Annotated in this window: 41 protein-coding genes and 2 pseudogenes; 15 read left to right on the forward strand and 28 right to left on the reverse strand. The window is 70.5% G+C overall.

What is annotated here, in order from left to right:
• Positions 1 to 183: 183 nt before the first annotated feature.
• Positions 184 to 855, forward strand: coding sequence for a lysophospholipid acyltransferase family protein (locus AOK08_RS20935; RefSeq protein ID WP_055528209.1), 672 nt, complete (start codon positions 184 to 186; stop codon positions 853 to 855).
• Between the two features lie 112 nt (positions 856 to 967).
• On the opposite strand, the gene AOK08_RS20940 is transcribed toward AOK08_RS20935, so the two are convergent.
• From AOK08_RS20940 to argH, 4 genes are all read right to left on the reverse strand, one after another.
• The gene (locus AOK08_RS20940) at positions 968 to 2,488 is read right to left on the reverse strand and encodes an MFS transporter (protein ID WP_055528215.1); all 1,521 of its coding nucleotides are present in this window, start codon (positions 2,486 to 2,488) and stop codon (positions 968 to 970) included.
• Complete coding sequence (locus AOK08_RS20945; RefSeq protein ID WP_055528222.1) at positions 2,485 to 3,036, reverse strand: TetR/AcrR family transcriptional regulator; 552 nt, start codon at positions 3,034 to 3,036, stop codon at positions 2,485 to 2,487. Before AOK08_RS20945 ends, AOK08_RS20940 begins: the two co-directional genes overlap by 4 nt.
• Before the next feature lie 97 nt (positions 3,037 to 3,133).
• The gene (locus AOK08_RS20950) at positions 3,134 to 4,105 is read right to left on the reverse strand and encodes an aldo/keto reductase (RefSeq protein ID WP_055528224.1); all 972 of its coding nucleotides are present in this window, start codon (positions 4,103 to 4,105) and stop codon (positions 3,134 to 3,136) included.
• 88 nt (positions 4,106 to 4,193) lie between these two features.
• Complete coding sequence (argH, locus tag AOK08_RS20955; protein ID WP_055528225.1) at positions 4,194 to 5,624, reverse strand: argininosuccinate lyase; 1,431 nt, start codon at positions 5,622 to 5,624, stop codon at positions 4,194 to 4,196.
• A 411-nt stretch (positions 5,625 to 6,035) separates the two neighbouring features.
• On the opposite strand from argH, the gene AOK08_RS20960 reads away from it, so the two are divergent.
• The 6 genes from AOK08_RS20960 to AOK08_RS20985 all read left to right on the forward strand — a co-directional run bounded on the left by AOK08_RS20960 (position 6,036) and on the right by AOK08_RS20985 (position 11,872).
• A complete protein-coding gene (locus AOK08_RS20960; RefSeq protein WP_055528231.1) occupies positions 6,036 to 6,938 on the forward strand; it encodes a hypothetical protein in 903 nt (300 codons plus the stop codon).
• 148 nt (positions 6,939 to 7,086) lie between these two features.
• The gene (locus tag AOK08_RS20965; RefSeq protein WP_055528233.1) at positions 7,087 to 7,674 is read left to right on the forward strand and encodes a pyridoxamine 5'-phosphate oxidase family protein; all 588 of its coding nucleotides are present in this window, start codon (positions 7,087 to 7,089) and stop codon (positions 7,672 to 7,674) included.
• 3 nt (positions 7,675 to 7,677) lie between these two features.
• Positions 7,678 to 8,382, forward strand: a complete 705-nt coding sequence (locus AOK08_RS20970) for a L,D-transpeptidase family protein (protein WP_055528235.1) — start codon at positions 7,678 to 7,680, stop codon at positions 8,380 to 8,382.
• A gap of 182 nt (positions 8,383 to 8,564) precedes the next feature.
• Positions 8,565 to 9,902 (forward strand): ferredoxin reductase family protein, encoded by a 1,338-nt coding sequence (locus AOK08_RS20975; RefSeq protein WP_055528311.1) that lies wholly within the window; start codon positions 8,565 to 8,567, stop codon positions 9,900 to 9,902.
• A 19-nt stretch (positions 9,903 to 9,921) separates the two neighbouring features.
• Entirely contained in the window at positions 9,922 to 11,091 is a 1,170-nt protein-coding gene (locus AOK08_RS20980) for an FMN-binding protein (protein WP_055528237.1), read from the forward strand.
• 43 nt (positions 11,092 to 11,134) lie between these two features.
• A complete protein-coding gene (locus AOK08_RS20985) occupies positions 11,135 to 11,872 on the forward strand; it encodes an FAD:protein FMN transferase (protein WP_055528239.1) in 738 nt (245 codons plus the stop codon).
• Positions 11,873 to 11,969: 97 nt separating this feature from the next.
• Here AOK08_RS20985 and AOK08_RS20990 read toward each other — a convergent pair whose 3' ends face one another.
• From AOK08_RS20990 to AOK08_RS21020, 7 genes and pseudogenes are all read right to left on the reverse strand, one after another.
• Positions 11,970 to 12,506 (reverse strand): arginine repressor, encoded by a 537-nt coding sequence (locus AOK08_RS20990; protein ID WP_055528243.1) that lies wholly within the window; start codon positions 12,504 to 12,506, stop codon positions 11,970 to 11,972.
• Positions 12,507 to 12,527: 21 nt separating this feature from the next.
• Positions 12,528 to 13,757, reverse strand: coding sequence for an acetylornithine transaminase (locus AOK08_RS20995; protein ID WP_055528245.1), 1,230 nt, complete (start codon positions 13,755 to 13,757; stop codon positions 12,528 to 12,530).
• On the reverse strand, positions 13,754 to 14,677 hold the full coding sequence (gene argB, locus AOK08_RS21000; protein ID WP_055528248.1) for an acetylglutamate kinase: 924 nt from the start codon (positions 14,675 to 14,677) through the stop codon (positions 13,754 to 13,756). Before argB ends, AOK08_RS20995 begins: the two co-directional genes overlap by 4 nt.
• Entirely contained in the window at positions 14,674 to 15,828 is a 1,155-nt protein-coding gene (gene argJ / locus AOK08_RS21005; protein ID WP_055528255.1) for a bifunctional glutamate N-acetyltransferase/amino-acid acetyltransferase ArgJ, read from the reverse strand. The genes argB and argJ overlap by 4 nt, the downstream gene beginning before the upstream one ends.
• Before the next feature lie 88 nt (positions 15,829 to 15,916).
• Positions 15,917 to 16,945: an N-acetyl-gamma-glutamyl-phosphate reductase gene (gene argC / locus AOK08_RS21010; RefSeq protein ID WP_055528259.1), complete on the reverse strand. Its 1,029-nt coding sequence runs from the start codon at positions 16,943 to 16,945 to the stop codon at positions 15,917 to 15,919.
• Positions 16,946 to 17,182: 237 nt separating this feature from the next.
• Positions 17,183 to 18,160, reverse strand: a complete 978-nt coding sequence (locus AOK08_RS21015; RefSeq protein WP_055528260.1) for a hypothetical protein — start codon at positions 18,158 to 18,160, stop codon at positions 17,183 to 17,185.
• Between the two features lie 133 nt (positions 18,161 to 18,293).
• Positions 18,294 to 18,809: pseudogene (locus AOK08_RS21020) on the reverse strand (barstar family protein); the annotation flags it as partial.
• Between AOK08_RS21020 and AOK08_RS44795 the strand changes: the two are divergent.
• A pseudogene (locus AOK08_RS44795) lies at positions 18,809 to 19,048 on the forward strand (VOC family protein); the annotation flags it as partial. The pseudogenes AOK08_RS21020 and AOK08_RS44795 overlap by 1 nt on opposite strands.
• Before the next feature lie 223 nt (positions 19,049 to 19,271).
• Here AOK08_RS44795 and AOK08_RS21030 read toward each other — a convergent pair.
• Together AOK08_RS21030 and AOK08_RS21035 are read right to left on the reverse strand one after the other, a co-directional pair.
• Complete coding sequence (locus tag AOK08_RS21030; protein WP_055528262.1) at positions 19,272 to 19,865, reverse strand: histidine phosphatase family protein; 594 nt, start codon at positions 19,863 to 19,865, stop codon at positions 19,272 to 19,274.
• A 120-nt stretch (positions 19,866 to 19,985) separates the two neighbouring features.
• Positions 19,986 to 20,438 carry a GNAT family N-acetyltransferase gene (locus AOK08_RS21035; RefSeq protein WP_055528266.1) on the reverse strand — a complete coding sequence of 151 codons (453 nt, stop codon included), beginning with the start codon at positions 20,436 to 20,438 and terminating at the stop codon, positions 19,986 to 19,988.
• Between the two features lie 92 nt (positions 20,439 to 20,530).
• On the opposite strand from AOK08_RS21035, the gene AOK08_RS21040 reads away from it, so the two are divergent.
• Positions 20,531 to 21,148: a DUF6461 domain-containing protein gene (locus AOK08_RS21040; protein ID WP_055528270.1), complete on the forward strand. Its 618-nt coding sequence runs from the start codon at positions 20,531 to 20,533 to the stop codon at positions 21,146 to 21,148.
• Positions 21,149 to 21,201: 53 nt separating this feature from the next.
• Here AOK08_RS21040 and AOK08_RS21045 read toward each other — a convergent pair whose 3' ends face one another.
• On the reverse strand, positions 21,202 to 22,632 hold the full coding sequence (locus tag AOK08_RS21045) for an aminotransferase-like domain-containing protein (RefSeq protein WP_055528274.1): 1,431 nt from the start codon (positions 22,630 to 22,632) through the stop codon (positions 21,202 to 21,204).
• Between AOK08_RS21045 and AOK08_RS21050 the strand changes: the two genes are divergently transcribed.
• Entirely contained in the window at positions 22,631 to 23,740 is a 1,110-nt protein-coding gene (locus tag AOK08_RS21050) for a DMT family transporter (protein WP_055528276.1), read from the forward strand. The two genes, AOK08_RS21045 and AOK08_RS21050, sit on opposite strands and share 2 nt — an antisense overlap.
• Positions 23,741 to 23,761: 21 nt before the next feature.
• Positions 23,762 to 23,956 carry a DUF1918 domain-containing protein gene (locus AOK08_RS21055; protein ID WP_055528278.1) on the forward strand — a complete coding sequence of 65 codons (195 nt, stop codon included), beginning with the start codon at positions 23,762 to 23,764 and terminating at the stop codon, positions 23,954 to 23,956.
• 76 nt (positions 23,957 to 24,032) lie between these two features.
• Here the strand turns inward: AOK08_RS21055 and AOK08_RS21060 are convergent, their stop codons facing one another.
• Positions 24,033 to 25,340 carry a glycoside hydrolase family 10-like protein gene (locus tag AOK08_RS21060; protein ID WP_055528281.1) on the reverse strand — a complete coding sequence of 436 codons (1,308 nt, stop codon included), beginning with the start codon at positions 25,338 to 25,340 and terminating at the stop codon, positions 24,033 to 24,035.
• Between the two features lie 221 nt (positions 25,341 to 25,561).
• Here AOK08_RS21060 and AOK08_RS21065 point away from each other — a divergent pair, with 221 nt between their 5' ends.
• Together AOK08_RS21065 and AOK08_RS21070 are read left to right on the forward strand one after the other, a co-directional pair.
• On the forward strand, positions 25,562 to 26,455 hold the full coding sequence (locus tag AOK08_RS21065; RefSeq protein ID WP_055528285.1) for a 3-hydroxybutyryl-CoA dehydrogenase: 894 nt from the start codon (positions 25,562 to 25,564) through the stop codon (positions 26,453 to 26,455).
• 193 nt (positions 26,456 to 26,648) lie between these two features.
• On the forward strand, positions 26,649 to 26,906 hold the full coding sequence (locus AOK08_RS21070) for a hypothetical protein (RefSeq protein ID WP_055528287.1): 258 nt from the start codon (positions 26,649 to 26,651) through the stop codon (positions 26,904 to 26,906).
• A 10-nt stretch (positions 26,907 to 26,916) separates the two neighbouring features.
• Here AOK08_RS21070 and AOK08_RS21075 read toward each other — a convergent pair whose 3' ends face one another.
• The 10 genes from AOK08_RS21075 to infC all read right to left on the reverse strand — a co-directional run bounded on the left by AOK08_RS21075 (position 26,917) and on the right by infC (position 38,560).
• Positions 26,917 to 27,456 (reverse strand): NUDIX hydrolase, encoded by a 540-nt coding sequence (locus AOK08_RS21075; protein ID WP_055528290.1) that lies wholly within the window; start codon positions 27,454 to 27,456, stop codon positions 26,917 to 26,919.
• Positions 27,457 to 27,585: 129 nt separating this feature from the next.
• Positions 27,586 to 28,938, reverse strand: a complete 1,353-nt coding sequence (locus AOK08_RS21080; RefSeq protein ID WP_055528296.1) for an NsdA family TPR-like regulatory protein — start codon at positions 28,936 to 28,938, stop codon at positions 27,586 to 27,588.
• 388 nt (positions 28,939 to 29,326) lie between these two features.
• Positions 29,327 to 30,340: a PP2C family protein-serine/threonine phosphatase gene (locus tag AOK08_RS21085; RefSeq protein ID WP_055528313.1), complete on the reverse strand. Its 1,014-nt coding sequence runs from the start codon at positions 30,338 to 30,340 to the stop codon at positions 29,327 to 29,329.
• A gap of 423 nt (positions 30,341 to 30,763) precedes the next feature.
• Complete coding sequence (gene pheT / locus AOK08_RS21090) at positions 30,764 to 33,268, reverse strand: phenylalanine--tRNA ligase subunit beta (RefSeq protein WP_055528297.1); 2,505 nt, start codon at positions 33,266 to 33,268, stop codon at positions 30,764 to 30,766.
• Positions 33,268 to 34,395, reverse strand: a complete 1,128-nt coding sequence (gene pheS, locus AOK08_RS21095) for a phenylalanine--tRNA ligase subunit alpha (RefSeq protein WP_055528298.1) — start codon at positions 34,393 to 34,395, stop codon at positions 33,268 to 33,270. Before pheS ends, pheT begins: the two co-directional genes overlap by 1 nt.
• 145 nt (positions 34,396 to 34,540) lie before the next feature.
• Positions 34,541 to 35,884, reverse strand: coding sequence for a sensor histidine kinase (locus tag AOK08_RS21100; protein WP_241827031.1), 1,344 nt, complete (start codon positions 35,882 to 35,884; stop codon positions 34,541 to 34,543).
• A gap of 54 nt (positions 35,885 to 35,938) precedes the next feature.
• Positions 35,939 to 36,784: a TrmH family RNA methyltransferase gene (locus tag AOK08_RS21105; protein WP_055528299.1), complete on the reverse strand. Its 846-nt coding sequence runs from the start codon at positions 36,782 to 36,784 to the stop codon at positions 35,939 to 35,941.
• 270 nt (positions 36,785 to 37,054) lie between these two features.
• Complete coding sequence (gene rplT / locus AOK08_RS21110) at positions 37,055 to 37,438, reverse strand: 50S ribosomal protein L20 (protein ID WP_055528300.1); 384 nt, start codon at positions 37,436 to 37,438, stop codon at positions 37,055 to 37,057.
• A 101-nt stretch (positions 37,439 to 37,539) separates the two neighbouring features.
• Positions 37,540 to 37,734 (reverse strand): 50S ribosomal protein L35, encoded by a 195-nt coding sequence (gene rpmI / locus AOK08_RS21115; protein WP_055528302.1) that lies wholly within the window; start codon positions 37,732 to 37,734, stop codon positions 37,540 to 37,542.
• Positions 37,735 to 37,840: 106 nt separating this feature from the next.
• Positions 37,841 to 38,560, reverse strand: a complete 720-nt coding sequence (infC, locus tag AOK08_RS21120; RefSeq protein WP_079054169.1) for a translation initiation factor IF-3 — start codon at positions 38,558 to 38,560, stop codon at positions 37,841 to 37,843.
• Positions 38,561 to 38,928: 368 nt separating this feature from the next.
• On the opposite strand from infC, the gene AOK08_RS21125 reads away from it, so the two are divergent.
• Positions 38,929 to 39,294: a DUF1844 domain-containing protein gene (locus AOK08_RS21125; protein WP_063794100.1), complete on the forward strand. Its 366-nt coding sequence runs from the start codon at positions 38,929 to 38,931 to the stop codon at positions 39,292 to 39,294.
• Positions 39,295 to 39,322: 28 nt separating this feature from the next.
• On the opposite strand, the gene AOK08_RS21130 is transcribed toward AOK08_RS21125, so the two are convergent.
• On the reverse strand, positions 39,323 to 40,054 hold the full coding sequence (locus tag AOK08_RS21130) for an SseB family protein (protein ID WP_055528308.1): 732 nt from the start codon (positions 40,052 to 40,054) through the stop codon (positions 39,323 to 39,325).
• A gap of 114 nt (positions 40,055 to 40,168) precedes the next feature.
• On the opposite strand from AOK08_RS21130, the gene AOK08_RS21135 reads away from it, so the two are divergent.
• The gene (locus tag AOK08_RS21135) at positions 40,169 to 40,951 is read left to right on the forward strand and encodes a serine hydrolase (protein WP_079054170.1); all 783 of its coding nucleotides are present in this window, start codon (positions 40,169 to 40,171) and stop codon (positions 40,949 to 40,951) included.
• Here AOK08_RS21135 and mycP read toward each other — a convergent pair.
• Together mycP and AOK08_RS21145 are read right to left on the reverse strand one after the other, a co-directional pair.
• On the reverse strand, positions 40,912 to 42,153 hold the full coding sequence (gene mycP / locus AOK08_RS21140) for a type VII secretion-associated serine protease mycosin (protein WP_055528309.1): 1,242 nt from the start codon (positions 42,151 to 42,153) through the stop codon (positions 40,912 to 40,914). The two genes, AOK08_RS21135 and mycP, sit on opposite strands and share 40 nt — an antisense overlap.
• Positions 42,150 to 43,021, reverse strand: an 872-nt coding sequence (locus AOK08_RS21145; RefSeq protein WP_241827032.1) for a hypothetical protein, incomplete at its 5' end; no start/stop codon positions are given. The genes AOK08_RS21145 and mycP, both read right to left, overlap by 4 nt.

Below are 43,021 nucleotides of genomic sequence, written 5' to 3' on the forward strand. Positions count from 1 at the left end.
TCGCGCGATCTCTGTCACATTTCTGGCGGTCCGTCATCTGCCCGCAACACCGGCCAACCGCAGGTAAACACGGGTCAACAGTACGTAAGCAGTCGGTGAACCCGATGTGCGCTACCCCCTGAGGCGCGAGTATCGTCCTCACCTGCACAGACTTATACCGATCGCCTGACACCGGAGGGCACGTTGTCCCGCTTCGCGCTCATCAAGGCACTGCTCGGACCGATCATGCGCCTGATGTTCCGCACACGGGTGGAGGGCGTGGAGCACATCCCCGGGGACGGGCCGGTGATCCTCGCCGGCAACCACCTCACGTTCATCGACTCGATGATCCTTCCACTGGTCTGCGACCGGCAGGTCCTTTTCATCGGCAAGGACGAGTACGTCACGGGCAAGGGCTTCAAGGGCCGCCTCATGGCCTGGTTCTTCACCGGCGTCGGCATGATCCCGGTGGACCGGGACGGGGCCAACGGCGGTGTCGCTGCGCTGATGACCGGCCGCCGGGTGCTGGAGGAGGGCCGCGTGTTCGGGATCTACCCCGAGGGCACGCGCTCCCCCGACGGGCGTCTCTACCGGGGCCGCACCGGTATCGCCCGGCTGACCCTGATGACGGGTGCGCCTGTTGTGCCGTTCGCGATGATCGGCACGGACAAGTTGCAGCCGGGCGGGGCGGGGATGCCCCGGCCGGGGCGGGTCACTGTGCGGTTCGGTGAGGCCATGGAGTTCTCGCGGTACGAGGGGATGGACCGCGACCGGTATGTGCTGCGGGCCGTGACCGACTCGGTGATGACCGAGGTCATGCGGTTGTCCGGGCAGGAGTATGTGGACATGTACGCGAGCAAGGCCAAGGCCGCGTAGGGGTACTTGGGGCTGCGTGTCGGGTGCGGGTTCGTCGTGGCCTGTCGCGCCCCGCGGCGGAGCCGCAGATCGACACAGCCCCGCGCCCCTGAGGGAGCACCCCTGGCGCCCCTTAGGGGCGCTCCAGGTGTTGGCCCCTGAGCAGTACCCACGCCGCTGCCGCCGCTGCCAGTAGCACCACCGCGCCCGCGCCCGCCGCCAGGGCCATTCCGTCTGTGAACGCCGCGCGGGCCGAGTCCAGTAGGGCCTCGGCGGTGTGTGTCGGCAGGCCCGACGCTGTTTCCACCGCGCCGCCCAGTGATTCGTGGGCCTCGGGCGGTGTGCCCGGCGGGGCGGTGAAGTCGCTGTACACACCGGTGACGATCGAGCCGAGCAGGGCGATACCGAGGGCGGCGCCCAGTTCGTACGCCGTTTCCGACACCGCTGCCGCCGCGCCCGCCTGTTCCTTGGGTACGGAGCCCAGGATGACGTCGGAGGTCACGGTGAACGACAGGCCCGCGCCCACGCCCACGACCAGCAGCGCGGTGCCGAGCACCGGATAGCCGGTCGACTCGTCCAGCAGGGCGAGCGCCGCCAGGGCGAGGCCGATGGCCGCCAGGCCGCCCGAGACCACGGCCCGCACCGAGTGGCGCCGGGCCGCCGCACCGGCGAGCAGACCCGCCACCACCGCGCCGATCGCCGCGGGCAGTTCGGCGAGGCCCGCCTCCAACGGCCCCCGGCCCTGCACCAGTTGCAGGAACTGCGAGAGGAAGAACACCAGCCCGGACAGTCCGAGGATGGTCAGCAGATCGGCGAGTACGGCCCCGCTGAATCCCCGGTCGCGGAACAGCCGCATGTCCAGGAGCGGGACGGGGAGCGTGAGCTGACGGCGTACGAAGCCGTACAGAGCCGCGCCGCCCAGGGCCGCCGCGCCCAGCGCCGTCCACGAGACGCCGTGCGACGCCGCCTCCTTGATGCCGTACACGACGCCGATCATGCCGACGAGCGACAGGACGACGCTTCGCAGGTCCCACGGACCCGGCGCCGGGTCGCGCGACTCGGGGAGCAGCTTGATGCCGACGACGACGAGGACCACCATCACGGGCAGGTTGATCAGGAAGACCGAGCCCCACCAGAAGTGTTCGAGCAGGAACCCGCCGACGACCGGGCCGACGGCGGTGCCCGCGGAGGCCGCCGCACCCCAGATGCCGATGGCGAGGCTGCGTTCGCGCCGGTCCTGGAAGAGGTTGCGGATCATGGCGAGGGTGGCCGGCATCAGGGTCGCGCCCGCCACACCGAGCAGCGCCCGCGCCAGGATCATCAACTCCGGTGTCGTGGCGTAGGCGTTGAGGACCGACACCAGTCCGAACGCGGTCGCGCCGATGAGCAGCAGCCGCTTGCGTCCGATGCGGTCACCGAGGCTGCCCATGGAGACGAGCAGGCCCGCGATGACGAACGAGTAGACGTCGCCCATCCACAGCAGCTGGGTGCCGGACGGCTTCAGGTCCTCGCTGATGTAGGGGGTCGCGAGGCCGAGAACGGTCGCGTCGACGGCCACCAGCAGCACGGCCAGCACGAGGACGGACAGCGCGAGCCAGCGGCCCGGACGCATTTCCTCCTCCGTCGCGACGGCCGGCCGCAGGGTGCTGGTCATGATTCCTCTCTCCGTAGCGCGCCGCCGAGCAACAGCTCGACGACCATGTGGGTGAAGTCCTTGGGGGCGGCCCGGCCCTCGCTCACGGCCCAGGCGGCGGAGGCCATGAGCCCGTAGAGCGCCTCGGTGAGCCAGGCCGGGGTGAGGTCGATGCGGAACTCGCCGCTCTGCTGGCCGCGCCGGAACAGCGCGGCGATCCCGGCGTCGATCCGGGCCCAGCCCTCGTACAGCTGCTCGCCTTCGAACAACTGGTTCTCGGTGTAGAGGAACGCGAGCAGTCCGGCGGCGGGTTCCAGCTCCCGCACCAGACGGCGCACGGCCTCCGGTGCGGTGTCCTCGCCGAGTCGCGCGGCCGTCAGAGCCGCCTCGCACTCCTCGATACCGAGCCCTTCGAGGGCCCGTACGAGCGCGTCCCGCCCGGCGAAGAGGCGGTGCAGCGTGGCCCGGCTGATCCCGGCCGCCTTCGCGACCTCGTCCATCGTGGACGTGGATTTCCGGGCCAGAAGGGCGGCTGCGCTGCGCAGCACGTGTTCACGATCGACGGCCATGAGACAAGCGTAAGCCATATGAGACATTCTTGTCTCATGAGAAACGTGTAGGTATCAGAACTGCGCGCTCTACGGCGTCAAAAGGCTCTGCGGGGGCTCAGTGCCAGGGCAACTGCCCGCGTCGCGCCCAGTAAGTGTTCGGCTCCTCCACCAGCGCGGCCAGGCGTGAGAGCTGGCCCTCGTCGAGGTCGACGACCGCCGCGTGCAGATTCGAGGCGAGCTGGGCCGCCGTGGCCGCGCCGGACAGCACCACTCCGGCCCACGGCTGCCGCAGCACCACCGCGAGGGCGACGGCGTCCGCGCCCAGTCCGGTCTCCTCGGCGACCGCCCGTACGGCGTCCGGTGCCTGGCCGGCGGCGAGGCGGCCGTTGGCCATGCCTTCCTTGACGATCACCGTCAGTCCGGCGTCGTGGGCCTCGGCCAGGGCGGGCGCGGCGGAGGTCTCCAGGACGTTGTACGTCGACTGGACGGTACGGAAGAGGGGGTCGCCGTCGACCGTGATGGCGAGGGCGGTGCGGATCGTGTCGGCCTGGGCGGGGCCGCTGGTGGAGAACCCGATGGTCAGGCCCTGGGCGGCGGCCTCGGCGAGACGGGCGTGGAGTTCCTTGTCCGACAGGGCCGGGCTGTCGGGGGTCAGCGAGTGGATCTGGTAGAGGTCCAGGTGGGCGCCGAGCAGATCGTCGGTTTCGGCGCGCTGACGCTCGTACGTTCCGAGGCTGTGGTCCTTGACCTCGTGCTTCTCCGCGTCGGTGGTCCAGCCTGCGGTGTAGGTGTAGCCCCACTTGCTGCCGATCACGACGTCGTCGATGCCGGGGCGCACCTTCAGCCAGTCGGCGAGGAACTCCTCGGATCGGCCGTACGAGCGAGCCACGTCGACATAGCGGACGCCCTGGGCGTAGGCGGCGTCGAGGAGTTCGAAGGTGCGGGTGCGGAGGGCTTCGACGGTGCGGTTTTCGCCGAGGTCGTTGTCCCGGCCGAGGGTGATGTAGCCGGGGCGGGCGATCGCGGCGAGGCCCAGGCCCAGGTGACAGGTGGGGGTTGTGGCTGTGGCCAGGCGGGAGAAGGGCATCGCGGGGTCCGTTCGGTCGGGGTCCGGTACGGGTCTCCGACCAACGTAACCCGCGATCACCTTCGCTTCAGGGGCAGGTGTCCGATGCCTAATTCTTTTTGGCCGTTGCCCACTCGTGCTGGGCCGCCACGTTCTCCTTCACCTCTGCCAGCTGGATCGCCACCGCGCTCGGGGCCGTGCCGCCCCTGCCGTTGCGGGAGGCCAGGGCGCCCTTGACGTTCAGGACCGTGCGGACCTCGGGGGTGAGGTGGGCGCTGATCTTCGCGAACTGGTCGTCGGTGAGGCCGTCCAGCTCGACCCCGTCGGCCTCGGCGGCCTTCACGCACTCGCCGGCGACCTCGTGGGCGACGCGGAAGGGCACGCCCTGCTTGACCAGCCACTCGGCGATGTCGGTGGCGAGGGAGAAGCCGGCCGGGGCCAGTTCCTCCATGCGCTCGCGGTGGACGGTGAGCGTGGCCATCATGCCGGTGAACGCGGGGAGCAGGACCTCCAGTTGGTCACAGGAGTCGAAGACCGGCTCCTTGTCCTCCTGGAGGTCGCGGTTGTAGGCCAGCGGGAGGGCCTTCAGGGTGGCCAGGAGGCCGGTCAGGTTGCCGATCAGGCGGCCGGACTTGCCGCGTGCCAGCTCCGCGATGTCCGGGTTCTTCTTCTGCGGCATGATCGACGAGCCCGTGGAGAAGGCGTCGTGCAGGGTCACGAAGGAGAACTCCTTCGTGTTCCAGATGATGATCTCCTCGGCGATCCGGGAGAGGTTGACCCCGATCATCGCCGTGATGAAGGCGAACTCGGCGACGAAGTCCCGCGAGGCGGTGCCGTCGATCGAGTTGGCCACGCTGCCGTGCTCGAAGCCGAGGTCCTCGGCGACCGACTCCGGGTCCAGGCCGAGCGACGAACCGGCCAGCGCGCCCGAGCCGTACGGGGACACGGCTGTGCGCTCGTCCCACTGGCGCAGACGCTCCGCGTCCCGGGACAGGGGCTGGACATGGGCCAGGACGTGGTGGGCGAACAGGACCGGCTGGGCGTGCTGGAGGTGGGTGCGGCCGGGCATCGCCACGTCCGGGTGGGCCTCCGCGAGGCCGATCAGCGCGTCCTGGAGGTCGGCGATCAGACCGCCGATGATCCGGGCGTGGTCGCGCAGGTACATGCGGAAGAGCGTCGCCACCTGGTCGTTGCGCGAACGGCCGGCGCGGAGCTTGCCGCCGAGGTCGGGGCCGATGCGCTCCAGCAGGCCGCGCTCCAGGGCCGTGTGGACGTCCTCGTCGGCGATCGTGCCGACCAGGGTGCCGTCGGCGACGTCCGCCGCGAGCTGGTCGAGGCCGGCCAGCATGCGCGTCAGCTCGTCGTCCGTGAGCAGGCCCGCCTTGTGCAGCACGCGCGCGTGGGCACGCGATCCGGCGATGTCGTAGGGCGCGAGCCGCCAGTCGAAGTGGACGGACGCGGACAGGCGGGCCAGGGCCTCGGCGGGACCGTCGGCGAAACGGCCGCCCCAGAGCCGTACGTCACCGCTGTTGCTGCTCACTTGCGTTGCTCCTCGAAGGCAGAGAACTGGGGGTGGATGTGCCGCCGCCTCCCCACCCGTACGGAGGGGAGGCGGCGCCGACAACCGTATCGGTGACGCCTGGTCGCGCTTGGCCGCGCTCTTCGACGACAGGCTGCCTCAACCGACGACAGGCTGCCTCAACACTGACATCCACCGGCGTGCATGAGTATGCAGTGCTCTGCATGATTCGTCAATCTTCGTCGGTCTCGGAAAATTTCTCAGGGATGTTTGAAGGGCTCTTGAACACACGAAACCGCTTACCCGTACTTCACGGCAGACGCAGGCGCCGCGTCAGTAAAGCCAGTGGGGACCACACAGCCACCAGTGCCAAGCACCAGTGCCGACAGTGGAACCACGCAGCCACCCCCTTGACCCGAGTGAGGCTTCCGCATGTCCAGGGCTCTTCCGAAGTACAACAAGCGTCGTGTGGGCATCATCGGCGGCGCCGCCGCAGTCGCGCTGTCCGGTGCGATCATCGCCGGTAACGCCCTTGCCGGGGAAACGTCCAAGACGAACACCGCGGCCGGGGTGACCACCAAGGCCGCCGCCGCGACCGTGAACTGCCCGGCCGTCGCCAACAGACTGCCCGCGATCCCCGCGTCGGCGCAGGCCGAGGTCACCCGCAACCTCGCCCTCCTCGACACCCAGATCGCCGAGGCCAACACGCGGCTCGTGAACACGGTCGGCCAGGGCGGCCCGAACTTCGTCCAGAACGCGATCCTCGGTCCCCTCAAGGACAAGCGCGTGGCGACCATCAACCGCATCGCCACCGCCATCGGCCGCACCGCCGCCAAGCCCGTCGGCCTCGACGCGCTGGCCCCCTGCGGCCTCAACGGCGCCGCTGCGGCCCCGTCCCAGGGCGGCAACAACGGCAAGGGCAACGCGGGGAACAACGGCAACGCCGGTAACCAGGGCAACAAGGGCAACAACGGCAACGCCGGGAACAACGCGAACCAGGGCAACAACGCGAACGCGGGCAACGCCGGTAACAACGGCGGCGTCGGCACCATCAGCTGCCCGGACGTCGCCTCGCAGCTCCCCGCGATCCCGGCGTCGGCCCAGGCCGAGGTCACCCGCAACCTCGAACTGCTGAACACGCAGATCGCCGAGGCCAACACGCGCCTGGTGAACACGGTCGGCCAGGGCGGCCCGAACTTCGTCCAGAACGCGATCGTCGGCCCCCTCAAGGACAAGCGCGTGGCGACCATCAACCGCATCGCCACCGCCATCGGCCGCACCGCCGCCAAGCCGGCCGGTCTGGACTCGCTGGCCGCCTGCTCCTTCAGCAAGTGACCCGCACGTTCACCAAGTGATGTGACGGAGACCGTGGCCGCCCGGCGGGGCGGCCACGGTCTCTCTGCTGAAACCCTTGGACAGCCGAAACCCTTGGACGGCCGAAACCTTTAGACAGGTGAACGACTTTCCCGGACAATGACTGGTCATGGGAAAGACCTACGAGCGCATAGACGGCCGCCTGCGTACGTTCATCGAGGCGCAGCCCCTCTTCTTCACCGCGACCGCCCCGCTGTCCGGCGATGGCACGGTCAACCTCTCCCCCAAGGGCCTCAAGGGCTCCTTCGTGATTCTCGACGAGCTGACCGTCGCCTATCTCGACTTCGCGGGCAGCAACGCCGAGACCATCGCACATCTGCGCGAGAACGGGCGGATCACCCTCATGTGGTGCGCCTTCGAGGGTCCGCCGAACATCGTCCGGGTGCACGGCCGCGGCGAACCGGTCTTCCGCGACGATCCGCGCTTCCCCGAACTCCTCGCCCGCTTCCCCGACATCGACGCCGTCGATCACGGGCTGCGGGCGATCGTCGTCGTACGGGCCGAACTCGTCCGGGACACCTGCGGATACTCGGTGCCCTTCATGTCGTACGTCGGCGACCGCGATCTGCACGCCCGGCGCTTCGCGCGCGAGGACGACGCCTCGCTCAGCGACTACTTCGAGAAGAAGGACCACATCGCGACGAGCCTGGACGGACTACCCGGGCTGCCGTTGCCGCTCCCGCCCACTACCGTCTGAGCCATGCGCCCCGGAGTCGCCGCCGTCCTCGCGTCCGCGTCCCTTCTCCTGCTCGCCCCCAGCACGCCGTCTGGGCCCGCGCCACCGCTGCCCGCCCTGCTGGCCGACACCGGCGGCGGCTCCCAACTGATCACGGCCCAGGCGCCGGACGACAGGGCGACCTCGGGCACGCTCACCTGGTGGAACCTGCGCGACGGGACCTGGACGAAGGCCGGTTCCGCGCCCGCCCGCTTCGGTGCGCGCGGGCTCGTCGAGGGCGGCTCCCGCCGACAGGGCACGAACACCACGCCCACCGGGCTGTACGACCTGCCGTACGCCTTCGGTGTCGACGCGGCGCCCACCGGCACCAGGGTCACCTACCGGCCCGTACGGCAGAACTCCTGGTGGTGCCAGGACAACGCCTCCCGCTCCTACAACCGCTGGACCGAGCCCCGCCCCGCCGACTGCCGGGCCGGCGAGTCCGAGCACCTGATCTCGTACCCGAAGCAGTACGCGCACGCGTACGTCATCGCCTTCAACTACGCCAAGCCGGTGCGCGAGCGCGGCGCCGGGATCTTTCTGCATGTCAACGGGCGTGCGGCGACGGCCGGTTGTGTGTCGGTGCCGGCCGAGGCCATGCGCGCGGTCCTCGCGTGGGCCGACCCGGGCCGCCGGCCGCACATCGCGATCGGGACGGCGGGCGGGCGGACGGCCATCGTCCGTTACTGACCCGGCCGAGCGGATGTTTTTGGCCGTCGTCCCAGTTGTTTACGGACTTGTGGGGGCGCTGAACACTCGGCAGCCGTGGCACGTAAGTGTGGACGAAGGGGCCAAGCCTTTCGCCCCCGTCCCACGGAGGAACCGTGCCCACCACCACGATCGCAGGCGGACGTGCCGCGCGACGCCAGACGATGCGCCGCATCAGACCTCGCCGCTCCCCCGCCGTCCCGCTGCTGTTCGCCGTAGGCGCGGGCGCGGCCGGAGTGCTCTGGCTGTGGTGGAACAACACTCCCTCGCTGGCCGACACCACCGCCCAGATCGTCGCGGCGGGCCGGATCACCGGTCTGCTCGCCGGTTACCTGATGGCGCTGGTCGTCCTCCAGATGGCGCGGGTGCCCGCGCTGGAGCGCCGGGTCGGCTCGGACCGGGTGGCCCGCTGGCACGCGATGAGCGGCCGGTACACGCTCTGTCTGGTCGTGGCGCACGTCGTCCTGATCATGTACGGGTACGCCCTCCAGGCCGGGAAGACCTTCGCCGACATCGTCCAGCAGACGGTCGACTCGGTGAACCAGCTGCCCGACATGGGCAAGGCGGCGATCGGCACGGGTCTGCTGGTGTTCATCGGGCTCATCTCCATCGGCCCGGTCCGGCGGATGATCCCGTACGACCTCTGGTACCACATCCACCTGCTGACGTACGCGGCCACGTTCCTGACCTTCTGGCACCAGCTCACCACCGGCAACGAGTTCGTCGTGGAGCCGGCCGCGAAGACGGCCTGGTACGCGCTGTACGGCTCGGTGACCGCGCTGGTCCTCTGGTACCGCATCATCACGCCGGTCCGGCTGAACCTGCGCCACCGGCTGAAGGTCGAGGCGGTCATCGAGGAGACCCCGGGCATCGTGTCCGTTCTGATGAGCGGCCGGAAGCTGCACCGGATGGGCGCGGAGGCGGGCCAGTTCTTCCGCTGGCGCTTCCTGGCCCCCGGGATGCGGTTCAGCTCGCACCCGTACTCCCTGTCGGCGGCTCCCCGCCCCAACATGCTGCGCATCACCGTGAAGGCGATCGGCGACCACAGCTCGGCCCTGCGCGAGCTGGAGCCCGGCACCCGGGTGTGGGCCGAGGGCCCGTACGGCGCCCTGACCGCCTCCAAGCGCAGCAAGGGCAAGGTGCTGCTGGTGGCGGGCGGTGTCGGCATCACCCCGATGCGGGCCCTGTTCGAGACCCTGCCGGGCGCGGCGGGCGACCTGACCCTCCTCTACCGGGCCAACAGCACCCAGGACCTGGCCCTGTGGGACGAGCTCGCGACCATCGCCGGTGAGCGCGGCGCCCGACTGATGTACGCGGTCAACAGCCCCGACGGGGAGCGCCCGGACATCTCGGCGGACTCACTGCGCCGGAAGCTGCCGGACATCGAGGAGCACGACGTCTTCATGTGCGGGCCGCCCGGCTTCGCGCAGGGGGTCTACGAGGCACTGCGCGGCGCGGGTGTTCCGGCGCGCCGTATCCACCACGAGTCGTTCGAGATGTGAGCGACGGGAGCCAGGAGCGATGAAGAAGAGTCACCCCTTTAGGCGCGTCATGCTGGCGAGTGCCGCCACAGTCTCCGGAATCGTGCTGCTGCTGACGCTGAAGCCGTCGTCGGACCCCGGGTCCGCGCAGGCGGCCGGCGCTCTGCCGCAGCAGACGGCGGCGGCCCAGGAAGCGGCCCAGGGCGGTGCCGCCGCCAAGGACGGCGCCTACACCGGCGACACGATCCAGACCCAGTACGGCCCGGTCCAGGTCCGCGTCACGGTGAGCGGCGGCAAGATCACCAAGGCGGAGGCGCTCCAGGCACCCAAGGGCGGCCGGAGCGACCAGATCTCCGGCGACGCCATCCCCAAGCTCAACCAGGAAGCGGTCGCGGCGGGCCTGACGTCCACCGTCGACGCGGTCTCCGGGGCCAGCTACACCAGCGCGGGCTACGGCAAGTCGCTCCAGTCGGCCCTGGACAAGGCGGTCGCGAGCGCGGGCACCGGTGCGGGTGCCGGAGGGGGCGGGGGCGCCGCCCAGGCCGCCACGGTCACCGGTGACGCGGTCGACACCCAGTACGGCCCGGTCCAGGTCCGTATCACGGTGAGCGGCGGCAAGATCAGCAAGGCGGAGGCCGTCAAGGCGCCGACCGGCGGCCAGTCCACCACGATCTCCGGCAACGCCGTACCCAAGCTCAACCAGGAAGCGGTCGCCGCGGGCACCGCGGACATCGACGCGGTCTCGGGCGCCAGCTACACCAGCGCGGGCTACAAGAAGTCGTTGCAGTCGGCCCTGGACAAGGTTCCCGCCGCGGAGTCGGACAAGGCTTCGGGTGCGGGTGCCGGTGCGGGTTCCGGTGCGGCTGCCCCGGCGCCGGCGCCGGGCAAGGGTGCCGCGGGAAGCGGGGCGGCGGCAGGCGGGGCGACCGCCAACGGGGGCGGCACCTACACCGGAAGCGTGGTCCAGACGGAGTACGGCCCGGTGCAGGTCAGGGTCACGCTGACCAAGGGCAGGATCACCTCGGCGTCGGCGGTCCAGGCCCCCAGCGGCGGCCGGAGCGACCAGGTCTCCGGGAACGCGATCCCCAAGCTCAACGAGGCGGCGGTGACGGTCGGCAACGGCGACATCGACGCGGTGTCCGGCGCCAGCTACACCAGCGCCGGCTATAAGAAGTCCCTCCAGTCGGCCCTGGACAAGGCCGGTGTCTGATCCCGCGGAAGCCCCCGTCGCGGTGCGTCATGCCGAGGAGGTCATGGGGACCGTCTTCTCCTTCGACGTCCGTGGCGGGGACCCCCGTGCGGTCGGGTCGGCGCTGGCGGCGGCGATCGCCGGGCTGCACAAGGTCAACGAGGTGTTCAGCACCTACCGGGAGGACAGCCAGATCTCCCGGCTGGCCCGTGGGGAGATCTCCGTCGCCGACTGCGACCCGGAGGTCGCCGAGGTGCTCGACCTGTGCGCCGAGGCGGAGCGGGTCAGCGACGGGTGGTTCAGCCACACCTACCAGGGGCAGATCGACCCGACCGGCATCGTCAAGGGCTGGGCGGCGGAACGCGCGGCCAGGACACTGGCCGCGGCCGGCGTGAGCGGGGTCAGTGTCAACGGCGGCGGAGACGTCCAGCTCTTCGGCGCGCCGGACCCTCAACGCCCTTGGCGCGTAGGCGTGTCGGACCCGCTCCGGCCGGGCGGCCTGGCGGCCGTGGTCTCGGCGGCGGGCACCGACGAACTGGCGGTGGCCACCTCGGGCACAGCGGAACGCGGCACCCACATCGTCGACCCCCGCACCGGCAGGTCGGCGGTGACCGACCTGGTGGCGGTGACGGTGGTGGCCCCGCGGCTGACCTGGGCGGACGCCTGGGCGACGGCGGCGTTCGCGATGGGGTCGAGGCAGGCCTTGAGCTGGCTGGAGTCGCTGCCTGATGTAGAGGCGCTGCTGATCACGGCAGGCGACGAGGTGAGGTGTACAGGGGGCCTGGCAAGACGACTGGGCTGAGGGAGTCTTCCTGCTTTTAGGGGCGCGGGGAACTGCGCGACCAGCCCCCACCGGGCCCGCACCCGAAACTCAACCCTCAACGTCCCTTCACGGCCCCTCAATGGCCTTTCTGAGCCAACCCCAACAAGTGATCGGCCAACGCCTGTCCCCCCAGGGGATCCCTGCTGATCAGCATCAACGTGTCATCCCCCGCGATCGTCCCGAGCACATCGTGCAACTCGGCCTGATCGATGGCGGACGCCAGAAACTGCGCGGCCCCCGGAGGAGTCCGCAGGACCACGAGATTCGCGGAAGCCTCCGCGGAGATCAACAGCTCCGCCGACAGCCGCCGCATCCGCTCCTCCTTCGCCGACTCCCCCAGCGGAGCACGAGGCGTACGGAACCCGCCCTCGCTCGGCACCGCGTAAATGAGATCGCCGTCGGTGTTACGGATCTTCACCGCGTTCAGCTCGTCCAGGTCCCTGGACAGCGTCGCCTGAGTGACGGTCAGCCCGTCATCGGCGAGCAGCTTCGCCAACTGACTCTGCGACCGCACCGGTTGCCGGTTGAGGATGTCCACGATCCGGCGGTGGCGTGCGGTGCGGGTCTGGGGTACGGCAGGCCCCGCGTGCTCGTGATCCTGCGCCTGCGTCATCGTCGTCGTCTCATTCCCCGGCTAGTCCTGCCCGTCAACCACGTCGAGAACTCCGGGAAGCGCCTGGAGGAACGCGTCCACTTCGGCGTCACCGATGTTCAGCGGCGGCATCAGCCGTACGACATCGGGAGCGGGCGCGTTCACCAGGAACCCGGCGTCCTGAGCCGCCTGCTGCACCTGGGGCGCGAGGGGCTCGTTGAGCACGATACCCAGGAGAAGTCCCGCGCCCCGGACATAATCGATCAACCGGTGGCCCGCACCCTCGATTCCGTCCCGCAACCTCTCGCTCTGCCGCTTGACGTTCTCCAGCAACCCGTCGTTCTCGATGGTGTCGAGTACGGCGATTCCGGCGGCGCAGGCGACCGGGTTGCCGCCGAACGTCGTACCGTGCTGGCCGGGCTGGAACAGGTCGGCGGCACGGCCGAAGGCGACGGTCGCGCCGAGGGGCAGTCCGCCGCCGAGGCCCTTGGCGAGGGTGACGACGTCGGGCAGGACGCCCTCGTGGGCCTGGTACTCGAACCAGTGCCCGCAGCGGCCGATGCCGGTCTGCACCTCGTCGAGGACGAGCAGGGCGCCGGTGGCGGCGGTGATGGCCCGCGCGGCCTTGAGATAACCGGCGGGCGGGACCACGACACCGTTCTCGCCCTGGACCGGCTCGATGATGACGAGGGCGGTCTCGTCGGTGACGGCGGCGGCCAGCGCCTGCGCGTCGCCGTACGGGACGTACGTGACGTCACCGGGCAGCGGCACGAAGGGCTCCCGCTTTCCGGGCTGACCGGTGAGTGAGAGGGCGCCCATGGTCCGCCCGTGGAAACCGCCCTCGGTGGACACCATGTGCGTGCGCCCGGTCAGCCGGCCGATCTTGAAGGCGCCCTCGTTGGCCTCGGCGCCCGAGTTGCAGAAGAAGACCTTGCCGTCCCGGCCGAAGCGCTGGAGGAGCCGTTCGGCGAGCGCGACGGGCGGTTCGGCGACGAAGAGGTTGGAGACATGGCCGAGGGAGGCGATCTGGGTGGAGACGGCCTCGACGATCGCCGGGTGGGCGTGGCCGAGCGCGTTCACGGCGATGCCGCCCACGAAGTCGACGTACGCCTTGCCGTCGGCGTCCCACACGGTGCTGCCGGCGCCACGGACGAGGGGCAGTCGCGGAGTGCCGTAGTTGTTCATGAGGGCGCCCTGCCAGCGAGCGGTCAGTTCCTGATTGCCGCCCTGACCGGCGCTCTGACTGGCGTTCTGCTCCTGGCCGGCGTTCATTCGGCCTCCCCCTCTTCTTCCTCTGCTTCTTCCGCATCGGGCACGACCATCGTGCCGATGCCTTCGTCCGTGAAGATCTCCAGCAGGATCGAGTGCTGGACGCGGCCGTCGATGACGCGGGCGGTGGTGACGCCGTTGCGCACGGCGTGCAGGCAGCCCTCCATCTTCGGGACCATGCCGGAGCTCAACTCCGGGAGCAGCTTCTCCAGTTGGGAAGCGGTGAGGCGGCTGATCACCTCGTCGGAGTTGGGCCAGTCCTCGTAGAGACCCTCGACGTCCGTGAGAACCATGAGGGTTTCGGCGCCCAGTGCGGCAGCGAGTGCCGCAGCCGCCGTATCAGCATTGACGTTGTAGACATGTCCGTCGTCCTGGCTACGGGCGATCGACGAGACGACCGGGATACGGCCGTCGGCGAGCAGTGCCTCGATCGCGCCCGTGTCGATCGCGGTGATCTCGCCCACCCGCCCGATGTCGATCAACTCCCCGTCGATCTCGGGCTGGTGCTTGACGGCGGTGATGGTGTGCGCGTCCTCGCCGGTCAACCCGACGGCGAGCGGCCCGTGTTGGTTGAGCAGCCCGACCAGCTCCCGCTGGACCTGCCCGGCCAGCACCATGCGTACGACGTCCATGGCGTCCTCGGTGGTGACCCGGAGACCGGCCTTGAACTCACTCACGATGCCGTGCCTGTCGAGGGCGGCGCTGATCTGCGGACCGCCGCCGTGCACGACGACGGGCTTGAGGCCTGCCTGGCGCAGGAAGACGACGTCCTGGGCGAAGGCGCTCTTCAACTCCTCGTTCACCATGGCGTTTCCGCCGAACTTGATGACGACGACCTTGCCGTTGTGGCGGGTCAGCCACGGCAGCGCTTCGATGAGGATCCTGGCCTTGGGCAGGGCGGTGTGCTTACGAGTGGTGCTCATGACGAGTACGCGCTGTTCTCGTGGACGTAGTCCGCGGTGAGGTCGTTGGTCCAGATGGTGGCGGTCTCGGTGCCGGCGGCGAGGTCGGCGACGATGTGGACCTCCCGGTAGCGCATGTCGACCTTGTCGCGGTCCTCGCCGACGCCGCCGTTCTTGCAGACCCAGACGCCGTTGATGGCGACGTTGAGCCGGTCGGGCTCGAAGGCGGCGGCGGTGGTGCCGATGGCGGAGAGGACACGGCCCCAGTTGGGGTCCTCGCCGTGGATGGCGCACTTGAGGAGGTTGTTGCGCGCGATGGAGCGGCCCACCTCGACGGCGTCGTCCTCGCTGGCGGCGTTGACGACCTCGACCTTGATGTCCTTGCTGGCACCTTCGGCGTCCCGGATCAACTGCTGCCCGAGATCGTCACAGACGGCCCGCACGGCCTCGGCGAACTCACCCTGCTCCGGGACGACTTGAGAAACCCCGGAGGCAAGCAGCAGCACGGTGTCATTGGTGGACATACAGCCGTCGGAGTCGACACGGTCGAAGGTGGTACGGGTGGCGGCGCGAAGCGCGCTGTCCAACTGCTCACTGTCGACGTCGGCGTCCGTAGTAAGAACGACGAGCATGGTGGCGAGACCGGGGGCGAGCATGCCCGCGCCCTTGGCCATGCCGCCCACGGTCCAGCCGTCCTTGCTGCTGACGACGGCCGTCTTGTGGACGGAGTCGGTGGTCTTGATGGCGATGGCCGCCTTCTCCCCACCGTGCTCGGAGAGTTGACCGGCGGCGGTCTCGACTCCCGCGAGCAGCTTGTCCATCGGCAGAAGGAGCCCGATGAGCCCGGTGGAAGCGACGGCGACCTCACCAGCGTTCAGACCAAGGGTCTCGGCGACCTTCTCGGCGGTGGCGTGGGTGTCCTGGAACCCTTTGGGCCCCGTACAGGCGTTGGCACCACCGGAGTTGAGCACAACGGCCGAGACGAGACCCCCCTTCAGTACCTGCTCGGACCACAGCACCGGTGCGGCCTTGACGCGGTTGGAGGTGAAGACGCCGGCGGCGGCGAGGCGGGGCCCGTTGTTGACCACGAGGGCCAGGTCGGGATTGCCGTTCTCCTTGATCCCGGCGGCGATGCCCGCCGCGGTGAACCCCTGTGCTGCCGTGACACTCACTGCGTCTCCTCGTTCGCTTCTCCGCCCGTGCAGCGCAGAAGTGCGGGTCTCGTCGTTGTGTGCAGCCCGGTGGCTGCACGTGCGTCGCTCACGGTGCGACTCCGATCGTGGAAAGCCCCGTGGTCTCGTCGAGCCCAAGGGCGATGTTCATGCTCTGGACGGCACCGCCCGCGGTGCCCTTGGTCAGGTTGTCGATGGCGCTGATCGCGATGATGCGGCGCACGGACTCGTCGTACGCGACCTGCACCTGAACGGCGTTGGAACCGTAGACGGACGCGGTGGCGGGCCACTGTCCCTCCGGGAGGAGGTGCACGAACGGTTCGTCGGCGAACGCCTTCTCGTAGGCGGCGCGCACGGACTCGGCGGTGACGCCGGGCTTGGCGGCGGCGGTGCAGGTGGCGAGGATGCCGCGGGACATGGGGGCGAGAGTGGGCGTGAAGGAGACGCCGACGGGCGCGCCCGAGGCGCGGCTGAGATTCTGAACGATCTCGGGCGTGTGCCGATGCCCGCCGCCGACCCCGTACGGCGACATGGATCCCATGACCTCGCTGCCCAGCAGGTGTGTCTTGGCCGCCTTGCCGGCGCCGGAGGTCCCGGAGGCGGCGACGATCACGGCTTCGGCCTCGGCGAGCCCGGCGGCGTATGCCGGGAAGAGGGCAAGCGAAACGGCGGTCGGATAGCAACCGGGCACCGCGACACGCTTGGACCCCTCCAGCGCGGCGCGGGCACCCGGCAGTTCGGGGAGGCCGTAGGGCCAGGTCCCGGCGTGCGCGGAACCGTAGAACTTCTCCCAGTCGGCCGCGTCCCGCAGCCGGAAGTCGGCACCCATGTCAACGACGAGGACATCCGGCCCGAGCTGCTCGGCGACGGCGGCGGACTGCCCGTGCGGCAACGCGAGAAAGACCACATCGTGCCCGGCGAGCACCTCGGGCGTGGTTTCCTGGAGCACGCGACCGGCCAGCGGCAGCAGATGCGGCTGCAGGCCGCCGAGCCGCTGCCCGGCGTTGGAGTTGGCGGTCAGAGCGCCGATCTCCACCTCGGGGTGGACGAGCAGCAGACGCAGCAGTTCCCCGCCCGCGTACCCACTCGCTCCGGCCACCGCCACACGTACCGCCATGGAAACCTCCTCCTTGATGGCATGACTATACGTTTCGATGTACGTTTATGCAATCTGGTGGATCGGTATGCGGGGACGGGGCGGTATGAGGGGGCGGGGCGGTTTCACCTGAGCGCTTCGTTCGGCCGATGCGCTTGAATGATCGTTTAGTGGGGTCTCGGGCCGCCGAAGACGCCTTCGTTTCCGTTGACGATCCTGAGACCTGGGCCGGGGGCCGGCTGAACAAGGAATCGAGGATCAGGCCTCATACCACCCTCTCGCAGTGGGTGCTTCGACGGCGCTGACGTCCAGGACCGTCACAGCCCGTACGAGCATCGGCTCGACGCTGACCTCAAGCAGCACCCGCGTCACGATGAACGAGGAGCCGAACCGCGCGCGTTCCTCCCCGTCGGTGCTCCAGCGAATTCGGCACGGCACCCACAGCCTGTCGTGAACCTGGTAGGCCAGAGGTCTGCCGCGCCAGCCGTCAAAGGCCAGGAGGCTCGCGCTGGGCACCACGCGGTCCGGGGGAAAAGGCCGCACAGGCCCCGTGATCACGGTCCGCACCTGCTGAGCAACCGAATCCGACCGCACCACAAGGTTCAGTTCCTCAGCGCTCAGCTTCAGTCGAGTACCCCATCGCTTCAACAGCGTGGGAATGCCGTCCGTCATCAGCCCCAGGAAACTGCTTCTCTCCGTGCCCAGACGCTGTGCCGCTTCGGCACGCAGATCAGGGTGAAACGCGGAGCGCGCGGCGAAGTGCCGGTCGCCGGAGAGGAACCAGAGCATCTGGTTGCGGGCCTCGAAGGCGTCGAGCAGGGTCAGCCAGACAACGGTGTCCCGGACGGCATGGTCCTTGAGCTTGCCATCGTCTCCATCGGCCGACACGGTTCGGTCGGGGAGACGGCCGCAGGCCACTCGGTCCAGGGCCTCCTCCGCGGCACCTTCGGGCGTCGGCAGGATCGTGAGGAGTGTGTGGAGAGCGTCATGTCGGCGCTGCGCGGCTTCTTCCGGTGAACGCCCTGTCGACTGCTGGACCTCGAAGCGATGGTGTGCGAGGTGCTCCATCGCCACCGTCTGCGGCACCGCGAGGGTGTGCCCGTACAGATTGGCCGTCGAGTGCAGCATCCTGAACACACCCCCGTCAGGGAAGCCGACCAGTTCAAGCTGGTCGGCGTCAAAGACGATCAGCGCTCGATCCACATCGGGCAGGTGCGAGTTGGTCATGCGTTCCATCGATCAGATCCCGTTCTGTGCCGCAGTCACGACCCATTCTCCAAGTGGTTCCGCGAGAGGACGAAGCCGGCGGCGGAGCAGTCGGAGGCGGAGCAGTCGGAGGCACTGCTGCGACGGCACAGCGCACGCCGACTCACGTGACAGTCACGTGCATCCCGCCCTCGGCCAGAACCTCGCGCACCAGGGCGACCAGGTCGTACCGCTCGCCCTCCGGCGCCAGGACTCGGGACAGGTGCTCGCGCGCGATCGCGGCGTCGCGCCACAGCAGGGTTGCGGGACCGGTGCAGCCGAAGGTGCCGCCCAGACAGTCCGCGAGGGCGTCCAGGCAACCGCCGAAGTAGCCGCCCGGCCCGTTGACGGCCTCGCACGGTTGCCGGGTGCGGATTCTGGGCCACAACAGCCTGTCGGTGAGCGGCTCACCCCGGTCGTCCCTTATCTCCAGGCAGGCCTCCTCCAGATCCAGGGCGCGTCGGCCGCCCGTCGCCAATGCACGCCGCAGCCGATCACCCGGGGCGAACCCCCGCAGAACGAGTGGCGGCTCCGCTTGCTCGGGCGGCAGAACGCGGGTGAACTCCTGGAAGGAGCCAAGCCACCGGTACCCGTCGTGCAGTCGGACCGGAGCCCGGTACTCCTCGGGCGGGCCCATGTATGCGCGACGCCAGGGGTGTCGGCCCGTATATCGAGTTTCTCCGCAAGCCGGGCGGGAAGACCGTGCCGGACCGTGTCCATATCGACCTGGTGCCGGACCCCGGTGACGACAAGGCCGCGGAGGTGGCCCGGCTGCGAGCTCTCGGCGCCACCGACCTCGACGTCGGCCAGGGCGACGTCCCGTGGACATGCCTGGCCGATCCGGAAGGCCACGAGTTCTGTGTCCTCGCCCGGTCCTGACGCGGAACTGGCGGGGCGAGCGGACGCTGTGGGATCTCGCGAGCGCGGACGAGACGGCCGAGGGCGTCTTCACCGGCACCACGACGTTCAGTCCACCGCACTCCGGCGGCGGTCCTGGATGCGGACCGCCGGCCCACGACGCGGTGGGTGACGGGGCCCGCCGAAGACCTCACCTCGGCAGTGAATACGCCCACTGAATCGGCCCGCTGAGCACGCCCGCCGACTACGCCCGAGCCGACTGAGGGAACGCACCATCGAAGCGAAGGTTCCAGCGGCCCGTACGGCCCGTGACGACGGTAGTGGACAGCGGGCGGACGTCGAGGTTCCAGTAGGTCGAGGGCGGAGCCTTCAGCGCGTAGACAAGGGCCGCCCGGATCACCGACGGTTCGGCCACCGCGACGATCCGGCCGTTGTCGTCGGCGGGGCGCGTGTCCAGCCAGCCGCCTACCCGCCGGATGAAGTCCAGCAGTGACTCGCCGCCGTGGGGCGTCGCGCGCGGGTCGGCCAGCCAGGCGTCCACCGACTCGGGCTCCCGGGCCATCGCCTCGCCGAGGGTGAGGCCGCGCCAGCGGCCCATGTCGCAGTCCCGCAGGGCCGGCTGGACGAGGGGACCGTAGCCGAGCGCGTCCCCGGTGGCCCGGCTGCGTGGAGTCGGCGAGCAGTAGCGCAGCTCGGCCGCCGCCAGCGGCACCAGATCGTGCGCGGCGCGCTGCACCTCCTCCCAGCCGGCCTGGTCAAGCGGCCGGTCGTCGTCGAAGCGCTCGGCGAGCAGTGGAGAGCTGCGCGCGGCGGAAACGAACGTGACCCGAAGTTGCATGCGGCGATGGTGGGCCGGGAAGGAACGCAGGTCAAGGGGTGTTACTCAGGAGTTATCGAGAGTATGCGCCGACCGTCACCCCGATCGCCATACCTGCTTTACGGCAGTTGCGTGCCGGTTTCACGCGAAGTGCAGCGCCATCCAGTTTTCCGGCTTCTCGAGCGGGCTGAAGCCGATCCTCTCGTAGACGCCGTGCGCGTCGTGCGTGGCCAGCAGGACGCGGCGCACGCCGAGCAGCGCGAGGTGATCGCGCACCGCGCGCACCATCGCCGTACCGATGCCCGCGCCCCGCACCGACGGATCCACGTACACATCGCACAGCCACGCGAAGAGGCCCCGGTCGGTCACCACCCGGGCATACGCCACCTGCTCCCCCGAAGCCGCTTCGTACACCCCGAAGTTGAGCGAGTTCGGGATCACCTCGTCGAACTTCTCCCGGGGCCGGTCCAACGCCCAGTAGGCGTCGGTCGACAGCCACCGGTGGACTCGTTCGACGTCGATGCGGGTGGGGTCGGCGGAGATCTCGTAGCCCTCGGGAAGGGCGGGGGTGTGGTCGTGGGCGTGGTCGCTCATGGCGGCAGGGTCACAGGCCGGGCCGGGCGTTGTCGAGCCGTTTTCGCCCTTCGGACAGCCGCGTTGTCAGTGGTGGCTGCCATGCTGCGCCCATGACTGGAACGACGACCGCCGCCGACTACACCTGGCTCGAAGAGCAGTACGAAGGGCTGATGCAGGCCTACTGCGTCACGCTCGTCAAGGGAATCAGTCCCGACGGGCTGCTTCATGAGCTGGGCGCCGAGTCCGTACTGCGGGTGACTGGCGTGGAGGCGCTGTTCGAGCCGTCGTGCGGGGCAGGGGAAGGGTACAGGGGCGACCTGATGTTCGTCGGTGTCGCAGCCGTTGGGGACTGGTCACTGATGGTGGAGTACAACGGCTATGTGGGTATCAGGGAGGCCGCCATGGGTCCCGTGTCCCGAGGGCGCACCGTGGTCTCCCACTTCCGCAACGTCAACGCGGTGGACTACTTCTACTGGTTCGAGGACGGGGACCTGCGGCTGCGCTTCGAGCCGCTGTTCCCGAGCCTCCGGAACGGCAGCCACCCCGACGAACTCCTCACCGAGATGCGGGAATCGGGCTTCGACCTCACCGAGGACGACAAGGACAGAGACTTCGACGGGCACACGGAGGCCGCCTTCGCTCTCGCCCATCGCCTCACAGGTGTGCACCTCACCCCCGAGCTGTTCGAGTCCCTGGACTTCACCTGCGGCCTGATATCCCTGCCTTGACTCAGACGCTCAGACACTCAGACTCAGACTCAGACTCAAACTCAGGCTCAGGCTCAGATAGCGTCCAGGGCCGTGCGCAGCCTTCGTACGCCCTCCCCAACCTCCCCCGTCCCAGCCACCGCCGCGAAGCTCAACCTGACGTGCGCGGCCGGGGGTTCGGCGCTGAAGTAGGGGCGGCCGGGAGTGATCGCGACGCCCGCGCGCAGGGCGGCGGCGACAAAGGCCGTGTCGTCCGTGCCGTCGGGAAGGCGCAGCCAGAGGTGGTAGCCGCCCGACGGGATGTGGGGCAGCGACAGTTCCGGGAGGGTGCTCAGCAGCGCCGATGTCATGGCGTCCCGGCGCACCCTCAACTCCGTTGACACCGACCGCAGATGACGCGGCCAGGCCGGTGACCCCACGAGTTCGAGTGCCGCTTCCTGCAAGGGACGCGGGACGAAGAAGGTGTCGACGATCTGGATGGCGCGGAGCCGTTCCAGTACCGGGCCCCGGGCCGCGAGCGCGCTCACCCGGAAGCTCGGCGAGGTCGCCTTGGTGAGCGAGCCGACGTGGACGACCACGCCGTCGGGATCCTCCGCCGCCAGCGGACGCGGCAGCGGAGCCGCGTCCTCGTGCACCAGCCGCCGTACGAAGTCGTCCTCGATCACGAAGGCACCGGCCTCACGGGCGATCCGCAGCACCTCCGCGCGCCGCCGCGGCGCGAGCACTGCCCCGGTCGGGTTCTGGAACAGGGGCTGGCAGACGAACACCCGGGCACCGGTCGCCCGGAACGCGTCGGCCAGCAGCTCCGGGCGTACCCCGTCCGCGTCCACCGGGACCGGCACCGGGCGCAGGCCGGCCGCGCGGGCGATCGCCAGCATGCCGGGATAGGTGGGCGACTCGACCAGCACCGGGGCGCCGGGCGGGGCGAGGGCGCGCAGGGCTGTCGTCAGGGCCGCCTGGCCGCCCGCCGTGATCAGTACCTCTGCCGCCGTGACAGCGCCGCCGATGCCCCGCGCGAACCACTCGCGCAGCTCCGGCAGCCCGTCCAGGGGCGGCCGGCCCCACGCGCCGGGACGGCGTCCGGCACGGGACAGGGCCGCCGCCATCGCCCGCTCGGGCTGGAGGGAGGGGTGCAGATAACCGCCGCTGAACTCGATCACCCCGGGCGGCGGCGCGGCCAGCGAGACGACGACACCGGCCGCGTCCACCGTGCGCGGTACGAGGTCGGCGGCGCCGTCCGCGCTCAGGGCGACCTCCTGCCAGGAGGTGTCCCCGGCGGGGGCGGACGCGGGGCGGGCCTGCGCCCGGTACGCGCCGGCTCCCGGCCGGGTCACGACCAGGCCCTCGGCGGCCAGTTGCGCGAGCGCCCTGGAGACGGTCACCGGGCTCACCCGGAAGCGCTCGACGAGTTCCCGGCTCGACGGGAGCTTTCCACCTGGAGAGTAGCGGTTCAGCTCCGATCGCAGCCTGTTCGCCAGTTCACCTACACTGCTACGCTCTTGCATGAGAGCACACGATAGCGCTACCGCACCGACTCCGATAGCGGTCAGCGGCCACCCGGAGACCCCGGGCGCCCGCACCACCCCACTCCCCGGGAAGTCCACGGCCCGCAGCAGCACCGGCCCTCTTCCCGGGAAGTCCACGGCCCGCAGCACCGGCAGCCCTCACTCCGAGAAGTCCCCGGCCGACAACGCCGGCCCGCTCTCCCGGAACTCCTCGGCCCGCAGCGCCGAGCCGCTCCCCGGCAAGGCCTCCGTCCGCCGCGCCGGGACTCTTCAGGCCGCCCTCGGTGTCACCGCCTTCTCGCTCACGTTCCCCGCCACCGCCTGGGGCCTGGAGGGCTTCGGTCCGTGGTCGCTGGTGGCCGTGCGGTCCGTCCTGGCGGCTGTCATCGCGGGCGGCTGTCTGCTGGCGCTTCGCGTGCCGCTGCCCGACCGCCGCCACCGGGCAGGGCTCCTGGTCGTCGCCGCCGGAGTCGTCGTCGGCTTTCCGCTTCTCACCACGCTCGCCCTCCGGACGTCGACCACCGCGCACGCCGCCGTCGTGGTCGGCCTGCTGCCGCTGACGACGGCCCTCCTCTCGGCGCTGCGTATGGGCACCCGCCCCTCGCGCACCTTCTGGGCGGCGGCCCTGGCGGGCGCGGCGGCCGTCCTCGCGTTCACCGTCCAGCAGAGCGGCGGCGCCCTGACCAGCGCCGACGCCTACCTTTTCGGTGCCCTGCTGGTCTGCGCGGCCGGTTACACCGAGGGTGGCCGGCTGGCCCGGGTCATGCCGGGCTGGCAGGTCATCGGCTGGGCGCTGGTGCTGTGCCTGCCGCTCACGGCGCCCGCCGCCGCGCTGGCGCTGTCGTACGAGCCCGTACACCTCAGCGCGCACAGCGTGATCGGGCTGCTGTGGGTGGCGGCGGGGTCGCAGTTCCTCGGTCTGGTCGTCTGGTACCGGGGCATGGCCGCGATCGGCATCCCGAAGGCCAGCCAGTTGCAGTTGGCTCAGCCCCTGCTCACACTGGTGTGGTCGGTCCTGCTGCTGGGCGAGCAGTTGACGCCGGCCGCTCCGCTGACAGCGGCGGCCGTGCTGGTCTGCATCGCCGTCACCCAGCGGGCCCGAGGCTGAACGCCGAGAGGAGACCCTCAGATGCGCGCAACCGTGGGCGACCAGCTTGTCCAGCACGGCAGGGTGGTCGGTCAGCACGACCAGGTCACGGAAGTCGTCGAGGTCCTGGGCGAGGAGGGCACTCCCCCGTACCGCGTCCGTTTCCCGGACGGGCACGAGGCAGTGATGTCCCCCGGCCCCGACTGCCAGGTCCGCCACAAGGGCGAGGACCGCTAGAGAACAACCGTTCGGGATGCGCTGACGTCGGTGCGCCGGTCGTCGGCGCACCGAGACCTCAGTGGGTCGAACTTCGTCAGCGCGGTGGCATCGCCGGCTGCTGATAGTGGTCGGCGACCACCCGCGCCATGGCGCCGATCCGGTCGGCGCCCACTTCCTTGGCAGCGAAGAAGACGTGCCCCTTCGCCTCGGGGTAGCCCTGGGCGAAGGTCAGATGGCGGGACAGCTCGGCCGGGTCCTGCCAGGCCGCTGGCTGCGCCGGGTCGCCCGCCTTGTACAGCGCCTCACCGACGTAAAGCTTCGTGCCCGTGCCCTTCGCGACCCCCGCCCACCAGGGCAGAAGCTTGGCGTAGTCGGCCGCGGCGAAGCCGATGTTCCAGTAGATCTGAGGGCAGATGTAGTCGATCCAGTTCTGCCGCACCCATTTCCTGGTGTCCGCGTACAGGTCGTCGTACGTCTCCACACCACCGCGCGTGTCCGAGCCGAGCGGGTCGGTCGACGCGTTGCGCCAGACGCCGAAGGGGCTGATCCCGAAGTCGGCGCCGGGGCGTACGGCCTTGATGCGGGCGGCCATCTCCTGGACCAGCTTGTCGATGTTGTCGCGCCGCCAGGAGGCCCGGCCGGGGAAGTCCCCGCCGTACTCCTCGTACGCGGCGTCGTCGTCGAAGGTCTGGCCGGCGACCGGGTACGGATAGAAGTAGTCGTCCCAGTGGACGCCGTCGATGTCGTACTTGCGCACCGCGTCGAGCATCGCGTCCTGGACGAAGGCGCGGACCTCCGGCAGACCGGGGTTGTAGTACAGCTTGCCGCCGTACGGCACCACCCAGTCCGGGTTCCTGCGCGCCGGGTGGGAGGCGATCAGCTTGCCGGGGTCGGTGTTGTTGGCGATGCGGTACGGGTTGAACCAGGCGTGCAGTTCGAGACCGCGGGCGTGCGCCTCCTGGACCGCCGTGCCCAGCGGGTCCCAGCCGGGGTCCTTGCCCTGGGTTCCGGTGAGGACCTGCGACCAGGGCTCGTACGGCGAGGACCACAGGGCGTCGGCGGTCGGGCGGACCTGGAGGAACACCGCGTTGAGGTGGCGGCTCACCGCCGTGTCGAGGTGGGTGATCAGCTCGGCGCGCTGCTGGGCGGCTGTCAGCCCCGTCTTTGACGGCCAGTCCCGGTTGGAGACCGTCGCCAGCCACATGCCCCGCAGTTCACCCGTCGCCCGCATGCCCTTGCTCCCACCGTTGGCCTCGCTCCCGCCGTTGCCCCCGCCCTTGCCGTAGCCCTCGTCCCGGCCGTCGGCTCCGCTCGGTTCCGCGCCGGCCGGTGCGGCTCCCGCCGTCGCCGCGCCGGCAATGAGCGTCGACAGGGCGGTCACCGCGAACGCCCGCCGTGACATGCGCGCGTGCCGCGTCTTCCCACTCATTCCCGTACCTCCGCTGTGCGCTGTGTCGGACAAGTCACAGACCGTCCTCACCGGTCCCGGGTCACACTCCCATGTGAGGCCCCGACAATTGGTCAATGGCTCCCGCAGGTAACGTGCGGGTTTGGCGCGGACCCCGGACGGACGGAAGATCCCGGACAACGGCGGGGCCCGCGAAGGCCGAAAGGCCACCGGAGATGAACAGCGAAAGGGACGATGTGACGGACAGCCCAGCGGGAGAGATCTCGCGCGTCGGAGTTGTGGGCTGCGGCCAGATGGGAGCGGGCATCGCCGAGGTGTGCGCCCGCTCCGGGCTGGACGTGAAGGTCGCCGAGACCACCGGCGAAGCACTGGAGTTCGGCCGTACCCGGCTGGTCAACTCCCTTTCCAAGGCCGCCGAACGCGGCAAGATCACCGAGGAGGAGCGGGACGAGGCGCTGGCTCGGCTCAGCTTCACCACCGACCTCGGTGAGTTCGCCGACCGCGACCTGGTGATCGAGGCCGTCGTCGAGAACGAGCAGGTGAAGACCGAGATCTTCCAGGTGCTCGACCATGTGACCGGCCCGGACACGATTCTCGCCTCGAACACCTCCTCGATCCCCCTGGTACGGCTGGCCGTCGCCACCTCCCGGCCCGACCAGGTCGTGGGCATCCACTTCTTCAACCCGGCCCCGGTGCAGAAGCTCGTCGAGCTGATCCCGGCGCTCACCACCTCCGAGGCCAGCCTCGCCCGTGCGCAGCGGTTCGCCGAGAAGGCCCTCGGCAAGCACGCGATCCGCGCCCAGGACCGCTCGGGCTTCGTGGTGAACGCCCTGCTGATCCCGTATCTGCTCTCCGCGATCCGGATGTTCGAGTCGGGCATGGCCAGTCGCGAGGACATCGACAACGGCATGGAGCTGGGCTGTGCCCACCCGATGGGCCCGCTGAAGCTGTCCGACCTGATCGGCCTGGACACGGTCGCCTCGATCGCGTTCAGCATGTACGAGGAGTACCGGGAGCCGCTGTACGCCGCTCCCCCGCTGCTCCAGCGCATGGTCGACGCGGGCCGGCTGGGCCGGAAGTCGGGGTCGGGCTTCTACACGTACGCGTAGATCTCACCCGGCGTCACATCTCGCCATGCCATGGGCCCGGCACTCCTCCGAGTGCCGGGCCCATGGCATTCACACACCGTGTGCGCACCGGACACGCATATGCCCCGCGCACACTCTCCCCGCGCGCCCACCAGGCGGGTTGACTCTCCATGTACACGCAAGGGATGTGACGACTACGGAAAGGAGCGGACACGTGACCGCCGATCCCGAGCATCCCGTGGCCCATGGAGAACTCGCGGAGTTACGCCGCCGCCTCGATGTCGCGTACGCGCGCGTCGAGGGAGGGCTGGCCCTGCTCAGCCATCGCACGAAGGAGACGGACAAGGAACTCGACGATCTGAGCACTCGTGTCGTCCACCTCGAACACGGCCGATGGCCCCTGCCCGCCGTGGCGTCCCTCACCGCCCTCGGGGCACTCGCTGTGACACTCTGGCAGGCCCTGGGGCGATGAGATCGGCGCCCTAGGAGTCGTGGCCGAGCCTGAGATGGTGCAACAGCAGTAGCGCGGCTGCCATGTTGGCGGCCGGGACCTCTCCGCGGGCGACCATGTCGGGGACGAGTTTGAGGGGGACCCACTCCCGGCGGTCCGACTCGAAGTCGTCCACGGGGTGGCCGATGTACTCGCCCTCCTCGGCCCAGTAGATGTGGTGCCGGGCGTCGGTGAGCCCGTTGGACGGCTCGACGCTCATCAGGTGCCGCAGCGGTCCCGGTCGCCAGCCCGTCTCCTCCTCCAGTTCTCTGGCCGCGGCGACGACGATGTCCTCGCCGTCCTCCACGACCCCGGCCGCGAGTTCCCATCCCCAACTGTCCGTGATGAACCGGTGCCGCCAGAGCAGGAGCACCTCGTTGGCCTCGTTCACCACCGTGGCCACGGCGACGGGCCGCAGCCGTATGAGGAAGTGGTCGAGGTGCCGCCCGTCGGGCAGCTCGACATCCGCGAGATTGACGCTGAACCAGCGGTTTTCATACACAGTTTGTTCGTTCTGTTTCGTCCACTGCACGGTTCTGCCACCTTCCGCCGAGTAGATGGCAATATGGCAGCAGGAACGTGCTGACAGCAGGCGCACAGAATTCCACTCGTGCGCGGTTACCCGAAATGCCGCGCGTCAAAGGCGCCTCACGACGGACGTCTACAGCGGTACGCGCAGTGCCCCGTCGATCAGTTCGGCCGCCTCGGCCGTGCCCGAACAGCCGTTGCGCACCAGGTGCTCGCGCACCGCCCGGAGTCGGTCGCGCAGCCGCTGGGACTCCATTCCGCGTGCCTGCTCGGCCATCTGCACCGCGGTCGCCACGGCCTTGTCGGCGTCGCCCCGGCGCAGCTCGATCTGGCTGAGCATGGCGAGCCGGTGCACCCTGCCCCGGTCGTGCGCCGGGGTGTCCACCGCGGCCGTCGCGTGCTCCCCCGCCGCCGCCAGATCACCGAGGCTCAGCAGCGCCTCCGCCACCTGGACGTTGACCAGCCCCGGCTGGACATAGCCGGTCTCGTCGGGCTCGTAACCGCGCCGGATGCGTTCGGCGGCCTGCTCGGCCCGCCGGATGCAGGACAGCGCGCTGCTGCCGTCGCCCAGATGCGCGTACGCCTTGGCCTGCATCGCGAAGAGGTCGGAGGCGAGCGCCGGTGTGATGTGCCTGCCCGCGGCCCGCAGCGCGGCCTCCGCGAAGGCGACGGCCTGCCGGAACTCCCGCATGAACAGCGCCTGGTTGACCAGCAGCCCGATGACGTACGCCCCAAGGCCCTGGTCCCCGCTGGCCTTCGCCAGCCGCAGCGCCTGGTGGAAGTACCGCTGGGCGAGCCCATGGGCGTCGGAGTCGTACGCGCAGATGCCGGCGATCGCCACCAACCCGCCGGTGGCCCGGTGCAGTTGGCGGCCGGTGGCGTCGGTGTAGCTGCCGCGCAGCAGGGGCGCCGTCTCGGCGTTCAGGAAGCCGACGATCCGGGAGCGGGTCGCGACGCCGCCGGCCTTGCGGTACATCTGCTCGTAGTGGGCGCGGGCCGAGCGGAGCATGTCGATGTCCGACATGCTGACCCGGTGCCTGCCGCCACGTGAGACATCGACGTCCTCGGGCGGGTTCTCCCACTCCCACACCGGCATCACGGCGGGCGTTCCGGTGACGGCGGGGGCGCCGAGGATGTGCGGGCGCTGCTGTTCGTCGGAGCGCCACAGCGCGGTCGCCCGCTCGACGAACCCGGACAGCGAGGTACCGGCCGAGCCGAGTGGGCCGGCGGTGTCGCTGCCCTGCACCCCGAGGCCGATGTCGTCCAGTGTGACCGGGCGGTGCAGCCGGGAGGCGAGCACCTCGCAGATCAGGTCGGGCACCTGGCCGCGCGGGCGCTGCCCCTTCAACCACCGCGCCACAGCGGTGTGTTCGTACCTCAGGGCCAGGCCCCGGGTCCGGCCCGCCTGGTTGACATGGGCGGCGAGTCCCGCGTGCGAGATGCCCGCCTCGTCGAGGATCGCGTCGAGCAGGGTGTTGGGCTGCATGTACGCTCCGGTGGCTCTCGGTGCCTGCCGTGTACGTCAGCGTAGTGTGTCCGCCTTCACACGGGGTGTGATCGAAGTACGTGAATTCGCAGCGTGCGCACGCTGTCGCGGAGAGTCTCCGGAAGGTTGACTGAAATGCCTCGCAAGAGGCCCGCCGGGCCGTCGGCTCCCCCCCTCGAACAGACGGCGGCCTGGCTCCGTCGCTTCAGCGGGATCGGTGCGGGTCGAGTGTCGGCTGCGGGTGCGTTGTGGCTTGTCGCGCAGTTCCCCGCGCCCCTCAAAGGGATCGGTACGGTCGAGTTTCGGCTGCGGGTCCGCTGTGGCTGGTCGCGCCCGCGCGGCGGAGCCGCACATGGACGGAGCCCCGCGCCCCTAAAAAGACTGCGGCTCACGTGACTTGGTGGACTACCGGAGGTTCCTGTTGCTGCCTCGGGACGTGATGGCGGTCGTTCCGGAGGACAAGTACCGCCACGTCGTCCGCCGGGGAGCCGCCCGCGTGCCTCAGCAGGCGGGAGAAGACGGCCTGGAGGACCGCCTGCGGTGAGACCGGCTGGGTGCGGACCGCCTCGGCCAGGACCGCCGGCAGCGGAAAGAACCGGCCGTGACCGTCACGGGCGTCCTCGACACCGTCCGTGTGGAGCAACAGGGCCTCGCCGGGCAGGAGTTGGCCGCAGTGCGCGGCGGACAGCTCGGCCGGCAGGGGGAACGGGCCCAGCGGGGGCATGGATTCACCGGCCGTGAGTACGTCGGCCCGGCCTCCGCTGAGCAGATACGGCGACGGATGGCCGCAGTTGAAGGCGCGCAGCTCGCCGTCCCCGCGGATCTCCAGGAGCAGTACGGTGACGAACTCCTCGGCGACCGGACTGTCGGCGGCCGGCGTCAGCGCGGACCCGGCCGACGGGTGGTCGGCGCGCGCCCGCTCGCCCAGATGCCGCACCAACGCGCGCTCCAACCGCCGCAGTACGCTGCCGAGTTCGGCTTCATCATGGACGGCCTCGCGGAAGCTGCCGAGCACGGCGGCGACGGTTCCGATGGCACCGATGCCGTGTCCGCGCACATCGCCCATCACGACCCGTACGCCGTACTCGGTGGCGATGACGTCGTACAGGTCCCCGCCGACCACCGCGCCCCGGTCGGCGGAGAGTTGGGCGGCGGCGACCCGCAGCCCGTCGACGCTGTGCGGCAGCGGACGCAGCAGTACGCTCTGCGCCGCCCCGGCGACCTGCCGGGCCAGTCTCAGTTCGCGCAGGAACACCTGGCGGACATGGAGTACGAGTCCGGTCCCGACGACGAAGAAGACGGCACTGGTGAGGATCCGCGCCCCCAGCCCGCTCTGCTGGGCGAGGGGGCAGGCCAGCTTGTACGCGATCGCCGTGGCACCCCACACCGTGGGCAGCGCGATCGAGAGCACGCGCCGCGATGGCTGCCGCTCGACCCGCCGGACGGCCCGCCGTTCGGGCAGCCGACGCCGGCACCGCGAGCCGTCTCCCCCGATCCGGAACCGGCACCCCCGCCCCACGAACGCGGCCCGCAACCGCCCCGACCGGAGCCGAGTCCCACAGGAAACCCGAGCCTTGATACGGATCATGCCGATGGCCCCCCAGTCAGGCCCTGACAACGCGAATCGGACCGGCCCCGAAAGACCGGTCCGATTCTGTCGACCACATGCCCCGAAGGGACCAGATCGCCCGAATTTCTCACTCAAATGAGTGAGGTGACGGGATGGAGGTATGGGGGGTGTGGGGCGCAGCCCCCACCCCCCAGGGGCGCGGGGAACTGCGCGATCAGCCACGACGGCGCCGCAGCCGAAAACCCGGCAACGAACCTAGCTCCGCAGCACCGCGCCCGTCCGCTCCCCCGCGAGAGCAACAGCCGCATCGCGCGCAGCGGAAGCCTCATCAACGGTCAGCGTCCGATCCGCCGCCCGGAACCGCAGCGCGTAGGCGAGCGACTTCCGCCCCTCCCCCAACTGCTCCCCGCTCTCGTACACGTCGAACAGCCGGAGGGACTCCAGCAGCTCCCCCGCCCCTTCACGCAGCGCCGCCTCGACATCCGCGTGCGGAACCTCGCGCGCGACGACGAGAGCGACGTCCTGCGTGGCGACCGGGAACGTGGAGATCTTCGGCCCCTTGGGCACACCCGAACTCGCCGCCTCCAGCGCGTCCAGGTTCAGCTCCATCGCACAGGTGCGCGCGGGCAGGTGCAGGGCCTTCAGGACACGCGGGTGCAGCTCACCGGCGTACCCGACGACCGTCTCCGTACCGTCGAGCACGACGACCAGTTCGGCGCAGCGGCCGGGGTGCCACGGCCCGTACTGCCCCGCGCGGACGACGAGTTCGGTGCCCGCCTCCCGCGCCAGGCTCCGTGCCGCCTCGATCGCGTCGGCCCAGTCGGCCGGGTGGCCCTTGCCCCACCAGCCGGCCTGCTCGCGGGCGCCCGCGAGGACGACGGCGGCGTGCCGGGGCTGGACGGGGAGCGCGGCCGTGAGGGACGCGATCTCCTCGTCGGTGGGACGGCGGTCGACCGGCAGACGCCCGGCGACGAGCAGCTCGTCCTGCGGGTGGAAGACCAGGCCCGTCTCGAACAGGGCCAGGTCGTGGCTGCCCCGCCCGTCGTTGCGGCGCAGCGCGCCGAGCAGGCCCGGCAGCAGCGTCGTACGGAGTGCGGGCTCCTCGTCGGAGAGCGGGTTGGCCAGCTTGACGACCTTGCGCTTCGGGTCGTCGGCGGCCAGGCCGAGCTGGTCGAAGACGTGCTCGCCGATGAACGGGTAGTTCAGCGCCTCGACGTAACCCGCTCCGGCGAGTGCGCGGCCGACGCGGCGGTGCAGGCGCTGCCGGTCGGTGAGGCCGCGGCCCGCCGGGGGCTTGGGCAGGGTGGAGGGCAGGTTCTCGTAGCCCTCCAGGCGGATGACCTCTTCGGCGAGGTCGTTGGGGTCCGTCAGGTCGGGGCGCCAGGACGGGACGGTGACGATCAGCTCGTCCTGCCCGTACACATCGCAGCCGACCTGCTGGAGACGGCGTACGACGGTCTCGCGGCCGTACTCGACGCCCGCGACCTTGTCCGGGTGGTTGGCCGGGATGGAGATCGTGCGCGGCGCGGACGGCGAGATGACCTCGGTGACGCCCGCGTCGGCGGTGCCGCCGGCGAGGAGGACCAGGAGGTCGACCGTGCGCTGGGCGGCGGCCGAGGCGGCCTGCGGGTCGACGCCGCGTTCGAAGCGCTTGGACGCCTCGGAGGACAGCTTGTGGCGGCGGGCCGTGCGCGCGATGGTGATCGCGTCGAAGTGGGCGGCCTCGATGACGACCTCGGTGGTGGTGCCCTCGGTGTCGTCGATCTCGGTGTTGGCGCCGCCCATGACGCCCGCGAGGCCGATGGCGCCCCGGTCGTCGACGATGAGCAGGTCCTCGGGGTCCAGTTTGCGCGTGACGCCGTCGAGGGTGGTGAGCTTCTCGCCCGGCTCGGCCCGGCGCACACCGATGGTGCCCTGGACACGGGAACGGTCGTACGCGTGCAGGGGCTGGCCCAGCTCCAGCATCACGTAGTTGGTGACGTCGACGGCGAGCGAGACCGGGCGCATGCCCGCCTTCTGGAGGCGGCGCCTGAGCCAGATCGGGGACTGCGCGTCGGGGTCGAGCCCGGTCACCGTACGGGCGGTGAAGCGGTCGCAGGCGAACGGGTCGGAAACCTCGACCGGGTAGCCGTACGCGTTCGGGGCCGGTACGTCGAGCAGCGCCGGGTCGCGCAGCGGCAGACCGTAGGCGATGGCCGTCTCACGGGCGATGCCGCGCAGGGACAAGGCGTACCCGCGGTCGGGGGTGACGGCGATGTCGAGGACCTCGTCGACGAGCTGGAGCAGCTCGATGGCGTCGGTGCCGACCTCGTGCTCCGGCGGCAGGACGATGATGCCGCCGCTGCCGTCGTCGCCCATGCCCAGCTCGTCGCCGGAGCAGATCATGCCGTGCGAGGTGTGGCCGTACGTCTTGCGCGCGGCGATCGCGAAGTCGCCGGGCAGGACGGCGCCCGGGAGGACCACGACGACCTTGTCGCCGACGGCGAAGTTGCGGGCGCCGCAGACGATCTCCTGGGGCTCACCGGTGCCGTTGGCGGTGCCGACGTCGACCGTGCAGAAGCGGATCGGCTTCTTGAAGCCCTCCAGCTCCTCGATGGTCAGCACCTGGCCGACGACCAGGGGGCCCTTGAGGCCGGCGCCGACCTGCTCGACGGTCTCGACCTCGAGGCCGACCGTGATCAGCTTCTCCTGGACGTCCCGGCCGGTCTGAGTCGCCGGCAGGTCGACGTACTCCCGCAGCCAAGAAAGCGGGACCCGCATCAGATCTCCATCCCGAACGGCCGGGTGAACCGGACGTCACCCTCGACCATGTCTCGCATGTCTTCGACGTTGTGGCGGAACATCAGCATCCGCTCGATGCCGAACCCGAAGGCGAATCCGCTGTACTTCTCGGGGTCGACACCGCACGCGACGAGCACGCGCGGGTTGACCATGCCGCAGCCGCCCAGCTCGATCCAGCCCTCGCTGGAGCAGGTCCGGCAGGGGCGGTCCGGGTTGCCGACGGACGTGCCCTTGCAGACGTAACAGAGCATGTCCATCTCGGCGGACGGCTCGGTGAAGGGGAAGTAGTTGGGCCGCAGCCGCGTCTTCATGTCCGAGCCGAAGAGCGACTGGACCATGTGGTCCATGGTGCCCTTGAGGTCGGCCATGGTCAGGCCCTCGTCGATGGCGAGGAGCTCGATCTGGTGGAAGACGGGGGTGTGCGTGGCGTCCAGCTCGTCCGTGCGGTACACGCGGCCGGGGCACACGATGTAGACCGGCGGTTCGCGGTCGAGCATCGAGCGGGCCTGTACGGGCGAGGTGTGCGTACGGAGCACGACACCGGACTCGTCGCCGACCGTCCCCTTCGGTCCCTCGACGAAGAAGGTGTCCTGCATCTGCCGGGCCGGGTGGTCCGGGGTGAAGTTCAGGGCGTCGAAGTTGAACCACTCCGCCTCGACCTCGGGGCCCTCGGCGACCTCGTACCCCATGGAGACGAAGACGTCCGCGACGCGCTCCATGAACGTGGTCAGCGGGTGGCGGGCGCCGGACTGCACGCGGTCGTACGGCAGTGTGACGTCCACCGCCTCCTCGACCAGTACGCGTGCGTCCCGGTCCGCCTCCAGTTCGGTCTGGCGGGTGGCGAGCGCCTTGCTCACGGCGCCCCTGGCCTGGCCGACGAGCTTGCCCGCGGCGGCCTTGGCCTGTGGGGGCAGCGCGCCGATCTCGCGGTTGGCGAGGGCCAGCGGCGAGGTGCCGCCGGTGTGGGCGACCTTTGCCTCCTGGAGGGCGTCGAGGGAGTCCGCGGCGGCGAAGGCGGCGAGCGCCTCGTCCCGCATGCGCTCGACCGCTTCCGGTTTCAGGGCCTCGACCTCTACAGGGTCGTACGACTTGTTCGGTGCCGACATCTCTTCCCGTGCTTCCGGTTGGCTGGCGGATGGTCCCCGTCTACGGCTCGGAGACGAATGGTCCACAGAGAGGGACGCAAAGGTGCCAAAGGCCGATTCTAACGGGGGTGAGGTGTTCGAACGCGCCCGTGGGGCCTCGTCGGCGTTACAGCAGGTACGCCGGGGTGCTCACGGGCAGCGTAAATCGGAACTCGGCGCCGCCGCCGGGGGCGCGGCCGACCGTGATGGAACCGCCGTGGGCTTCGACGATGCCCTTGACGATGTACAGCCCGAGGCCGGTGCCGCCGCGCTTGCTGCCCCGCCAGAAGCGGGTGAAGACGCGGTTCATGGACTCCTCCGGGATGCCGGGCCCCTCGTCGCTCACCGTGACCGACGTTGCCGTGTTCTGGTCGGCGTCCCCCTCACGCGGGGACAGCGCGGCCGTGATCTCGATGGTGACAGTTCCCTCGCCGTGGCGCACCGCGTTTTCCAGCAGGTTGCTGAGCACCTGGTCGACCTTGTCGGGGTCCGCCCACAGCGCGGGCAGCGGCTGCTCCATCCGGAGCAGGAACCGGTCGGCGGGCTGGCCGGCCGCCACGTACGCCTGGATGTGCCGTCCGACGGCGGCGCCCATGTCGACGGGCTGGCGGCGCAGTTCGAGCCGTCCGGAGTCGATGCGTGAGATGTCGAGGAGTTCGGCGATGAGCCGGGTGACGCGGTTGGCGTCGGCGTCGACGGTCTCCAGCATCAGTTTCTTCTGGTCGTCGGTGAAGCGCTCCCACTTCGCGAGCAGGGTCGCGGTGAAGCCCTTGACGGAGGTGAGCGGCGAGCGCAGTTCGTGGGCGACGATGGCGATCAGTTCGGCGTGGCTGCGTTCGGTGCGGCGGCGGGCCTCGGTGTCACGCAGGGAGACGACGACCCGGCGGACCGGTCCGGTGGGGTGCGTACGGAGGTAGCGCGCCGAGACGAGCACCTCGCGTCCGCCGGGCAGCAGCAGGTTCCGCTCGGGCTGGCCGTTCCTGATCGCGAGCCCGCCGTAGGGATCGGTGAGCTGCCACCAGCGGCGCCCTTCCAGGTCCTCCAGCGGCAGGGCCCGGTGGAGCGGCAGGCCGAGGGCGTCGGCGGCGGGGACGGTGGTGATGCGCTGGGCGGCGGCGTTGAAGCAGATCACCCGCCCGTACTCGTCGGCGATGACGAGTCCGTCAGGCAGGTCGTCGGCGTCGATGCCCAGGCCGGTTCCGGGTCCGGGTCCGCCTTCGGTTGCGGGTCCGACTTCGGTTCCGGCGCCGAGTCCAGGCCCGGCTCCGAGCCCGTGTCCGTGTCCGTGTCCGGCACCGAGTCCAGGTCCGGCTCCGACGTCGGTTCCCGCGCCGAGTCCAGATCCGGCTCCGAGCCCGGCACCGCGTGCTGTTTCGGCTCCGGCTCCGGGCGCGGCGGGGTCACCGTGCCGGGGGGCGGGTTCGCTCCGCGATTCCCGTGCCCCCAGTGTTCCGCTCGTGCCGACAGTCATCCCCGAACCCCACCTCTCGGACTGGCGCAGTGGGCCCCCGAGCCCGTCACCCTACTAGCTGTCGGTGACGGAGCGGCACCCTCCGGAGGCGCGCTGTGCACGGGCGGACGCGTAGAGACATACGGCGGCGGCGGTCGCCAGGTTCAGGCTCTCCGCCTTTCCGTGGATCGGGACGCGCACGACGGCGTCGGTCAGCGCGCGCGTCTCCTCCGGAAGCCCCCAGGCCTCGTTGCCGAACACCCAGGCAGTGGGCCCGCCCATGGTCCCCTTGTCCAGCTCGTCGTCGAGGTCGTCCGGGCCGGCCCCGTCGGCGGCCAGAATCCGTACGCCGGCCTCCCTGAGCCCGGCCACCGCCTCTTCGACGGGGACACCGACGGCCACGGGCAGATGGAACAGGGAGCCCACGGAGGCCCGCACGGCCTTGGGGTTGTACAGGTCGACGGAGGCGTCGGTAAGGACGACGGCCTCGGCGCCGGCGGCGTCCGCGCACCGCAGCACGGTGCCGGCGTTGCCGGGGTCGCGTACGTTGGCGAGGACGGCGACGAGCCTGGGCCGCGCCTTGAGGATGTCCTCGAACGGGGTGTCGAGGAACCGGCAGATCCCGACGAGGCCCTGCGGGGTGACGGTGGTCGAAATATCGGCGATGACGCTCTCGTCGGCGAGGTGCACACGGGCGCCGGCGGTACGCGCCTCCCCGACGATGTCGGCGTACCGCTCCACCGCGTCGACCGTCGCGAACAGCTCGACCAGCGTGTCCGCGTGCCCGGCCGCCTCCCGCACGGCCTGCGGCCCTTCGGCCAGGAACAGCCGGTCCTTCCCCCGGAAGTTCCGCCGAGCGAGCCGCCGCGCGGCGACGACGCGGGCGGAGCGCGGTGAGATCAGCTCGGGGGCGGCGGACATGGGGTCACCTTTCGGGGGGAGGTCGGTGTCGTCAGTCGGGTGCGTTGCGTTGTCGGGTGCGGGTCCGGTGGGGGCTGGTCGCGCAGTTCCCCGCGCCCCTAAAAAGCAGGGGCTGCGCCCCGTGCTTTTCATCTTTTAGGGGCGCGGGGAACTGCGCGAGAAGCCCCACGGACCCGCACCCGACAACGCACCCAAAAACACCCGGGCCCACAGGCGACAAGCACCTGTGGGCCCGGGTCACATCACACGCGGCAAAAGCCAGCGCCAGCGTCACGCAGCCTTGGGCGCGTTCACGTCCGCCGGAAGGGCCTTCTGCGCGACCTCGACGAGCGCGGCGAACGCGGGCGCGTCGTTGACGGCGAGCTCGGCCAGGATCTTGCGGTCGACCTCGATGTTCGCGGCGTTCAGACCCTGGATGAAGCGGTTGTAGGTGATGCCGTTGGCGCGGGCAGCGGCGTTGATGCGCTGGATCCACAGCCGACGGAAGTCGCCCTTGCGCTTCTTGCGGTCGTTGTAGTTGTAGACCAGGGAGTGGGTGACCTGCTCCTTGGCCTTGCGGTACAGGCGCGAACGCTGACCGCGGTAGCCCTTCGCGGCCTCAAGGATCGCCCGGCGCTTCTTGTGTGCGTTTACTGCCCGCTTGACGCGTGCCACTTTTAACTCCTTGCAGCGGGGCCGTGGTTGTCGTCACACGGCCCGATTTCGATGGGGTCCCGGTCTTACGGACGTACTTACGGCGCGTGGGCGCCGGTACGTCACTTACCGAGAAGCTTCTTGATCTTCGCGGTGTCGCCCGGGGCCATCTCCGCGGTGCCGGTGAGGCGACGCGTCACGCGGGACGACTTGTGCTCGAGCAGGTGGCGCTTGCCGGCACGCTCGCGGAGCACCTTGCCGGAGCCGGTGATCTTGAAGCGCTTGCTGGCACCGCTGTGCGACTTGTTCTTCGGCATAGCGCCGTTCTCTCCTCGTCAGTGGCGTCCCGGTGCCCGGTCGTGAAACCGGGCACGGTGGAACGTCATGTGTATGGGTTTGCATCCCAGGGCGTGAGCCCCGGGATCAGACCTCGGCGGACGCCTCGGCCGGAGCCTCGGCGCTCTCCTCGGCGATGTCCACGTCGTCGGCGACATTCTCGTCGTCGACTCCGTCGGTCTCCGCGGCGTTCTGCGACTTGCCCGGGTTGGCCTTCGCTTCCGCCTTGCGGGCCGCCTGGGCCTCACGGGCCTCGGCCATCGCCTCGGTCTTCTTCTTGTGCGGACCGAGAACCATGATCATGTTTCGGCCGTCCTGCTTCGGGTTCGACTCGATGAACCCGAGGTCCTCGACGTCCGAGGCGAGCCGCTGCAGCAGTCGGTAGCCCAGCTCGGGCCGGGACTGCTCGCGACCACGGAACATGATCGTGATCTTGACCTTGTCGCCCTGCTTGAGGAACCGGACGACGTGACCCTTTTTGGTGTCGTAGTCGTGCGGGTCGATCTTCGGCCGGAGCTTCATTTCCTTGATGACCGTGTGCGCCTGGTTCTTGCGCGCCTCACGGGCCTTCATGGCCGACTCGTACTTGAACTTCCCGTAGTCCATGAGCTTGCAGACCGGCGGGCGCGCGCTCGCCGCCACCTCGACCAGGTCGAGGTCGTACTCCTGCGCAAGCTCCAGGGCCTTGGCAAGCGGAACAATCCCGACCTGCTCGCCGCTGGGACCGACAAGTCGCACTTCGGGAACGCGAATCCGGTCGTTGATGCGGGGCTCGGTGCTGATGGATCCTCCTCGGTAGCACCACACGGCGGTCTGGCGGACAGCCGCGTATGTCTCTGATGACAGTGGGACCAACCACCGAGGCACATGAAAAATGCCCCGCCGGGACACAGGCGGGGCTCCAAAGGCATACCGGAGCACCGCCGCGGTCAACCGCGGGGCGCACATCGGGCGACTCCATCGTCCGTACGGAACGATGGTGGCCGCCTGACCGGGTGACCCGCCATCCGTGAGGACGGTCGGGTGGGAGATCGGAGCCTCCACTTGTGGGCCGGGCACGCGAGTGTCCAGCCGGTCGTTACAAAAGGTTAGCACCAAGTAGGAGGTGGTGCTAACCGTCGTGCATCGGGCGCCCGCACAGAGCGGCCGGATCCCCTGGGCCTAGGGTGTGGCTCATGAGTGAGACCCCTGCCCAAAGCCCTGAGAACCCCGACTTCGACGCCATGACCCGCGACATCGCCGAGGTCCCGGCGGTCGAGGTGATCGTGACGGTCGCCGTGAACCTGATGAGCGCCGCCGCCGTGAAACTCGGTCTGACCGACGAGGGCGACAAGTACAAGGACCTCGACGAGGCCCGCAAGCTGGTGCACGCCCTCGCCGGTCTGCTCGACGCGAGCACGACGGAGATCAGCTCCTTCCACGCGGCCCCGCTGCGCGACGGCCTGAAGTCGCTCCAGCTCGCCTTCCGCGAGGCGTCCCTCGTCCCGGACGACCCGGGCCAGGGCCCCGGCGAGAAGTACACGGGCCCGGTCTACGGCTAGAGAGCGGCAACAGGAAGCGGCGGGCGGGTCAGGAACGCACGTAGAGGGGCTCGCCGGGTGGCGTCGCTCCGGCCGGCAGCAGTGCCAGGTCGAGGCCGCGCACCAGGCGGGCCCTCAGCGTTTCGTCGGCGGCGAGACGCTCTGCCACGGCGCGGGCCGCGTCGGCCGGGGATGCGGCCGGGTCCAGTACGAGCGCGAGGGTGCCGTCGGCCTGTCCCGGGCCCAGGTGGGCGCGGACCACGGCCGGCTCGGCGGCCACGACGGCCCGTACGGCGTCGACCACGGCGGGATCGGCGAGCGGGTCGGCGGTCGTACGTCCCTCGGCGAGCGCGCGCAGCGCGGGACCGGACAGCTCGTAGGGCACGGGACCGGCCAGGTCGAGGACGATCGTGTCCGCCTTCTCGTGCACGGCGGCCTGGATGGCCTGGTGCAGGGGTACGGCGACGGGGCGGGCGGCCGGGTCCCAGCGGGCGAGCGACTCGGTGGACGTGAAGGCGGGCAGGGCGGTCCGGCCGCCGGCCTTGAGGGTCGGTACGGCCATGTCGCTGGTCTTTTCGTGGCGCAGCCCCTTCTCGTCCACTTCGACCTCCCCGAGCACGGCGACGACGGGGACGAGGAGCCGGGCGCCCTTGAGGGCTGCCAGCACCGGTCCCACGGCGCCGCGGTCCTCGGCCCAGGCCGCCAGCGCTGCGCTCAGCCGGGGGTCGGCGCTGCCGTCGTCGTCGGGGAAGCCGGAGTCGGGAATGTTCTTGTTCGCCACGGTGACCGACCCTATCGGGGGAGCTCCGCTCACGCGGACGTGGGCCGTGAGAGAGAGGAGGCGTCGGTGGAAGTGGAGCGCGCGGTGGTTCCGGGCACGCTGCCGGCCGAGGCGATGAGGCCGGTGATCGCGGCGGCCGAGGACGGGGCCGAGGTGTCGGTGGCCGTGCTCGACGTCGCGTCGGGCCGGAGGGCCGTCCACGGGACCGGCTTGTTCGAAACGGCGAGCATCGTCAAGGTGGACATCCTGGCGGCGCTGCTGCTCCGGGCACAGGACGAGGGCCGGAGTCTCACCGCACAGGAGAAGCGGTACGCCGCCGCGATGATCGAGGTCAGCGACAACGCCTCGGCGTCGGCGCTGTGGACGGCGATCGGCGGGGCGGCGGGGCTCGACGCCGCCAACGGGCGCCTCGGACTGACGGACACCGAGGGTGGCGCGGGCACGCTGTGGGGCCTGACCCGGACCACGGCGGCCGATCAGCTCACGCTGCTTCAGCAGGTTTTCATGGGCCGGGGCGACAGCGGGGAGGCGTCGCGGCTCAGCGAGGCGTCCCGGGCGTATCTCCAGGGGCTGATGGGCTCGGTGGCCGAGGACCAGGACTGGGGGGTGTCGGCGGCTGGCGGCACGCGTACCGCCGAGCGCCGGTTCGCCCTGAAGAACGGGTGGCTGCCGCGTACGGCGACCGGGCTGTGGGTCATCAACAGCGTGGGGCGGGTGACGACGGCGGAGGGACGGGAGTTCCTGGTCGCCGTGGTGTCGAAGGGCAGCACGACGAAGGCGAAGGGGATTTCGCTGGTGGAGTCGGCGGCCCGCGCGGCGGTTTCGGTGTTCACGGTCAGGTCAGCGGGCGTGCACGTTCAGAAGCTGTCGCCGTACGAGTCGAACGAGTCGTCGTAGGCGGGGTGTTCGGCCGCTCTGCGGCGACCGCGCCACAGCGGGACCGCGGCGAGCAGGAGTACGACGCCCAGGCCCCCGGCGACGGGGCCGGCCCAGCTGACGGTGTGGTCCTCCTCGGGAGCCGGGTCGGGGCCCGGACCGAAGTACGCCTTGCCGTACGGGGTCGACCTGATCCCCTCCGGCCTGAGCCCCGCCGCCGCTCTGATGGCCGCCGCCGGGTCGATGAAGCCGAAGCCCCGGGAGTCGTCCCGGCCGTTGCGCGGGGCGTCGCGGGCGGTGTCCTCCAGGAGCTTCTTGATCTGGGCCGGGGTCAGTCCGGGGTGGGCGGCCTTGATGAGGGCGACCGCGCCGGAGACGAACGCGGCGGCGGCGCTCGTGCCCCAGCCCTCGTAGTAGCGGTGGTCGGGGGCGGCGATGACGACGTTGACGCCGGGGGCGCTGACCGTGGCGTACCAGCGGCGGGTGGAGAAGGAGGCGCGGGTGCCGTACTTGTCCACGGCGGTCGCGGCGATGACGCCCGGGTAGGCGGCCGGGTAGGAGATGTGGTCGCCCTTCTCGCCGCCGTTGCCGGCCGAGGCGACGACGACGGCGCCCTTCTTCAGGGCGTACTGGACGGCCTCGTCCTCGGCGGGTTCGGGATGCGCGGACTTCGAGTCGTCGCCGAGGGAGAGGTTGATGACGTCGGCGCCGTGGTCGGCGGCCCAGCGGATGCCGTCGGCCAGGGCGTTGCCCCGGGTGTTGCGGGCCTTGGCGCGGGCCGGGTCGCCGTCCTCCAGGATCACCCGGACCGGCAGGATCCTGGCCTCGGGGGCGATGCCCAGGACGCCGTCCTCGTTGCCGTCGCCATGGCCGTGACCGGCGATGATGCCGGCCATGGCGGTACCGTGCCGGGCCCAGGACTCGTCGCCCGGGCGGGCCCCGAAGCCGACCATGTCCTTGCCCGCGAGGACGTTGCCGACAAGATCGGGGTGGTCGGCCTCGACGCCGGTGTCGAGCACGGCGACCGTGATGCCCCTGCCCTTGGTGATCCGCCAGGCCTCCTGCGTGTGCATGGCGTCCAGGGCCCACTGCTGGGCCCGGATGCTGTCGGCGTACGCGCTGGTGGCGGGCAGGAGGGCGAGGGATCCGGCGAGGAGAAGGACGAGGAGCCCGCTTCGGGCTGCGCGGGTGCGAGTGCGGGGACCGGTACGGGTGCGGGTCATGGCTGTGGCTTCGCGGGCGAGTCGACGGTCTTCCGGAGGGACCGTTCCACGCGGTCGGCCAGGCCCTTCGCCTCGTGGCCGAGGCCGGCCTGGGCGATGGCCGTGGTGGCGCCGGACGCCATGGCCTCCTCGGCGGGCTGCGGGGCGTCGACGCGGCGGCCGTCGGCCCAGCCGGAGACTGCGTAGGCGACGACGGGTGCGTCGGTGAGGACGGAGACAGTCCAGGAGGCGCGCTGGGCGTCCGTGAAGTCGTCGGCGACGGTGTTCTTCGGGGCGTAGGGGCGGGGCATCAGGTCGGTGCGGCGGTCCAGGTTCTCGCTGCTGAAGCGGGTGCGCAGGGCGCGCATGGCGTTGACGTCGGCCTTGGTGAAGAGGAGGCCGACGGTGGTGACGTAGCTCTGCGTCTCGTCGGTGTAGGTGGCGCGCAGGAGCCGCTGGCAGCCGACGGGCGCGAGCGCCTTGCTCAGCAGCGGGTCGAAGGCGCCGGCGCAGCCGGTGTCCGGGGCGACGGCGAGCCGGATCCAGGTCCGGTCGGCGCCGCCGGGGCCCGCTCCGTCGCCCTCGATGGCGGGCGGGAAGAGGAGGTCCACGGGGACCTTGTGCCAGAGAGTTCCGGCGGCGGTGAACGCGGTGCGCGCGCCGGCGTCCCCGGATTCGTCGCCGGTCAGCCAACTCCCGGTCAGCGCACCGCCGATGAGCCCGAGTCCGAGCACGGCGCAGGCGAAGGCCAGCACTGCCCGACTGCTGAAACTGAACGGGCGGGGTCCCACATCGGGTTGCCCGAACGAGACGACGGGCCGCCCGGAACCGACGCCACCGTTGTCACCGTAGGCGCTCCAGGAGAGGGCGGGGTCGGGCGTGCCGGGCG

This window comes from Streptomyces graminilatus (assembly GCF_001418565.1).
Lineage (GTDB): Bacteria > Actinomycetota > Actinomycetes > Streptomycetales > Streptomycetaceae > Streptomyces > Streptomyces graminilatus.

Bases quoted from the DNA above. Each gene is read 5' to 3' on its own strand.
- AOK08_RS21030 (WP_055528262.1), bottom strand. From the start codon at position 19,865: ATGCAACTTCGGGTCACGTTCGTTTCCGCCGCGCGCAGCTCTCCACTG.
- AOK08_RS20945 (WP_055528222.1), bottom strand. From the start codon at position 3,036: ATGGCCGTCGATCGTGAACACGTGCTGCGCAGCGCAGCCGCCCTTCTG.
- AOK08_RS20995 (WP_055528245.1), bottom strand. From the start codon at position 13,757: ATGAACGCCGGCCAGGAGCAGAACGCCAGTCAGAGCGCCGGTCAGGGC.
- AOK08_RS21050 (WP_055528276.1), top strand. From the start codon at position 22,631: ATGAGAGCACACGATAGCGCTACCGCACCGACTCCGATAGCGGTCAGC.
- AOK08_RS21125 (WP_063794100.1), top strand. From the start codon at position 38,929: ATGAGTGAGACCCCTGCCCAAAGCCCTGAGAACCCCGACTTCGACGCC.
- AOK08_RS20960 (WP_055528231.1), top strand. From the start codon at position 6,036: ATGTCCAGGGCTCTTCCGAAGTACAACAAGCGTCGTGTGGGCATCATC.
- argB (WP_055528248.1), bottom strand. From the start codon at position 14,677: ATGAGCACCACTCGTAAGCACACCGCCCTGCCCAAGGCCAGGATCCTC.
- pheT (WP_055528297.1), bottom strand. From the start codon at position 33,268: ATGCGGGTCCCGCTTTCTTGGCTGCGGGAGTACGTCGACCTGCCGGCG.
- AOK08_RS21065 (WP_055528285.1), top strand. From the start codon at position 25,562: ATGAACAGCGAAAGGGACGATGTGACGGACAGCCCAGCGGGAGAGATC.
- mycP (WP_055528309.1), bottom strand. From the start codon at position 42,153: ATGACCCGCACCCGTACCGGTCCCCGCACTCGCACCCGCGCAGCCCGA.
- AOK08_RS20970 (WP_055528235.1), top strand. From the start codon at position 7,678: ATGCGCCCCGGAGTCGCCGCCGTCCTCGCGTCCGCGTCCCTTCTCCTG.
- pheS (WP_055528298.1), bottom strand. From the start codon at position 34,395: ATGTCGGCACCGAACAAGTCGTACGACCCTGTAGAGGTCGAGGCCCTG.
- AOK08_RS20985 (WP_055528239.1), top strand. From the start codon at position 11,135: ATGGGGACCGTCTTCTCCTTCGACGTCCGTGGCGGGGACCCCCGTGCG.
- AOK08_RS21135 (WP_079054170.1), top strand. From the start codon at position 40,169: ATGAGGCCGGTGATCGCGGCGGCCGAGGACGGGGCCGAGGTGTCGGTG.
- AOK08_RS20950 (WP_055528224.1), bottom strand. From the start codon at position 4,105: ATGCCCTTCTCCCGCCTGGCCACAGCCACAACCCCCACCTGTCACCTG.
- rpmI (WP_055528302.1), bottom strand. From the start codon at position 37,734: ATGCCGAAGAACAAGTCGCACAGCGGTGCCAGCAAGCGCTTCAAGATC.
- AOK08_RS21040 (WP_055528270.1), top strand. From the start codon at position 20,531: ATGACTGGAACGACGACCGCCGCCGACTACACCTGGCTCGAAGAGCAG.
- AOK08_RS20940 (WP_055528215.1), bottom strand. From the start codon at position 2,488: ATGACCAGCACCCTGCGGCCGGCCGTCGCGACGGAGGAGGAAATGCGT.
- AOK08_RS21060 (WP_055528281.1), bottom strand. From the start codon at position 25,340: ATGTCACGGCGGGCGTTCGCGGTGACCGCCCTGTCGACGCTCATTGCC.
- argC (WP_055528259.1), bottom strand. From the start codon at position 16,945: ATGGCGGTACGTGTGGCGGTGGCCGGAGCGAGTGGGTACGCGGGCGGG.
- AOK08_RS21045 (WP_055528274.1), bottom strand. From the start codon at position 22,632: ATGCAAGAGCGTAGCAGTGTAGGTGAACTGGCGAACAGGCTGCGATCG.
- AOK08_RS21055 (WP_055528278.1), top strand. From the start codon at position 23,762: ATGCGCGCAACCGTGGGCGACCAGCTTGTCCAGCACGGCAGGGTGGTC.
- AOK08_RS21100 (WP_241827031.1), bottom strand. From the start codon at position 35,884: ATGACTGTCGGCACGAGCGGAACACTGGGGGCACGGGAATCGCGGAGC.
- AOK08_RS20975 (WP_055528311.1), top strand. From the start codon at position 8,565: ATGCGCCGCATCAGACCTCGCCGCTCCCCCGCCGTCCCGCTGCTGTTC.
- AOK08_RS21105 (WP_055528299.1), bottom strand. From the start codon at position 36,784: ATGTCCGCCGCCCCCGAGCTGATCTCACCGCGCTCCGCCCGCGTCGTC.
- AOK08_RS20980 (WP_055528237.1), top strand. From the start codon at position 9,922: ATGAAGAAGAGTCACCCCTTTAGGCGCGTCATGCTGGCGAGTGCCGCC.
- AOK08_RS21015 (WP_055528260.1), bottom strand. From the start codon at position 18,160: ATGGAACGCATGACCAACTCGCACCTGCCCGATGTGGATCGAGCGCTG.
- AOK08_RS20965 (WP_055528233.1), top strand. From the start codon at position 7,087: ATGGGAAAGACCTACGAGCGCATAGACGGCCGCCTGCGTACGTTCATC.
- AOK08_RS21035 (WP_055528266.1), bottom strand. From the start codon at position 20,438: ATGAGCGACCACGCCCACGACCACACCCCCGCCCTTCCCGAGGGCTAC.
- AOK08_RS21080 (WP_055528296.1), bottom strand. From the start codon at position 28,938: ATGCAGCCCAACACCCTGCTCGACGCGATCCTCGACGAGGCGGGCATC.
- AOK08_RS20990 (WP_055528243.1), bottom strand. From the start codon at position 12,506: ATGACGCAGGCGCAGGATCACGAGCACGCGGGGCCTGCCGTACCCCAG.